The organism is Streptomyces monticola, assembly GCF_042665355.1.
GTDB lineage: Bacteria > Actinomycetota > Actinomycetes > Streptomycetales > Streptomycetaceae > Streptomyces > Streptomyces monticola.
This window is the reverse complement of sequence record NZ_JBHTCF010000013.1, coordinates 1-57,671: the sequence shown is the minus strand read 5'-3', so window position 1 is coordinate 57,671 and position 57,671 is coordinate 1. Positions and strand designations below refer to the sequence as shown.

Here is a 57,671-nt window from a genome sequence, read left to right as displayed (position 1 = left end):
GCGCGCCTGAGCCTGTCCTCGCTGCGCGCCCACAAGCGGCGCTTCGCGGGCACCTTCTCCGCCGTGCTGCTCGGCGTCGCCTTCCTGGCGGGCACCCTCGTCATGGGCGACACCCTGCGGGCGAGCTTCGACTCGATGTTCGCGGGCGCCACCAGCGGCACCGACGCCGTCGTACGCAGCTCCGGCACCATCACCGCACCCGGCGAGAGCCGGGGTGTGCGCAGGCCCGTCGACGCCGGCCTCGCCGAGGAGATCGAGCGGACACCGGGCGTCGCGGCCGCCGTGGCGAGCATCGAGGGTGTGGGCCAGCTCGTCGGCGCGAACGGCGAGCCCATCGGCGGCCAGGGCCCGCCCACCCTCGCCGGAAACTGGATCGAGGACCCCGAGCTGAACCCGTACCGCCTCGCAGAGGGCCGCGCCCCGCAGCGGCCGGGCGAGGTCGTCGTGAACCGCGGCGCCGCCAGGACGGGCGGCCTCGGCATCGGCGACACCACCACGCTGCGCACCCCCGACCCGGTCGAGGTGAGGATCGTGGGCCTGGCCGCCTTCGGCGGCGAGGACGGCATGGCGCAGACCACCTTCACCGCGATGACCAGGGTCGACGCCGAGAAGTACCTGACGCCGAAGCCGGGCGAGGCCGCCACCATCCTGGTGCGGGCCGGACCTGGAACCGGCCAGGAGGAGCTTGTGGACGCGCTGACTCCCGTACTGCCCAAGGGAGTTGAGGCCGTCACGGGGCAGGCGTCGGCCGCGGAGAACACCGATATGATCTCCGGCCAGTTCCTCACCCTGTTCACCACGTTCTTGCTGGTGTTCTCCGGTGTCGCCCTGCTCGTCGCGACCTTCTCGATCCACAACACCTTCGCGATCGTCGTCGCCCAGCGCACCCGCGAGAACGCCCTGCTGCGCGCCCTGGGCGCATCGCGCCGCCAGGTCGTCGGCGCGACGCTCGTCGAGGCCGCGGCCGTCGCGGTGATCGCCTCGGCGGCCGGGCTGCTCGGCGGCATCGGCATCGCGGCCGGACTGCAGGCGCTGTTCCCGGCGATCGGATTCCCCTTCCCCGAGGGCGACTTGGTGATCAGCGGCCTCTCCATGGGCCTGCCGCTCGCCGTCGGCATCGTCGTCTGCCTCGGCTCGGCGCTGCTGCCCGCCGTACGCGCAGGCCGCACCGCGCCGCTCGCCGCGCTGCGCGAGAGCGCCGTCGACCAGTCCGGAGCCTCGCGCAGCCGGGCCGTCGCGGGCACCGCCCTCGCCCTGATCGCGGCCGGTGTGACCCTCGCCGGGGTGCTGGCGACCCCCTCGATCTGGCTCGCGGGCACGGGAGCCGCCCTGGCGCTTGCCGCGTTCGTGGTGCTCGGGCCTGTCGCCTCCTCCTCGGCGGTACGCGTTCTCGGCGGCCCCCTCGACCGGCTGCGCGGCGTCACCGGCTCCCTGGCCCGGCGCAACGCCCTGCGCAGCCCCAAGCGCACCGCGGCCACCGCGAGCGCCCTGATGATCGGTGTCGCCGTCGTCTCCCTGTTCACCGTCTTCGGGGCGTCCCTGAAGGCGACCATGGACCAGACCGTGGCCCGGTCCTTCGCCGGTGACGTCGCGGTCAGCGCCCCCTCGTTCGGCGCCGGCGGCAGCGGCCTCAGCCCCGCACTCGCCGGCCGGATCGGTGAACTGCCCGAGGTGGCGAACGCGGTCGGGCTCGGCAAGGGCGTCGCCCAAGTCGACGGCGTGGGCCGTGAGTTGACGGTCACCGACCCCGTGTCCCTGGCCAAGGGCCTGGACCTGGGTGACGTACGCGGCTCCCTGACCGCACTCGGCACCGACGGCCTGGCCGTGGCGGAACCCGAGGCGGACAAGCGCGGCCTGAAGCCAGGATCCACCGTCGAACTGGCCTTCACCGACGGCCAGAAGGACACCTTCACCGTCCGTGCCGTCTACGATCGCTCGGAGCTGGCCGGGGACTACGTCGTCACCCGCGAGGCCTGGGCGCCGCACCGCGCCCAGGACGCCGACACCCTGGTCTCCGTCACCTTCAAGGACGGCGTCGGCGCGGACGAGGGCAGGGCGGCGGTCGAGAAGGCGGCCGCAGCCTATGGCAACCCGGAGGTGCAGACCCGCGACGAATACGCGCAGTCATCGGCCGGCGGCATCGACATGATGCTCACCCTGGTCTACGCCCTGCTCGCCCTCGCCGTTCTGATCGCCCTGCTCGGTATCGCCAACACCCTCACCCTCGCGGTGCACGAACGCACCCGCGAACTGGGCCTGTTGCGGGCCGTCGGCCAGACCCGCGCCCAACTGCGGGCGATGGTCCGCTGGGAGTCGGTCCTCGTGGCGGCCTTCGGCACGGCGGGCGGCCTGGCCCTGGGCGCCTTCCTCGGCTGGGTCCTGGTGAAGGCCTCGGAAGGCTCGGGCGACACCGGCTTCGCCTTCGCGGTGCCGCCGCTGCAGCTCGCCGTCGTGGCCCTGGTCGGCCTCGCGGCCGGAGCCCTCGCCGGGTGGCGCCCGGCCCGGCGCACGGCGCGCCTGGACGTGCTGCGCGCCATCGCCACCGAGTGAGACACGGGTACCGGCGCGCGCCGGTACCCGACAGCAGGAGGTGGCCTCACCGCCCGGTCAGCCGAGAACGGCCGGCCGGGCGGGAGCCTGTGCGTCGTAGGGGGTACGGGGAGTCCGGGTGTCGTGCAGGGGAGGCGTCGGCGTTCCGTACGCGGACGGGGCCTTCGTGTCGTACACGGGAGGCGTGCCGTATGCGGGACAGGCGGGCAGCGCGACCGTGGGGGAGACCGCGGGCAGCGTGAACCAGACGACCTTTCCCGAGGCGCCGTCGGGGCGCACCCCCCAGCTCTCGCTGACCGCCTCGACCATGGCGAGCCCGCGCCCGCCGGTGTCGAAGGGGTCCGCCGCGCGTACCTTCGGCAGCTGCGGATCGTGGTCGTGCACGGAGACGGTGAGCCGGTCGAGGAGCAGCTCGATCTCCACGGTGCACATCTTGTCCGGCCCGGCATGCCGGTGGACGTTGGTGAGCAGCTCGGTGACTCCGAGCGCGGCACGGTCGATCAACGGATCGAGGTGCCAGTAACGCAGTTGGGCAGAGACGATTCTGCGGACTTGTCCGATGCGCGACGGCAGGGCCTGGAGCTCCACCGTGCAGTGCCTGCTTGGCTGGCTGATCACGGTTGCGACTCCCCGAATATTGAGGTCCGGAAGAGGACGGCAAACGGATCCCGGGAGTGCGCCGGTCCGCCGGAAAGCGCCCGGCAAGGAGGGCGAAGACCCTGGGATCCCGCAGTGGCTGCCTGCTGCTGAGGCGGTAAAGCTGGGTCACAGCGTGACCGCCGGTAAACCCTGAGTGATGTGAGACCAGGGTGACTCAGGGGGTACGGGTGTGCAACTCGACGCCCGCCCGCTCCTCTTAGGCCCCGCACCCGCGGTGCTTCGGCTCGCGCGTCATGCGCGCGAGAGCCGCCCGCCGCCGCCCGCCTTGCGTACCGCGTCGATGAACCGGCGCGCCGCCGGTGGCCCCGCCTCCCCGGGGGCGGGGTCGTCCCCGCGCAGCGTCAGGGAGTAGCGCGTGCCGTTGACGATGGCCTCGGCCTTGTCGTCGTGCGAGAACCAGGGCCGCCCGGCCGACACCGCGGCCAGCGGCGCGCTGTCGATCTCGCTGCCGTAACTGGTGAGCAACTCCAGGCGCCCCTCGCTGATGCGCACTTGCCCGGCCCGGGTGAGCGAGCGCAGCCGCCGCCCGATCCGCACGCCCGTGGCCGTGAACTCCGGCTCCGTCATGCCGCTCGCCCCCTCGTGCTGTCGTGGTCCGTCGACCTGTGATCCGTTGACCTGTGGTGCAGTCTGCCCGCAAGGCGGCTCGAGCACCAGTGCCCATGGGGGCGTTAAGGCCGCAAACGTGCGTTCTTGCGCGGCTCTGCGCCCCTCTCGCGCCGGTGGTGCTCCGGCCCTGCAGCGACTGCTGTGACAGCTCTGCCTTTGAGGCTCTCAAAGAGGTGTTTATGCAGGTGAGAAGCGTGCGCAGGGTGTCTATCATCGAGCTGTCCGGCCGGTTTCGCGAGGCGTCGGGCACGACGTGAAGGAGCGGCGCGGTGAGCATCACACAGCAGTCCGGCGCGGGAGCGGCGACGAGCACGCTCGACGTGGACCGCAGCGACAAGCACTACCGGGACTGGCTGAAAGAGGCCGTCCGCAAGGTCCAGGCGGACGCCAACCGCTCGGCCGACACCCATCTCCTGTTCTTCCCGCTGCCCGAGCACTGGGGCATCGACCTGTACCTGAAGGACGAGTCGACCCACCCCACCGGCAGCCTCAAGCACCGCCTGGCCCGTTCGCTGTTCCTCTACGGCCTGTGCAACGGTTGGATCAGGCCCGGCCGGCCGGTGATCGAGGCCTCCAGCGGCTCAACCGCCGTCTCGGAGGCGTATTTCGCGAAGCTGATCGGTGTGCCGTTCATCGCGGTGATGCCGCGCACGACGAGCGCCGAGAAGTGCCGGCTGATCGAATTCCACGGCGGCCAGTGCCACTTCGTGGACGACTCGCGCCTGATGTACGAAGAGGCAGCCGACCTCGCCGTCCGTACCGGCGGCCATTACATGGACCAGTTCACCTACGCGGAGCGGGCCACGGACTGGCGCGGCAACAACAACATCGCCGAATCGATCTACCAGCAGCTGCGGTTGGAGCGCTATCCGGAGCCGGCCTGGATCGTCGCCACGGCGGGCACCGGCGGCACCTCGGCGACCATCGCCCGCTACGTGCACTACATGCAGCACGACACCCGCATCTGTGTGCCCGACCCCGAGAACTCCTGTTTCTTCGACGGCTGGGTGGACAACGACCCGGGGGCCACGAGCGACTCCAGCTCCCGTATCGAGGGCATCGGCCGCCCGCGGATGGAACCCAGCTTCGTGCCCGGCGCCATCGACCGGATGATGAAGGTGCCGGACGCGGCGAGCGTCGCGGCCGTCCGCGCCCTGGAGCAGGCCATCGGCCGCAGGGCCGGCGGCTCGACGGGCACCGGCCTGTGGAGCGCCCTGAAGATCGTTTCGGAGATGGTGGCCGAGGGCCGCACCGGCAGCGTCGTCACCCTGCTCTGCGACCCGGGCGACCGCTACCTCGACAAGTACTACTCGGACGCATGGCTGGCCGAGCAGGGCCTGGACATAGCGCCTTACACAGCCACGATCGAGACGCTGCTCGCGACGGGGGTGTGGCCGGAGTGACCGGGGCGCGGCCGGACTGGGCGGGGGAGCGCGGCCGGAGCGAGGGGTGTCCCCAGGTTTGAGGGCACCCCTCGTGTCCCCAGGTCTGTGGGCACCCCTCGTGTCCCCAGGTCTGTGGGCACCCCTCGGTGCAGTGCCGGGCCCTCACCGTCCCAGGGCGTGGCTCAGTGCTCGGTGCGGCTGGCCGCGAGGCGCTTGTCGAGGGTCTTCACCGCGTCGCGGAAGGCCTGGCCCATGCCGGGGCGCGCGGCCTTCAGAACGAGACGGATAGGTGCCGAGCCGTCCGCGGCGAAGGTCCACTGCACCCGCGTCCCGGAGCCGGAGGCCGTGAGCCGCCACTCCTCGACCAGGGCGCGCAGGCCGGGTGCGTTGGTCTCGTCCACGCGGTACGCGTACCGCTCGTCCGGCTCGGCGGCCACTATGGTCTCCGCGAAGCGCGTACCGCCGATGAGCTTGACCTCACGGCCCGTGCCGCCGCCGGTGGGGCGGCAGAGTGTGACCGCCCTGAACCAGGAGGGCCAGCCCTCGACGTCCTCGGCCAGGGCGCGGTAGACGGCCGCGGGCGGCGCGGACACTTCCCGGGCGAAGACCAGGCGCACCGGCGCCGATGTCACGAACTCGGGCCCCATGGGGCTCAGTCGGCGGGCCATGGGCTCTCTACCCCCAGTGAGAACGGCGGTTGACCGGGCCCCGTCACCATAGCTGAGGGCGTGTCAGATGTCTGCAGGGGCCCCGGAGTCGGGCCCCGCCCCGGGCTCCACAGTCGTGTCACCGGTCACCACCAGGCGGTTCACCCGCTCGGAGATCTCCGCGCGCACCTCCGCCGGAAGCCCCGCGTCCGTCACCCAGGTGTCCACCTGCTCAAGCGCGGCGAACGAACTCAGGCCCACCGTGCCCCACTTGGTGTGGTCCGCCACCACCACGACACGGCGCGCGGACTGCACAAGCCGCCGGTTGGTCTCCGCCTCGGCGAGGTTCGGCGTGGACAGACCCGCCTCCAGCGATATGCCGTGCACACCGAGGAACAGCACATCGAAGTGGAGCGAGCCGATGGCCTGGTCCGCGACCGGGCCCACCAGTGAGTCCGAGGGGGTGCGCACCCCGCCGGTGAGCACCACGGTCGCCGCGCCCTGGGCCTTGCCGCCGCCGCGCTGAGCGGAGTGGAACACATCGGCGACCCGCACCGAGTTGGTCACGACGGTCAGATCCGGAACGTCCAGGAGATGCTGGGCAAGCGCATACGTCGTCGTCCCGCCGGACAGGGCGATCGCGCTGCCGGGCGCCACGAGACCGGCCGCCTCACGCGCGATGTCCTCCTTGGCGCTCAGCTCCAGGCCCGACTTGGCCTCGAAGCCCGGCTCGTGCGTGCTCGCCTCCATCACCGGGACCGCGCCGCCGTGCACCTTCTCGAGAACACCCTGCCGCGCCAGCGCGTCCAGATCGCGCCGGACCGTCATGTCCGAGACGCCGAGCTTCCGGGTGAGTTCATTGACGCGGACCCCGCCGCGCCGCCGGACCTCGTCGACGATCATGGCGCGGCGCTGCTCCGCGAGGAGGTTCTGATTCTCGCTCACGCCCGATCCCCGGTCCTTCCGTCAACTGCCTCGACGCCGTCTGCCTCTCCGCCCCGGTGTCCGCTCGCGAACACTCTGACGTGAGGGTTTCTCATCCTCGCACGCGCCACCGACAGCCGTGGCATCGCCTGTGCGTGCGGCGGGACCGTACACCTCGGGGAGATTCCGTGACGAGGGGTGCCCATCGGGCCCACGACCGGGGATCCTTGTGTCCGCACCATCAGAGGGGGACTCACGGGGGAGCCGCACGACAGTGCAGAGCACACAGGCGGAAGAGACCACTCCACAGCCTCCGGCGGACGAGACCGCCCTGGAGCTGCTGGTCCACGGCGTCGGCGGCACCACGCCGCAGGAGATGCTCAACGACCCGAGCACCGTCCGTATCACCGGCGACACCACGGCCGCCGTCTACCGGCGCATGGACGACGTCGACGCGGAGACCAGGCCCGAGGACTACCGGGACACACCGGTCGCGGAGGCGTACGTCTGGTCCAACTTGACCTCGGGCAACGGCGCCCGCGCCCTGTGGCTGTTGCTGCTGCCGTTCATGGTGGTCAACCTCGCGCACTGGATGCGGCCCACGGCACGCGGGTTGAGGAAGACGGTACGCACCTATGAGGTGCTGGTACGCCTGATAGCGCTGACCCTGACCGTGCTGCTCGTGGCGGCGGCCTGCGAGGTCGCACTCGACCTGACGGCCTGGCAGTGCGCCGGCACGCGCGCGTGCGCCGAGGACCGTGCCTGGCTCGGGTTCCTCGCACCGGCCGAGACGGGAGCCGGCGGCTGGTGGACCCAGCCGGGCCGGCGCCTCGCGCTCGCCGCACTCGTGCCCGCCGCCCTCACCGGGCTGCTCTGGTACCTGGCGCAGCGAACCTGGAGCGCGTACGAGTCCCAGCAGCCCTGGCCGGGCCAGAGCGAGCCGGAGGAGGACGGCCCGCGCAGCGCCCTGGGACAGCCCGGCTTCTGGTACGGGCGGCGCCTGGTGGCCCGGCTGCGCGCCGCGCACACCGCGGCAGGCCTGCTCACCGTGGCCGCCGCCGTGGGCACCTCCGCCGTGCGTCACGACCGCCGCGAGGGCGGCGCCGTCATGGAAGTGCTCGGCACCGCCCTGGAGACGGTTCTCGTCCTCGGCGCGGCGATCGTGGTGTGGGTGGTGTGCCGCCGCGGCCGCAGCGAGAGCAAGCTGGACGAACACCTCGACAAACTCGTCAAGGTCCTGCCCGTCGCCGCCCTCGGCGTCCTGCTGCTCGCCCTCGTCTACGCCGCCTGGGACCGGCCCGCCTGGCGCTCGACCGGACGCCTCCCCGGCCATGAGACCTTCGGCGCCATCGCCCTGGTCCAGGGTCTCCTGGTGCTCGGCCTCGCAGTCCTCGCCTGGACTCTGTACCGCCGAACTCCCGTGCACGGCACGGTACTCGGCGGCCTGGGCGGCCCCGCGGTCGCGATGCTGGCCTGCGCCCTGGGCGGCGTGATGTCCGGCGGGATCGCGCAGCGCGTCGGCGACTGGCTGGACGGCGGCGCCACCCCCGGCGAGGACGGCGCCGGCTTCTTCGGCCCGCCCGTGTTCCTGACCTGGCAGGCCGCCGTGATACCCGTCCTGCTCGTCGTCGTGCTCCTGCTCGCCGCGCTCCTCGGCCTGCGCACCTGGCAGCGCCGCCTCCTGGAGATCAACCAGGTGCTCGTCGACTACAAGGTCAAACAGCCCGACAGGGAACGCACCCGGCGTATCGCGGGCACCCGCGCCCGCGCCGCGCTCACCGACCACGCGCCCGTCATCGCGGGCATCGTCGCCGCCGTGACCCTGCTGCTCGGCGCCACCGCCCTGGTCGGCGCCTGGGGCACCGGTGAAGTCCCCGGCGAAGCAGCCGACGGCGCACCGGTCTTCATCGAGGGCGTCGCCCACACCACCCAGGCCCTTGGCTCCTGGCTGATCGGCTTCGGCTTCATACTCTTCGTCACCTGGGGCCGCCGTGCCTACCGCGATCCCTCCGCGCGGCGCACGATCGGCATCCTGTGGGACGTCGGCACGTTCTGGCCGCGCGCCGCCCACCCCTTCGCGCCGCCCTGCTACGCCGAGCGCGCCGTACCCGACCTGACCTGGCGCATGGCCACCTGGACCCGGCAGACCCGCGGCCGCCTCGTCATCTCCGGGCACTCCCAGGGCAGCGTGCTCGCCGCCGCCGCGGTCTGGCAGCTGCGCCCTTCCGTACGCCGCCGCGTCGCCCTGCTCACCTACGGTTCGCCCTTGCAGCGCCTGTACGGACGCTGGTTCCCCGCGCACTTCGGTCCGCATGCCCTGATGGCGCTGCACCAGGAACTCGACTGCTGGCGCAACCTGCACCGGCCCACCGACCCGATCGGCGGCCCCATCGGCCTGCCCGGCGCCTGCGGCCCCGACGTCGACCAGCCGGCCCTCGCCGACCCGCTCGCCTACGGCCGCACAGAGGCGCAGCCCCTGCCCGCCCCCGTCCTCGGCCACGGCGACTACCAGGCCGACCCCACCTTCGCCGAGGAGCGCGGCAAGCTCCTCGCCCGCCTTCGCCCCGGCGCCGTACCCAAGCAGCGCCATGCCGACTGCGGTCAGCCGGAGGGCAGTTCGAGCACGTTGATCGGGCCCTTCGGCTGAGACCGAGGCGGGACTTGAGAGTGGGTGCGAGGTGGTGGATCAAGCCCGCGTGGTCAGGGAAGCTCGGGCAGATCTTCCGGGTAGAGCAGCGTCAGATCGTCCGTGCTCACGTCGGCGATCTGGGCGACCCGGCCCGCGTGGCGTTCCACCATCGCCTCGAACGTCTGGCGCGCGGTACGGCCGTTGCCGAAAGCGGGGCCCTTGGGCAGCGCCGTGAAGTACTTCAAGAGCGCCTCGGAGGAGCTGCCGCCGAGTTTGTACTCGTGCTCGAGGGCCTGCTGCTCCACGATCCGCAGCAGCTCCTCGGGGGCGTAGTCACCGAAGGTGATGGTCCGTGAGAACCGTGACGCCACCCCGGGGTTGACGGAAAGGAAACGCTTCATCTCCGCCGTGTAGCCCGCGACGATCACCACCACCGCCTCCCGGTGGTCCTCCATCAGCTTCACCAGCGTGTCGATGGCCTCCCGGCCGAAGTCGCGCCCGGAGTCCTCGGGCGACAGCGCGTACGCCTCGTCGATGAACAGCACACCGCCACGCGCGCGTTCAAAGGCTTCCTGGGTGCGGATCGCGGTCGACCCGATGTGCTCGCCGACCAGGTCGACCCGCGACACCTCGACCAGATGCCCCTTGTCGAGCACACCGAGCGAGGCCAGGATCTCGCCATAGAGCCGCGCCACCGTCGTCTTACCGGTGCCGGGGGAGCCGGTGAAGACCAGATGGCGGCGGACCGACGCCGCCTTGAGACCGGCCAGTTGACGCTTGCGGCCGACCTCGATCATGTCGGTGAGGGCCCGCACCTCGCGCTTGACGCTCTCCAGGCCCACCAGGGTGTCGAGTTCACCGAGCACGTCCTGCGAGCTGCGGACGGGCTCCTCAGGGGCCTCGGTGGGCCGCTGCTCGGGCACGGCGCCGAGCAGGCCCGTCGTCTGCGTCGCGGTCTGCACGGCCGGCTCCTGCGCCGTGGCGGGCCGTACACCGGCGCTCTCGTCGCTGGTGCACTCCTCGACCAGCGGCCCGTCCTCCGCGAACTCGTAGCCACCGCGCGCGCACCGCTCCGTACGGCACCGCTTGAGCGACGTACGGCAGCCGTCGAGCACGTGGAAGCCGTAGCCGCCGCTGCCGGTCACCCGGCAGTTCACAAAGCTGCCCCGGCCCTCCGCCGACACATAGAAACCCGCCTCTGAAGGAGAAGTGACGGCACAGCGCTCGACCGTGGGATCCGCGCCTTTGGTGACGATGACGCCGGTCTGCGCGGCGTCGATCGTGCACCCGGAGAGCGTGCCGCCGCTGCCGTGGTCGCGGAACCAGGCACCCGTGGCGACCTCGCGGATCCGGCAGTCGTCCAGCTGCGCCGTGGCGCCGTCGCTCACCGACACCGCCGTATTGCGCACCTGGGACAGATCGCTGTCCACGACGTCGGCGCGCGAGCCCCGGTCGAGCACGAACAGCGCGTCGGGCACGTCACGCACCCGGCAGGCGTCGAGCACGGCCGTCGCACCGTCACTCACCCATACCGCCGGATAGTCACCCGTGCTGTCATGGATCTCGCACTGGTTGGCGTCCACGCGCGTGCCCGGGTCCCACACGGAAAGGCCGTTGCGACCGAAGCGGCTCACTGTGGAGCGGGTCAGCGTGAGGACCGACCGGGAGCGCAGATCCACCGCGTTCTCCGGGATGTCGTGCAGTCGGCAGTCCGCGAGGGTGAGCACCGCGTCCGTGTCGAGGGTGATGCCGTCCGCGGTCGTACGGTGCACATCGCAGTCCGTGAAATGCGCGACGGCCCGCCCTGTGACCTGCACACCCGTGCCCTTGATCTCGTAGACCTCACAACCGAGCGCCTCCAGGCCGGAGTTCTCACCGGTCACCGAGATGCCCGTGCCCGAGGCGTGATGCACCCGGCAGCGCTCAAGGCGCGGGTGGGCGCCGCCGCGCACCGCCACGCCGTTCTGCCCGGCGGCGACGACCTCGCACTCCTCGTAGACCCCGCCGGCCCCGTCGAGTACGGCGATACCGACCCCGGCCGGGTTGTCGACGGTGCAGCGGCGCACCGTCGGCCGCGCGCCGGAGCGCACTTCGAGCCCGGCGGCAGAGCGCGTGACCACTCGGAGATCGCTCAACTCGGGCGCCCCGTCCTCCACAAGGACCGCGGGCGCGGCCGCGTCCTGCCCTTCCACTTGGAGGTCCTGAAGGACGGCGGAGGCACGCACGGTCAGCGGCACACCGTCGGCCGGCGCGAGGCGCACGGAACCGGGGGAGCCCTCGGGGCCGCGCAGCGTCACCGCGCGCTGCACCACGAGGTTCTCGCGGTACGTTCCCGGCGCGACGGTCAGCACATCGCCGTCTCCGGCCGCTTCGAGGGCCGCGGCGAGCGAGCCGTACTCGCCCGTGCGGCGCCGCCACCGCGAAGTGCCGGTGTGCGTCACCTGGACCGTGCCCTGTGCCATGGCGCTGCTGTGCCCCCACCTCGTGCGTTCGCGACGGATCTGCGGTCCACCGTAGCGTGCGCGGGGAGCGGGAGTTCACCGCTCTCGGGCAGTGACGTGTGCGGTTGTTGTGTGGCCCGCGGGCCGACGGGGGCGGGCGCGGGGGTCGTGGCGGGGTGCTGCTCCGTCAGCTGCCGGTTCCGGTACGGCCCCAGTCGGGCCCCGCTTGCGCCCACTCGCTGTCCCAGCCCGCGTACCGCTTGCGCACGAGGCGCCATACGACGAGGCGCCGCGCGCCCTCCACGGCCGCGCCGACGGCGGCCGCGACTCCCAGGCCCGCCAGAACGGCGTGTGTCGTCGCGGTGCTGGTGTCCATGGGGCGCGCGACGATCCTGCCGACGGCGTCCGTCCAGAGCGTGAAGCGGTCGCCCGGCTCGGCGGCGTCAAGAGTGGCCATGACCGTGCCCGTGTGCCGGCTGCCGTCCGGAGCCGTCCAGTTGGCGATGACCCTGCGGTGTCCGTCCCGGTCGGATGACGTCTCGGGGTCGGGGTCCATCGGCGGCTGGGTCACGCTCCGCTCCACCGTCGCCCGCACCTGGTGGCGGTTTTCGTGCTGTGCCTGCACCGACCGGTGCATGGCGTCCTGGGCGAGTGCACCGGCCACGCTGCCCGCGAGGGGCGCGGCGACAGCGATGAGCGCCGCGGCCACGAGCGCCACCCAGGCCTCGGTGAGATCGGTTGTCCGGCGCAGCGGATTGTGCCGCCAGCGCCACAGCCCGACGATTGCCCGCACGATCCTGCACCCCCCTTCCGCGTCCGTCATAACCTGCAACGGCACGGTCCAAGCGTGGTCGGTCCCAAGAGAGAGCGAAATCACCCTTCTCGGCGGTCCGCCGACGGCAAACCCGGCCACGGGGACCAGTCGCCGCGCACACCGTGACCACCGCCGCGAAGACCGTGGCCGGTACGGCTCAGTGGCCGCTTCCGCTCAGTGACCGGTAAAGCTCATGGGCGTCGTGCCCGTCCGGCCCACTGATGCGACCGGCCCCTTTCGACGGGACACCCGGCGGCTCGAATCCCGGTGTCGCGGTCCTCGACCCGACGGCCATGCCTGGGCCGGCGCCTGTGTGGCGTCCGTCCAGCTCAACGACCGTGCACCGCAGCCGGGTTCCCCGGGCCGCCGAGGCTATTCGAGGATCTCCACCGGATCGCCCACGCGCAGTGTGCCGGTGGTCTCCGGCACCAGGTTCTGGCCGAACACCAGCTGATCGCCGAAACGGCGGTGCCGCGCGAGCGTGCGCAGCGGCTCCTTGCCGCGCTCGGCGCTGCTCTGGTCGGTCGTGGTGACCACACAGCGGCCGCAGGGCTTGGTCACCCGGAAGGTGATCTCGCCGATGGCTATCCGCGACCAGTCGTCCTCGGCCCAGGGGGCGGTGCCGTCCACGACCACATTGGGCCGGAAACGGTTCATGGGCAGCGGGCCCTCGTCCGCGTGGTCACCCTGTGCGATCAGGGAGTTGAGGGCGTCGAGCGAGGACAGCGCGGTCAGCAGCAGCGGAAAGCCGTCCGCGAAGCTCACGGTCTCGCCGGGGCGCCCGAATTCCGAGGTGATCGGGCGGCGGACCGCCGGGTCGTCCAGATGCACCAGACGCAGCTCGGTGCCGAGCCAGTCGCCGATCCAGGCGCTCGCGGCGTCGCTCGCCGGGACGGCCTCCACCTTGTCCTTCCAGACCTCCACCGGCACCGTGTCCCGGTCCTGCGGCACCTCCACCGTCAGCGGCTCACGACCGGGCGCGGACAGCCTGATCGCGCCGCCGGGCAGCGACTCGGCGGCTATCAGCGCGAGACGTGGCTGCTGGCGCTGCGTGACGTAACGGCCTTCGGGCTCCACGACCATCCACCGCCGGTCACCGGCAAGCCCCCAGGGCTCGACGACCGCCTCGGCCGGGGCGTACCCGCGCACCGACTTCAGGGGGTGGACATGGAGCGAATGGAGGGCTGGTTTCGGCATGGGGCCATCCTGCCAGCAGGCACCGACAGCCCCGTCGTCGGCCGGTCGTCAGTACCCGCGGCCGCCCGGCTGCTGGCGGTAGTACGGGTCGTCGTACGGAGTCGGGGCCGGCCGCGGAGCCGCAGGGCGCATCGCCTCGTAACCCGTCCCGCCGAGCGGCCGCTGCTGCGACTGCGCACCCGGATAGCCACGCGGCCCGCCGGACTGCTGCGGGATGTACGGGGCGGGGGCCTGCTGCAGCGGCGCGGGCTGCGGGACGGCTCCATGGCCGTACGAAGAGGTGTGTGGTGAAGGCGCAGCCGGCAGGGCGGGCAGGGCCGCCGGGAGCGCGGGCAGACTGCTGCCCGTGTCGTACGCGGAGGGAACCCGGATCGGAGCGATCTGCGGGGTGCCCCGCTCGGCGACGAGTGAGTCGTAGATCGGGGTGTCCGGGAAGGACGGCGCGGAGTAGTAACCGCCGCCATAGGTGGAGCGGGGGGAGGTCATGGCACATAAGTTAAGCCCACGATGTGCTGGTTGGGGAGACCGATAAGAGGGTTGTTTTCCGTGTCGGCAGTGGTCGCGCGTCCTCAATCCGAACGAACTCGGCTAAAAACGGTCGCCGTTTGGCTTGTTGATCGTGTAAAGGACCCGTTACCAGGGGTTGACCAGTGATCTTGTCGCCCTGAGTTGGGCCGCTACGCGCCCCGGGGAATAGGTTGGCCGGGGAACGAAACAGCTCCCCTTACGGTGGGCGTTCACCGACTCTTCGACTCGACGACGCGCAATGGGGGCGGACATGTCAATGCCCAAAGGATCGAATGCTCCGGTGCCCGCCGAGGCCGTCCGGATCGAAATCGGATGGCAGTCGGGCCCGGGAGTGCCGGACGCCGACGCGTCGGCGCTGCTTCTGGCCGCGGGCAAGGTGCGTTCGGACGGTGACTTCGTCTTCTACAACCAGCCCGCGCACAGCTCGGGCGCGGTGCGCCACGAGGGCAAACAGCCCTCGGGCGGGCAGGTGACCGACACGCTCTTCGTGGACCTCGCGCGCGTGGAGCCCGATATCGAGACCGTCGTGCTGGCCGCGTCCGCCGACAGCGGCGCTTTCGGACAGATTCCGGGACTGCACATCCGGCTGCTCGACGCCGCGAACGGCAGCGAACTCGCCCGCTACGACAGCGGGGACGCCACGGTGGAGACCGCCTTCGTGCTCGGCGAGCTCTACCGGCGCCAGGGCGCCTGGAAGTTCCGTGCCGTCGGCCAGGGCTACGGCAGCGGGCTCGCCGGCCTGGCCACCGACTTCGGGATCAGCGTCGACGAGCCGCAGGAGCCCGCCGCGCCCCCGCTCACCCCGGCGCCGGCCGCCGCCGCCCCGCAGCAGCCACCGTCGGCACCGCCGCAGCCCGCGACGCCGCCGGCCGCCGCACCCATCAGCCTCAGCAAGGTGACGCTCACCAAGGAGGCGCCCGCCGTCTCCCTCACCAAGCAGGGCGGCACATCGGGGGCGATGCGGGTCCACCTCAACTGGCAGGTGCGCAAGCAGTTCAAGGGCTGGGGCGCCAAACTCGGCCGGGCCATGGCCATGCACGCCGACCTCGACCTGGATCTGGGCGCCCTCTTCGAACTCACCGACGGCCGCAAGGGAGTCGTCCAGGCGCTCGGCAACACCTTCGGGGCGCTGCACCAGGCGCCGTACATCCACCTCGACGGCGACGACCGCACGGGAGCCCGGGCGAGCGGCGAGAACCTCACCATCAACCTCGACCACGCGCGCGACTTCAAGCGCGTTCTCATCTTCGTCACCATTTACGAGGGGGCGCGCAGCTTCGCCGACCTTGACGCCACCGTCACCCTCACGCCCCAGAACGGCGCCCCCATCGATTTTCACCTGGACGAGTGCACGGTGCCCTCGACCGTGTGCGCCCTGGCCCTGCTCACCAACGAAGGCGGCGACTTGGTCGTGCGGCGCGAGGCCCGCTATCTGGTCCCCGAACGCGGCGTGAGCATGCAGCGCACCCTCGACTACGCGTACGGCTGGGGCATGGACTGGACACCCGGGCGCAAATGAGGGCGCCCGGCAGCGTCCCTCACCGGTCGGGCGCGGCCTCGGTGCGTTCGGTTCCTCTGCCGCCCCCGGGACGCCGGGCCCGCTGCGGGCGTGAGTACGTACGCCCCTTCCAGGCGGCGCCTCTGCCCCGGTAGTGCTGCACTGCGGAGTCGACCGTCATCAACAGGTAGAGCAGCGCTGTCGCGGGCAGCAGCGGGGCCAGCCACAGCGTCTGCCGGTAGTAGCGCAGCATCGGCATGTAGGTCGCCGTCATCAGCAGCCACGCGGCGCCGCCGGCGACAGCCGCGACCGGTGCTCCGGCGAACAGTCCGGCCAACAGGACCACCGGCGGCGCGAGATACACCAGGGCGAGCCCGGCGACCGTGCCGAGCAGCAGCAGAGGGTTGTGCCGCAGCTGGGCGTAGGCGCTGCGCGAGACCATCCGCCACAGATCCTTCAGCCGCGGATAAGGGCGCACGCTGTCGACCCGTTCGGCGAGGCCGAGCCAGATCCGGCCACCGCTGCGCTTCACCGCGCGGGCGAGCGCCACGTCGTCGATCACGGCATGCCGGATCGCGTCGGGCACCTCGGCCCGCTCCGCGGCATCCGCGCGCAGGAGCACACAGCCCCCTGCGGCGGCCGCCGTGCGCCCCTTTTCCCGGGCCACCCAGCGGAACGGATAGAGCTGCGCGAAGAAATACACAAAGGCGGGCACCACCAGCTGCTCCCACACGCTGGCCACCCGAAGGCGCGCCATCTGGGAGACGAGATCGAACCCGCCCGTGCGGGCCGCGGCCACCAACTCCCGCAGGCTGTCCGGCTCATGGGCGATATCGGCGTCGGTGAGCAGCAGATACTCCGGCGCACCCGTGGCTTGGCGTGCGGCGTCGGGGCCGGCTTCACCACGCGCGCGTGGCGGCGTCCAGGACTCACCTCGCGTGCGTGGCCCGGCTTTTGGGTCGGCTGCGGCACGCGCGTGCGCGATGCCGTGCCGTACCGCCCACAGCTTTCCCGTCCAGCCCGTGGGCGGTTCACCTGGCGAGGTCACCGTCAGGGGCAGCCCCCGGTGCCGGTCGGCGAGGGCGCGCGCCAGCTTTCCCGTGCCGTCCGTGCTGCCGTCGTCGACGAAGACGATCTCGGCGCGGCCCGGATACTCCTGGGCGAGCAGCGACGGCAGACTCCTGCGCAGCACGGCGGCCTCGTCCCTGGCGGGCACCACGATGCACACATAGGGCCAGTCGTCCGGCTCACGGCGCGGCGGCAGGCGCAGGTCCGTACGCCAGAACAGACCCTGGCCGAGCAGCAGCCACAGCCAGGCGGCCAAGGACACGACGGCGATCCACGCAACGGCGCTCATCCCCGGGAGTCTGCCCCACGAGGCAGGGCCCGCATGGCCGATCGACTATGGTGACCGGGTGAAGATCGCGCTCGTGGACTCCGGACTCGGACTGCTCGCAGCCGCCGCTGTGGTACGCCGCCTGCGGCCCGACGCCGACCTCGTCATCTCCTCCGACCCGGACGGCATGCCCTGGGGCCCCCGTACCGGGGAAGACATCGCCCAGCGTGCGCTCGCCGCCGCCGAAGCCGCCGCGGCACACGGTCCCGACGCTCTGATCGTCGCCTGCAACACCGCGTCCGTGCACGGCCTGCCGCTGCTGCGCGCACAGCTTGAACCACAGCTGCCCGTGATCGGCACGGTGCCCGCGATCAAACCGGCCGCGGCGGGCGGCGGGCCCGTGGCGATCTGGGCCACCCCGGCCACGACGGGCAGCCCCTATCAGAGGGGCCTCATCCGGGAGTTCGCGGGCGGCGTCGATGTCGTCGAAGTGCCCTGCCCCGGTCTCGCCGACGCCGTACAGGAAGCGGACGAGGCGGCCATCGACAGTGCCGTGGCCGCCGCTGCCGCGCTCACGCCGTCAGATGTGAGGTCCGTCGTCCTGGGCTGCACCCATTACGAACTGGTGGCGGAGCGTATCCGTACGGCTGTACAGAATCCGGATCTGCCGCCGCTGGTCCTGCACGGCAGCGCGGGTGCCGTGGCCGCGCAGGCACTGCGCCGGATCGGGACGGACGCCAAGGCCGACGCCGAGCCGACCGGGACCCTGACCGTCCTGCTCAGCGGCCGCGAGTCCGCCCTGCCCGAGGCCGCGCTCACCTACGCCGAAGGCCGTCTTCTGGGCGCTGTGCGTACCGCGCACTGAACCGTTGTGATCCCCGTGAGCGCATGAGGAACAAGGGGAGTCACGTGTAGGGGTAACGCTCCGCGATCTGCTGCCTTCGGAGCGGATCGCTAGTAGCCTGCACGACATGAGGGACCACCCCCGCAGCGAGCCGGGCAAGAGCGCCCCCGCACCCGAAGTCTGGACCGGTCGAGCGACCAACCGTATGCAGTGGCTGCTCGCTCTCGCCGGCGCCGCGTGCATGGCGCTCGGCATCGAACTCGCCGTCGACTCCCCGTGGACCTCCGGGCTCGGCCCGCTGGTCATGGCCGTCGTCGGCTGTGTTGCGGCGGGGCTCCTCATGTTGTTCGGGACGCTGGCCTTCGTGCACGTCGCGGTCCGCGTCGACCAGGAGTGCATGGAGGTGCGCTGCGGGCACATGGGTCTGCCGCGCCGCCGGATCCCGCTGACCCATGTGGTCGGAGCCGAAGTGGCTGCCAAGGTGAGTCCTCGGCAGTGGGGCGGCTGGGGGTATCGCTGGCGCCCGGAGAAGGGCACCGCCGTAGTGGTGCGCCACGGCGAAGGCGTGGTGCTCAGCCTCGGTGACGGCCGCAAGTTCACCGTGACCGTCGATGACGCCGAAGAGGCGGTACGCGTCATCCGGGACCGGCTGCGGATGCTGGCCGCGGGCACCACGGCAGGAGCGTGAGCCGTGCGCATCAGGGCAGGAGCCTGAACCGCCGGCACCAGGGCGTTCTGCGTAATCCCGCACTCTAGGGACGCGTTCCTAAGGGCCCGTCGGTGGTGTCGGGCAGCTCGGGACTGAGGTCTTCAGCCCAAGGGTGGGCCGTGGCCAGACCTGCGAGCAGGCCGGTGCCGGCGGTCACCGGCGCGAAGCTGAGCGCATTGCCGACCACCGCCACCGCTGCGAGCGCCGTCAGCGCGGCACCCGCCGTCAGGGCCACCGGCGTGGAGTGCGGCGAGCGCCACAGGGCGTACAGCAGCCAGCAGAACACCGCGCCCAACAGCAGCACACCGAACAGGCCCTGTTCCGCCGCCTGTTGGAGCGGTGCGGAGTGCGGTCTTCCGTCCGGGTGCAGCGCCTGCTGCGCGGTGTTGCTGAACTCCCCGTAGCGGCCGGGCCCCACGCCGAGGACCGGATCGTGCTCGGCCAGCGCGAGCGCGTCCTGCCACAGCACGATCCGGTGGCGGGTGAGCTGGCCCTCCAGGGACACCGCGAGACCCTCGGGCAGCACCTTCTTCGCCACCGCCCACGAGGCGGCCACCACCAGGGCCGCGGTGAGCGCGAGGCCTGCCAGGCCTACGCCGCGACGGCGCATCAAAGCCGCCGCCAGGGAGCACAGGATCACAGCGGTGCACCCGGCAAGGGCGGCCGTCGATCCGAGCACCGCCGCGACCGCGGCGATGCCCACCGCGAGCAGCCGCAGCCCGAGCCGCACGGCCGGGCGCGCACTCGCCCAGGCTCCGCAGCAGGCCGCGCCGGCGGACAGGATGAGCAGGGCGGCCGCGGCGCCGGTGTGGCCGAGCGGCGAGCCGGTGCCGTTGCCGGGCAGGCCACGCTCGCAGGCCGCGACCGCGAGGCCCAGGCCGGCGAGCGCGGCCAGCGCGCACGTGCCGACGGGAAGAACCGCACCGCAGACCCGCCCGCCCGCATAGCCGGCGGCCAGCGCGAGCACGGCGAGCAGCACGCCCTCGGGCCGTCCGCCGCGGGCCGCGGCGGTCAGCAGCGCCCACACGGCACACGCGGTGAGCACCGCGACGCCGGTCATGTCCACCGTGTTGCGGCGTTCCCGGAGCCCGCCCCCCACGGTCGCTGAAGTCATCAATGTCGCCCCCCCCGTCGCCCCCGACCGGACCCTCACCGCCGCCTAAGGCCGGTGCCACAGCGGCCGGGGTGCCAGGGACTGGGCACACCGTAATGGCTCGGGTGTGGATTTGTGCCCGTATTGCGGCGAACTGATACGGCAGGCTCATCCGCCGCGGGAGCACGGCACGCGCGCGTGGCGGCGCTCTTCGGTGTGCCTCTCTGGCTGCCTGTCTGTTCCGTCTGTCTTTCTCCTCTGACTGTCTGTTTCCCTTTCTGCCCGTGGGCCGGGTGCGCGTATGCGCGTATGCGTGGGCTCGCTGCTCCGCTGCTGCGCTGCTCTTGTGCCGGCGTGCCGGGTGGCCTCGCTGTTCCGCTCCGGCCCGGCCCGGGCGGGGGCGTGGACCACCATGTCGGCATGACAGGTCCGCGCCGTAGACTCCGCGAGGTGACAGCCACCACCACGACCTCGACCGACGAGCCGGACCAGCACGCTGCGCAGCCTGCCGCCGGTGCTCGCGGCAAGCAGCTGATGCGCCGGTTCGCTCCGGCCGCTGCCGCGGTGCTCGCCGGAGTACTCCTGTATCTGAGCTTCCCGCCGCGAGAGCTGTGGTGGCTCGCACCACCCGCCCTTGGCCTGTTCGCCCTGGCCGTGCACGGGCGGCGGGCGCGTGCCGGGTTCGGCCTCGGTGTGCTGATGGGCCTCGGCTTCCTGGTGCCGCTGCTGTCCTGGACCGGCGTGGACGTCGGGCCGCTGCCCTGGCTGGCCCTGGCCGTCACCGAAGCGGTGATCCTGGGTGCGGCCGGCGCCGGCATCGCCTATGTGTCGCGGCTTCCGCTGTGGCCGCTGTGGGCCGCCGGCGTGTGGATCCTGGACGAGGCACTGCGCGCCCGGATGCCGTTCGGCGGCTTCCCGTGGGGCAAGATCGCCTTCGGCCAGCCCAGCGGGGTGTTCCTGCCGCTGGCCTCGGTGGGGGGAACGCCGCTGCTCGGCTTCGCGGTCGTGCTGTGCGGATTCGCCCTCGCCGCTCTCGTACGCCGCCTGCTGCAGGTACGTGGCGTACGCGACCGTGGTGTCGTGGCGGCCGCCGCGCTGACGGTGGCGCCGGTGCTCGCCGGCGCCGTCGCGATGCCTCTGGTGTCCAACGACGCCGAGGCCGGGACCGCCCGGGTAGCCCTCATCCAGGGCAACGTGCCGCGCATGGGCCTGGACTTCAACGCACAGCGCCGCGCGGTGCTCGACTACCACGTACGCGAGACGATGAAGCTCGCCGCGAAGGTGCGGGCGGGCGACGTGAAGAAGCCCGAGCTCGTGCTGTGGCCGGAGAACTCCTCCGACATCGACCCCTACGTCAACCCGGACGCGTACGACGAGATCGACAAGGCCGCCAAGGCCGTCGGCGCCCCGATCTCCGTGGGCGCCGTCGTCACCGCCAAGGACGGCAGCACCCGCAACCAGCAGATCCTGTGGGACCCGGAAAAGGGGCCCGGCGTCACCTACGACAAGCGTCAGCTGCAGCCCTTCGGCGAGTACATGCCCTACCGCGGCTTCTTCCGGATCTTCAGCTCGGACGTGGACCGCGCGGGCAGCTTCGTTCCCGGCACCAAGCCGGTGATCTTCGATATGGCCGGTACCGGTATCGGCCCGGTCACCTGCTACGAAGCTGCCTTCGACAGCGTGGTGCGCGACCAGGTCGAGGCAGGCGCCGAGATCCTCTCGGTGCCCAGCAACAACGCCACCTTCGAACGCAGCCAGATGACCTACCAGCAGCTCGCCATGGACCGGGTGCGGGCCGTCGAGCACGGCAGGTCCGTGGTGGTGCCCGTTACCAGCGGGGTCAGCGCCGTGATCCGGCCCGACGGCTCCATCGCCAGGGACACCGGGATGTTCGTGCCCGCCACGATCGTCGCCGACGTGCCCAAGCGCACCTCCCTCACCCTGGCCACCCGTACGGGCGTCTGGCCTGAAGTGCTGCTCGTCGCGATCGGCGTCGGCGGCCTCGGCTGGGCGGCGGCCCGCTCCCGCAAGGAGCGGCGCGGGGCTTGAGCTGGCACGGCCTGAGCTTGAGAGCGCGCGGCCTGAGTGGGTGCGTGGTGTGCACGGCTGCGTGGCTTGGCTTGAGTGGGTGCGTGGCTTGAACAGGCGCATGGTCCGAGCGGGCGTGCGGCGGGTCCGCCCGGCGTCCCGGATAGGGTCCCTGACATGGCGACTCCTGACTTCATCCGTGACATCCGGGCCACCGCGGGCCACCAGCTGCTGCTCCTGCCCGGCATCTCCGCCATCGTCTTCGACGACCAGGACAGAGTGCTCCTCGGGCGACGCTCCGACACCGGCAAGTGGTCGGTGATCGGCGGAATTCCGGAGCCCGGGGAGCAGCCCGCGGAGTGCGCGGTGCGCGAGGTGTACGAGGAGACAGCCGTACGCTGCGTCGTCGAGCGGGTGGTGCTGGTACAGGCCCGCGAGCCCATCCAGTACCCCAACGGCGACAACTGCCAGTTCATGGACATCACGCTGCGCTGCCGGGCCACCGGCGGCGAGGCGCGGGTCAACGACGACGAGTCCCTTGACGTGGGCTGGTTCCCGGTCCATGACCTGCCCGAGCTCGATGAGTTCGGACTGTTCCGGATCAAGCAGGCGATGGCCGACGCACCCACATGGTTCGAACCCAGCACCCAGGACTGAAGTATGGGGGCTGACCACATGGGGGCGGTCATGCGCGCTGCCTAACCTGCCGTACATGACCGCCTCACCCCCTCCCGGCACCACCTCCGTCGACCTCGCGGGGCGCACCGCGCTCGTCACCGGCGCCGCGTCCGGTATCGGCCGCGCCTGCGCGCTGCGCCTGGCCGCCGCCGGCGCGAAGGTCAGAGCCGTCGACCGGGACGCGGCAGGCCTGGAGACGCTCGCCGACCGGGCCATGGCCACGGCGGGCGGCGTCGAGGCCCACCCCCTCGACCTCACCGATCTCGAGGCCGCCGAGCTCGTCGCGGCGGGCACCGACATCCTCGTCAACAACGCCGGACTGCAACTGGTCCGCCCCATCGAGGAGTTCCCGCCCGAGGTGTTCCACACGGTCCTCACCGTGATGCTGGAGGCCCCGTTCCGGCTCATCCGGGGCGCACTGCCGCACATGTACGGGCAGGGCTGGGGCCGTATCGTCAATGTCTCCTCCGTGCACGGCCTGCGCGCCTCGCCGTACAAGTCCGCCTATGTGGCCGCCAAGCACGGCCTGGAAGGGCTGTCCAAGACCGCCGCCCTCGAAGGCGCCCCGCACGGAGTGACCTCGAACTGTGTGAACCCGGGCTATGTGCGCACCCCTCTCGTCGAGAAGCAGCTCGCCGACCAGGCCGGCGCACACGGGATCCCCGAGGAGCGGGTGCTCAAGGAGATCCTGTTGCGGGACAGCGCGGTGAAGCGGCTCGTCGAGCCCGATGAGGTGGCCGAGGCGGTGGCGTATCTGTGCGCACCGCAGGCCTCGTTCATGACCGGGACGTCGCTGGTCATCGACGGGGGATGGACGGCGCACTGACATGACGACTGCGTGCGTGAACTGCGCGTGTGCGACCTCGGTGTACGTGACCTCGATGGGCGTGACCTTGGTGTGCGTGACCTCGACGTGCGTGCTCCGTGCGTGTGCGACCTCGGCATACGAGGGCACTGACGGGGCGGAAAGCTGACGGGGTGGAAAAGGGAGCCGGGAGGAGTTATCCACAGGCCGGACGGTGACATCGGCCCGGTCGGTCATGCTGTCTTCATGTCCATCGATCACCCGCCGACCGCCGTGAGTGCGGAGGCCCCCTTCCTCGAGCTCCTCGCGCGGGGCGCCGCCGCCGAGGCGTATGAGCAGCCGGTGCGGACGGCCCGCGCGGACGGCTCGTCCGCGGACCGGATCGCCGCGCTCGAGCACGCCCGGCTGCTCGCTCTGCGGGTGCGGACCGAACTCGAGGACCGCAGAAGGCGCGAAGCCGAGCTGTCCGCGCTCTTCGAGACCGCGCACGACTTGGCGGGACTGCGCGACCTGGACGCGGTGCTGCAGGCCATCGTGCACCGGGCCCGCTCGCTCCTGGGCACGGACGTGGCCTATCTGACGCTGAACGACCTGGAGCGTGGCGACACCTATATGCGCATCACCGAGGGTTCGGTGGCCGCTCCGTTCCAGCAGCTCAGAGTCGGTATGGGGGAGGGACTCGGTGGTCTCGTCGCGCAGAGCGCCCGCCCCTATGTGACCGATGACTACGCGAAGGACGAGCGCTTCCGCCACACCCGCGCCATCGACGGAGCCGTGCACGAGGAAGGGCTCGTGGCGATCCTCGGAGTGCCCCTGCTCCTTGGCACGCAGGTGATCGGAGTGCTCTTCGCCGCCGACCGCAGGGCCCGTGTCTTCGAGCGTGCACAGATCGCGCTGCTGGGTTCGTTCGCGGCGCTCGCGGCCGCCGCCATCGACTCGGCGCGGCTGCTGGCCGAGACCCGATCGGCCGTCGCGGGCCTCAAGGAGGCCAATGAGATCATCCGTGACCGCAGCGGTGTCATAGAGCGGGCCTCCGACGTGCACGACCGCCTCGCCCAACTGGTGCTGCGTGGCGGCGGTGTGCAGGACGTCGCGGCGGCGGTCTCCGAAGTCCTCGACGGCACGGTGGAGTTCACGGGCAGCGCCGATGCTCCGGCGGACGCCCTGGAGCGCTCACGTGCGGATGGCCACGCCGTGCCCCACGGAGAGGACTGGATAGCGGCGGTCGCGGCGGGCGGGGAGATGCTCGGTGCGCTCGTGATGCGCGGCCACCCCGAGCTCGATCCGGTCGACCAGCGCACCCTGGAGCGAGCCGCGATGGTGACCTCGCTGCTGCTGCTCGCTCGCAGATCGGCGGGCGAGGCGGAGCGCCGGGTGCGCGGCGAGCTCCTCGACGACCTCTTGGAAGTGCGGGACCGGGACCCCCGGTTGCTGCGCGAGCGCGCCGTCCGCCTGCAGGCCGACCTCGACGCCGCGCACGTGGTGCTCGCCGCCCAGTTCGAGGGCGGGCCCACCGCGGTGGACCGTGAGGGTGCGGCACGCCGCAGACTCTGGGCGGCCGCCTCCCATCTGGCCGCGACCCGGCACGGGCTGGCCGCGGAGCGGGACGGTGGCATGGTGCTGCTGCTCCCGCTCGGAGAGGGGCGTTCCGCGGCCGCGTTGGCCGAGGAGACGGCCAGGTGTCTGGGCGCGGCCGTGCACGAACCGGTCACCGTAGGCGCGTCCGCGGCGCTGCCGGCACCCGTGGCGGCGCCGGAGACGGTGGCCGGTGGGTACGCGGAGGCGCGACGCTGCCTGGACGCCCTGCGGCTGCTCGGCCGGGCCGGGGAGGGCGCGGCCGCCGAGGACTTCGGATTCCTCGGACTGTTGCTCTCCGACGGCCGGGACATATCCGGCTTCGTGACGCGCACGATCGGCGAAGTCCTGGCCTACGACAGCCGGCGCGGCACGGATCTCATACGCACCCTGGACGCCTACTTCGCCTCGGGGATGAGCCCGGCCCGCACCAAGGACGAACTGCACGTGCATGTGAACACGGTGGCGCAGCGGTTGGAGCGCATAGGCCACCTGCTCGGCCAGGACTGGCAGAGCCCGGCACGCGCCCTGGAGATCCAACTGGCCCTGCGACTGCACCGGTTGGCGGCCGCCGTCGGGCGATGAGGCCGGCACGGCACGGGCGGGACCGGCAGGGTGGGGGAGCGGGCCCAACCAGCGTGGCATGAGCCCAGTACGGGCGACGGAGGCGGAGCAACGGCAGGCCTCCCGGCCGCACGGTGAGGCTCGTGCGGCCGGGAGGGCCCGGGGAGGCGGGTACCGCGGTGGGGGGCCGGTCCGATGGTGCGGTCCCGTTGGAGGCCCGATCCAGTTCGGAGGTGCGGTCCGGTCAGGCGGTGCGGGCGTCCGCCGGGGATGTCGAGGCGTGGACGGTGTCGTCGTCGTGGCCGTTCACATCGGAGAGATCGCGGTGCCTGGTCTCGCGGGCGACACCGACGGCGATGAGCGTGAGGAGGGCCGCGGCGATCACGTACAGGGCGATGGGCGTCGAACTGTCGTAGTCGGCAAGGAGGGCGGTCGCGATCAGCGGGGCGGGCGCGCCCGCGGCGACGGAGGAGAACTGCGCGCCGATGGAGGCACCCGAGTAGCGCATACGGGTCGCGAACATCTCGGAGAAGAACGCCGCTTGGGGTGCGTACATCGCGCCGTGCAGGACGAGTCCCACGGTGACCGCGAGGAGCAGATTGCCGAAGCTGCCGGAGTCGATGAGGGCGAAGAACGGGAACATCCACGCGCCCACACCGGCCGCTCCGAGCAGATACACGGGCCGGCGGCCGACGCGGTCGGAGAGGGCGCCCCAGGCGGGGATCACCGCGAAGTGCACCGCGGAGGCGATGAGTACGGCGTTGAGGGCGGTCTGCTTGGAGAGGCCGGCCGAGGTGGTGGCGTAGACGAGGATGAAGGCGGTGATGACGTAGTAGCTGATGTTCTCGGCCATGCGGGCGCCCATGGCGATCAGGACGTCGCGCCAGTGATGGCGCAGGACGGCGACCAGGGGCATCTTCTCCACCTGCTCGTCGGCGCGGGCGGCCGACTTCTTCGCCTCGGCGCGGGCCAGGGCCTCCTTGAAGACGGGAGATTCATCGACAGAGAGACGTATCCACAAGCCGACGATCACCAGGACGCCGGAGAGGAGGAACGGAACGCGCCAGCCCCACGAGGTGAAGGCGGCATCCGAGAGCAGCGCGGTCAGCGCGGACAGCACACCGGTGGCGAGCAACTGCCCGGCAGGGGCACCGGTTTGGGGCCAGGAGGCCCAGAAGCCGCGGCGGCGTGCGTCGCCGTGTTCCGAGACCAGGAGTACGGCCCCGCCCCACTCGCCGCCGAGCGCGAACCCCTGCACCAGACGCAGCACGGTCAGGAGTACGGGCGCGGCCGTGCCGATGGTCGCGTGTGTCGGCAGGAGCCCGATCGCGAAGGTCGCCCCGCCCATCATGAGCAGACTCAGGACGAGCAGTCTCTTACGTCCGAGCCGGTCGCCGTAATGCCCGAAGAACAGGGCGCCCAGGGGGCGGGCGGCGAAGCCGACGGCGTAGGTCAGAAAGGAGAGGAGGGTACCGACGAGCGGGTCGGAGCCGGGGAAGAAGAGCTTGTTGAAGACCAGGGCGGCGGCGGAGCCGTAGAGGAAGAAGTCGTACCACTCGATGGTGGTGCCGATAAGGCTCGCGGCGACAATGCGCTTGAGGCTGGCTGGCGTTGGTGGAGCGGTTGCTGCGGAGGCCATGTGCACCACTTCCAGGCGAAGAGCGGGGACGTCTGTGTGTCGGCTCAAGGTAGGAAGACGCAGGTCAGTGGCACATGTGGTGGGACAACATACTTTCGCGGTTGAGTGTGTCGGTCGTCCTGCGGGGCGAAGCTTGCGGCGACCGGGCGGGACGTCGTCCGGCGGTACGCCCGGGGGCGTGGGCCTGATGCGGCGACAGCCGGGGCGGGGCCGCCCGGCCCCGCCCCGGCGTCACGGGGCTACTTCGCCGGCCTTCCGGGGACGCTGTCGGTGCCCGCGGGCCGCTCCACGGTCTGGCTGTACTTGTTGGACGGGTCGGAGGGCTGGACCGTGTCCGCCTGCTGCCGGGCCGGGATGGAGTCCGTGCCCGCGGGCCGCTCGACGGTCCGGCTGTGGGGGCTGTCGGTCTTCGGGGTGCTGCCACTGCTGGCCTGGGCGACGCCCACCGCGGCGAGCGAGCCGAGCAGGACGGCGGCGGAGGTGATGGCAGCGCGCTTCACGATCTTGGTCACTTGGGCTCCTTGGGTTCGTGTGACCTCTGGACACCCGAAACGCTACGAAGTACCGCATTTGAGTCGTGTTTGAGTGGTGCCGTTCTTCCTGAAGATTTCCTGAGAACGCGACCCGCGGATGACGCGATGCGACGCGGTGCGGTGTGGTGCTGTGCGGTGTGGTCAGGCGTCGGCCAGGGCGCGTGATTTCGGCCTGCAGTGAGAGATAGCGGAAGTATCAGACAGGTCGGGACGCGCCAAAATCTTTTCAATCTCTGTCTCAAGGAAAGGGCAACCATTCTGCCTGCCGAGCAACTGTCCAGCCAGGCAGCGGATCGCGGTGCGTGAGAGCAGGCCCGGGGGCTTCGCTCTCCAGTCATGTCCCCGACACCCTGTTGCTATCTTGCGTTCCCACGGGAGGCACGGGGGCCACGTGATACGAGACGGAACTCGGGCGCTGACAGATGATCGCGCCGGGTCCGGTCGCGAGCGAACCCCCGTGGCACGCAGAGGTGTCCAGCACCTCTCCCAGCCGTCCTCCCGGTGCGTATCTCTTCAATAGCGCGGCATCGCCCCACAGTTGCCGACTGTCGAAGCTTTCCCTGCGGCAAGAGCCGCACCTTCGTAAAAGGACTGCTTTGGTGATATCCCGCGCCCGTAAACTCCTGCTTTCCGGGATCACGGCAGTTGCTGTGATCGCCGGAGCCTCAACGTTCGCCGTCGCCGACCCCGGCAGCGGTGCCAAGGCCGCCGTGGATCTTCCCCCGGTCGCCGTCGAGGACTTCAACTACCCCGGTGCCGCCAAGATCCTGGCGGAGCAGGGCATCTCCCTGAAGCGCGGTGACGGCCGCATCACACTCGCCGCGTGCGACGACGCCGCCGACCAGATCAAGGTCATGAGCCGTGTCGGCGCCGGTGAGTTCTGCTTCAACGCCACTGCCGCCACCGGCCATCTCACGCTCGAACTCGCCGACGTCTTCTCCATCCAGACCGAGTCCCACCCCGTGCGGGCCGAGCTGACGGCCGACGGGCAGAGCCAGATCGTCGAGGTACCCAAGGACAGCATGAAGGGCGTCGGCGAGGGCACGGGTGGTGCCGCCACGGTCCTCCTCGAGATCCGCGTTACCGGCTGACCTGACTGCTCCGGCCGCCCCGACTGCTCCGGCCGCTCCGGCTGAGCCGGCCGGACCATCGCTCCTTCCTCTCTGCCGTCTTCTCTGCCGTCTTCTCCACCGTGTGCAAGGCCTTGCCTTGGGCCGCCTCTGCAGCACCAGAACCACAGGGATGTTCAACGTGTCCACACTTCGCCCGAGAGCGGCGCTGACGAGCACTCTGCTCGCCGCCGCCCTCGTGACAGGCGTACTGTGCGGGAGCCCCGCACAGGCCATCACCGGTGATGCCGCCAATGACGGGGCCTTCGCCTTCACCGCCCGTCTCGACATCGGTAACGGCGCCCGCGCCTGCTCCGGCTACCTGCGTGGCACCACCAACACCTCGATCAACCAGGGCAAGGACGGCGTGGTCGGCACCATGGAGAAGGGGGACCGATTCGGTACGAGTGTCGCCGCCTCGCCCGAGCACCTCGCCGTCGGCACCCCGCACGAGGCGATCGGCGAGAAGACCGACGCCGGCGCCGTGCAGATCCTCGCCCACAAGGTCACCGGCGGCTTCCCCACCCCGCTCGTGGACGCCGACCAGAACGACTCCGCCCTCACCATCAGCGGCTCGGCAGAGACCGGTGACCAGTTCGCCCACGCGCTCTCCATGACCTCGCACCGCACTGTGGCGGGCAACTCCACCGCCGCCACCGAGTCCGTCCTCGCGATCGGCGTCCCCGGTGAGGCGTTGGAGACCGACATCAAGGAAGGTGGCCGGGTCGTCACCGTGAAGATCACGGCGGCGGGCAAGGCCGCCCAGCTCGACGACCTGAGCCAGGCACCCGCGGACATCATCGGCACACCCGAGGCCGGTGACCGCTTCGGCCAGCAGGTCGCCGCCGTGAGCACCGCACCGGGCGCGGTGGCGACCACCAGCAACGCCCTCCTCGCAGTCGGCGTTCCCGGCGAGGACGTCGGCACCGCCACCAACTCGGGCTCGCTCATCGCCTTCTCGCTGCTCGGCAACGCCGGTGACAGGGAACAAGCCGTCGAACCGGGCACCTTCGGCCTCCCCGGCACCCCGGGCGCCAATCAGAAGGTCGGTACGAACCTGCACGCCACCGGCGCCCACCTGTACCTCGGCATGCCCAACGGCCCGACCACCTACGGCGCCGTGCACACCGTCCCGTGGGCGAACATCACCAGTGGCGCGACGGACGCCGTGACCACCTACGAGCCCGGCAAGGGCGGCCTGCCGGCTGCGGGCGTCAACTTCGGCGCCGTCATCCGATAGCGCCCCCGCCGACTCGGCGCCGGCTCCGACGAGTTCAGCTTCACCCGCCGCTGCCCCTGATCTCGCTCACCGTCCATGGGTGGTCAGGGGCAGTGGTGTCCCCGCCCGTACGCACCGGGAGATTCCCCCCTCCCGGCACTCTCCCGACACTGCTTTCGCTTCCCGCTCTGCCGACAGGCCTCATCCTCCGGACGACTGAACGGACCCCACGATGACCCGAAGACGTCACAGACCGCGCACAACCCCCAGGAGACCGCGCGCACTTCGTACGTTGATCCTGACTCTGCTGCCGCTGGCCCTCCTGCTCGGGCTGATGACCGCGGGGCCGGTACCGGCCGCGAGCGCGGCCACCGACCGGAGCGCGGCTCTCGCGGCGCTCGCCGAGACGACCCCGACCGACCGGGGCCGGGTCGTCGACCACTGGAGGTCCGGCGGGCCCGGGGTGAAAGCCGCCGCCGAGGCCGCTCTGACCGGCAGCGCCGCGGACGTGCAGGCATTCCTGGGCACTGCTGAGAACTTGGCGCTGCAGGACGCCCGAGTGAGCGCCGTACAACTGTCGTCGCTCGGTGGCCGGGGCCTCATGGCCGAGGCCCGCAAGGCTCTCGCAGGTACCCCGGAGGAACTCAAGACCTTCCTGGCCTGGGGCTGGGAGGCCCCATTGAAACAGGACGAGCGGGTCCGGGTCGTGCAGATCATGCAGACGGCCGGCCCGGCTGAGAAGAGGACCGGGCAGGCGGCGCTCGACGGGTCCGCCGACGACGTACGGAAATTCCTTGCCGAAGGGCAGTACACCGAGCGCGCCGAGGACGAGCGCGTCCGGGTCGTGCAGATCATCAGCGTGGGCGGCACGAATGTGCAGGCGGCCGGCAAGCTCGCCCTGGAGGGAACCGCGGACGACATCCGGGAGTTCCTGGAGGTCGGGCAGTTCGTGGCGCTGGCCAAGGACCAGGAGCACGCCACCGTCGCGCAGTTGGCCGCGCAGGCCGAGGAGGCCGGGCGGCAGGCCGCGAAGGAGACCGAGTCGGCGAAGGCCGAGTCGGCCAAGGCTGTGGAGTCCGCGCAGCTCGCCAAGGAGGCCGCGCTGCGTGCCGCCAGTGAGGCCGAGGCCGCGCAGGAGGACACCCAGGCCGCGGCCCGCGCCGCGAGCCGGGCGGCGAAGGCCGCGAAGCAGGCCGCTTCGGCGGCGCAGAAGGCGATCAGCGCAGCGAACGCCGCGAACGACTCCGCGCGGATCGCCGCCAGTGCCGCATCCCGGGCGGCAGCCGCCGCTGCCGGTGCTTCCCAGGCCGCGTCCCGTGCCCGGGGTGCGGCCGCCAGCGCCGCGACCGATGCCGGAAAGGCCGATGCCGCCCGGCAGGCCGCGAAGGACGCCCGCCTCGCCGCCGAAGGCGCCGACAAGGCAGCCGACGCCGCCGATCACGCGTCCCAGGCCGCCACGGCAGCCGGTGACGCGGCCAAGGCCGCCATCGGTGCGGGCGGCCACGCGACCGCCGCGGCGGACGCGGCGGTGGAGGCGAGCAGCCACGCCGACCAGTCCAGTGCGGCGGCCGCCGAGGCACGGGCCGCCGCCGCGGCCACCAAGCGGCACGCCGCCGAGGCCAACCGGGCCGCGACCGCGGCCGAGTCGCTGGCCCGCAAGGCCGCGAAGGCAGCCGGGCAAGCGCGCGACTCGGCGAGAAGCGCGGCCACGCACGCCAGGAACGCGGCCGAGGCCGCCGACGAAGCCGCCGAACACGCAGGCGACGCCGCCCAGGCCGCGGCCAAGTCGACCGAGCATGCCAACGCCGCCACCACGGCGGCGAATACGGCCACCGAGGCGGTCACCAAGGCCCAGGAAGTCTTCACCCTGGCCCGTGAAGTCGAGGCCGAGGAGCTCCTCGGCCGCCGCAACGCGGGCATCGAGCGGGCCAAGGACTTCAAAGCCGAGGCCACCGAACGCGCCGCACAGAAAAAGGCGCTGGATCAGGCTGTCAAGGACCGGGACGCCGAGCGGGACCGTCTGGTCACCGCCGCGGCACAGCCCGGAGCCGACCTCGCCTCCGTCGCCGGCCAGGGCCGCAAGCTGGCCGTGCTCACCATGAAGAACGGCACCTCATGGGCGCGCGGCGCGGCCGAGGCCGCCCTCGCGGGCCCGGACGAGGTGGTCATCGACTGGCTGCGGAGGGGCTGGCAGACCGCCAAGGACGAGGAGAACCGCTCCTACGTGGAGCGCCTCGCCGAGGAGAGCGAGAGCCCCGAGATGCGGGCCGCGGCGGAGGCAGCGCTCGACGGCGGCACCGCCGCGATCACCGCATTCGTGAACGAGGGCCAGTACCAGGTCGCCGACGACGACATGCGGATCGAGATCACCCGGATCATCACGACCGGCGGCTCCGGCCTGAAGACCGCGGGGCAGGCCGCCCTGGACACCAAGGACCCCAAGAAATACAGCGAGTTCCTCAGCACGACGCAGCACACCGAGCGCACCAAGGACGAGAGGGTCCGGGCCACACAGCTGCTCACCAACGGCACCCCGGAGGTGAAGGCGGCCGCGCGGATCGCGATCGAAGGATCCCCGCAGCTGCTGCACGCGTTCATCGTCGAGGGCCAGTACCTGGCCCAGCGCAAGGACGAGCTCGCGGCCACGCATGAGCTGCAGGTCCGCCAGCTCATCGCCCAGGCCGCGAAGGTCGCGGCGACCGCGCAGAAGAACGCCGCCGAGGCCCAGCGGGTCGCCGCCGTCGCCCGCAACGCCGCTGCCGCGGCAGCCGAATGGGCCGCAAAGGCGGAGCAGTCGGCCACGGACGCCAAGGGCTACGCCGACCAGGCCGCGGAGCACGCCAAGAACGCCGAGGCGTCCGCGGCCAGGGCCGCCGAGTCGGCCAGGACGGCACGCGCCGCGGCCAACCGGGCCGCCCAGTCCGCGAAGGACGCGGCCCGTTCGGCCGCCGACGCCACGCTGTCCTCGGAGTTCGCCCAGTCCGAAGCGGACAGCGCCTGGCACGCGGCCGATCAGGCCCGCCAGTCCGCCATCGCCGCGGGCAAGGACGCCAAGGCCGCTCTCGAAGACGCCACAGCAGCCTTCAAGGCCGCCGTCACCAAGGCGAAGCAGGAGGCCGAGGAGCGCCGCAAGAAGGCCGTCGCCGCCAAGCAAGAGGCACTCAACGACCCCGGAGCCCGCGCCCGGGAGATGTACCGCTGCGGTTCGGCCTACATCCCTTGCGATCCACAGCAGTTCGCCCGCTGGTGCCAGCACAACGAGGTCCAGTGCGACATCCTCGCCCACGGCGACGAGATCGAAGCGGCGATGCGACAGCTGTGGGGCATCACCAAGGAGCTCACCGGGCTCGGCAACCTCGAAGCCTGCCTGGAGAAGAAGGACTTCGGAAGCTGTGGCCCACTGGTCGTTGATGCCCTCATCGGAGCCAAGCTCAAGGCACTCGAGAAGTCCTACGACGCTCTGAAACTGCTGAGGCGAGGTTGCAAGGCAGTCAGCAGGTCCGCCGTGCAGACCATGGCGGGAAACCCTTGCGACGAGCACGATGTGCCGGGGCTGCCCCGGGACGTGTCGAAGATCCCTGGCTCCACCGACTGCAAGGCCTGCGCTCACCGGATTCGTGACAGCCTCGGGGGCGGCGAGATCATCACCATCAGGCCCAAGGGACAACACGGACTCGGTGGTTACCGGAAGCAGGACACATTCTGGTTCGAGCATGTCGTCGTCCTGCACAACAATCGGGTCTACGACGGCTTCACAGGGCGGGGCGGTCAAACCATCCTCGAGTACAAGGCTGAATGGGATTGGCCCGATGTAATCGAATTCGGTTTCTAGGAGAGGCACGTGAACGACAAGGAGTTGGTCGAAGCGGTTCGCGACCGGCCGACCATGTACGGACTGAACGGCACCTACTACCCGACAGCCACGTACCTTCTGGGGTGCGACATGGCACGCTCCGGCGGCCTGTTGCGCGGCTTCAACGAGTGGTTGATCGTGCGGAAGGGCGAGCGTTCCAGTCATATGTGGGTGGCGCTCGTCCTCAAAGAGGCGATCCCGGACTTCCAGTTCACGGGCTGGAAACAGCTGAATCACCTTTCGCCGGAGCAGGATCAGGTGGCCGTCGGCCTCCTGCTCTCGCTTGTCCTTGAGTTCCTGGACGTACGGGACGACAGCGTGAAACTGGCCGGCATGTATGCGGCCTACCACGAGTTGTACGCCCTGGACAACGGAACAAGGTAGAGCCCCAGGCCCAGTGGGCGCCGGGACGCCACCGGCTTTGGCAAGGTGCTCCTTGACCCGGACCAGGAGCAGGAGGCCGTGGACCACCTGTTCTCGCTCGTCGTCGAGTTCCTGGACGTGCGGGACGACGGCGAGGCACTGGCCCGTATGTACTCGGAATACAGTGCGCTGAAGGCCGAGAGTCGCGGGAGTCGCCAGTAGGGCGGTTGCCTCGGGCAGTTCACCGGGTGACGGGTGTCTTGGCCGGCGCGTCGTCCGTTGTCCGGGCCGGGGTGTTCTCCACCGGCTCCGGCAGGACGGCGAAGACGACGGCGGCGGTCAGGATCGTCACGGCCCAGCCCAGGCCGTGTTCGCCGAGCCAGGTGGTGGCCAGGGGGCCGGTGAACCAGCTGACTTCGGTGAGGCACAGGCCCACCGTCAGTGCCACGGCCCAGGCGGTCAGGGCCTGCCAGCAGAAGCCGCCCTTGTACCAATAGCGGCTGCTGGGGCCGGTGTTGAGCAGGCTCTCGCCGTCGTAGCGCACCGGCTTCTTGCGGCGCCGCAGCATGTCGATGCCGTACACGCCGATCCACGCGGAGAAGGACACGGCGAGCAGCGTGAGGAAGGTGATGAACTGCCCGACGAAGTCCTTGGCCACCAGCATCATGAACAGGCCGCCGACCAGGCTGATCGCGGCGTTGATGCTCACCGCCAGGGCGCGCGGCAGCTTGACGCCCATGGTCTGGGCGGTGAACCCGGCGGAGTACATGGACAGGCTGTTGATCAGGATCATGCCGAGCAGCGCGGTCAGCAGGTACGGGATCGCGAGCCAGGTGGGCAGGGCGTTGCCGAGGAAGGACATCGGGTCGGTGTTCTGGTTGGCCAGCTCCGGGTGGGAGACCGCCATGATGCCGCCCATCAGGACCATCGGCACGAGGACCAGCGCCGCGCCGCCGATGGTCGTCCCCACGATGCGCTTGCCGGGGGCGGAGTGCGGCAGGTAGCGGGCGAAGTCGGGGCCGGTGGGGACCCAGCTGATACCGCCGGCCGCGATGGTGCCGATGCCCGCGACCATGAGCGCCGCACTGCCCGGGCTCTGGGAGAGGATCTTGCTCCAGGGCATCTCGGCCACCAGGTAGCCGAGGACGAGCACGCTGAAGGCGCTGAAGATGTACGTCGAGTACTTGTTGCAGACGTTGAGCGCCTTGATGCCCAGACCGCTCACGAGGAACGTGGCGGCCACGAAGGCGAGCAGGGTGACCACGACGAGGACGTTGTTGGTCTCGATGCCGAACAGCAGGCGCAGCACGGTCAGTACGGCGTAGGCGCCGCTGACCGCGTTGATGGTCTCCCAGCCGAAGCGGGCCACCCACAGGATCATGCCCGGGAAGTAGTTGCCGCGGACGCCGAACGCCGCCCGCGAGAGCATCGCGCCGGGAGCGCCGCCCCACTTGCCCGAGACCGACAGGACGCCGACCATCCCGAAGGAGATCACGGAGGCGATCACGGCGACGGCCAGGACCTGCCAGAAGTTCAGGCCGTTGGTGATCACCAGGGAGGCGCCCATGGTCAGCAGCAGCACGCTGATGTTGGCGGCGACCCAGGTCGGGAAGAGCTCACGGACCCGGCCGTGCCGTTCCGCGTCGGGAACGGGTTCGATCCCCCGGACCTCGACGGTCCCCTCTGAGGGCGGGGCGGATGGGGTGTCCTTGGCAGTGGTGCCCATGGTGCGGCGCCTCCGTACGCGGAAAGTGAGCACCCCGAAGGGATGCGGGCAGCAACATCGATGCCCGGCCAACTGAGCCGGTGCCCGGACTCTACGCGCGTCACATGGTGATGACCATGGTGTTTTAACCCACACATACCGCTCCGCGCCCATACACCTTGGAGGAAGCTCCAATGATCACCGGGGCGCGGTGTGCGATGTGAGGGTGCGGTCTGCGGTGTGCGTTGCACGGTGCCTGTCGCTGTATGACCGACCCTTCAGGCTGAGTGCGGCCAGGCCCGGGTGCAGACGGCCAGGGGCCTGCAACTCCCGTACGTCGAGCGGTTTCTGGGCCCCGGGCAACCGTTCGACCTGCCATCTGTTTGGCGTAGGAGACTCTGGGCACCTCGGTAGGTCGAGCCGTCAGCCTGGCGAGGTGAGGAGCAGACATGCAGGCCGCCGCCCGGAAGGCCAGTGGCACCGCCACAGTCCCTCCGACGGGCCGGCCGCCCCGGTTACGACGTGGTGGTTCGCTCAGCTTTGACAACCGGACCTCGGCGGGGCGGTAACTCTCGCGGAACGCGGAACGCGGAACGCGGGTCGCGGATCGCGGATCGCGGGTCGCATAACGCGGACCCGGCGTCCCTCATCTGAACCGGCTCCCGCCCCCGCCCCCACCCCCAACCTCATTTCACACTGCGATCTCGCTGTATTCCGCATGTCGCCGTCAGTGACATCGAAAACGTCAATGCGGGTCAATGCGGATACTCTCCCGCCTTCTCCGAAAGGGGAGCCGGCCGAAAATGCGAGTGTTGAGGAGGACACTCATGAAGATAGTCGTGGACCGAGATCGGTGCACCGGCATCGGAATCTGCGAATCATTGGTTCCGGATGTTTTCGAGGTCAATGAGGACGGGGAGATGGTCCTGCTCGTCGACGCCGTGCCGGAGGGGATGGAGGCCGAGGCGCGTGAGGCCGTCGCCTCCTGCCCCAACGAAGCGCTGGCGCTGGAAGACTGAGGGGGCGGCGGTGTGAGCGAGACACTGGTCGTGGTCGGAGCGTCGCTGGCCGGAATGCGGGCCGTCGAGGCCGTACGCGGTGACGGCTGGGCCGGCTCGGTGGTCCTGGTGGGGGCGGAGGAGCATCTGCCCTACGACCGGCCGCCGCTGTCCAAGGGGTATCTGTCCGCCGACGACTGCCCCGACCCGACCTACCGTGACGAGGCCCGGCTCACCGGAGAACTCGGTGTCGACCTGGTGCTCGGCACCCCGGCCTCCACCCTCGACACCGACGGGCGGACCGTGGCCGTCGGCGACCGCGAACTGCACTACGACTCCCTCGTCCTCGCGACCGGTTCCCATGCCCGTTCGCTGCCCGGCACCGAAGGGCTCGGCGGCGTCTTCACCGTCCGGACCCTGGACGACGCACGGGCGTTGCGGGCGGCGCTGCGCGTGGGGACACCGCGGGTCACCGTGGTCGGCGCCGGGTTCATCGGCTCCGAAGTGGCCGCCGTGGCAAGGGAGATGGGCCTGCCGGTCACCGTGATCGAGCAGAGTCCCACCCCGCTGGCAGGGCCCGTCGGGCCGCGGATGGGGCAGGCGCTCACCCGCCTTCACGAGCGGCACGGCACCCGGGTGCTCAGCGGTGTGGGCGTCGCCGAGGTGCTCGGAGACGACCGGGTGCGCGCGGTGCGGCTCTCCGACGGCAGCGAGCTGGAGACCGATGTGCTCATCGCCGGAGTCGGCGCGGTGCCCGCCACCGACTGGCTGTCCGGGTCCGGACTCCTGCTCGACGACGGCGTGGTGGCCGACGCGACGCTCGCCGCCGCGCCCGGCGTTCATGTGGCGGGCGATATCGCGCGCTGGCCCAATCAGCTCTTCGACGATGTGCTGGCAGGGCCGATGCGGCTGCAGCACTGGACCAGCGCCGCCGAGCAGGGAGCCCGTGCCGCCCGTAACGCCGTCGGTCCCGCACAGGCGCAGGCGTACGAGACCATCCCCTACTTCTGGTCCGACTGGTACTCCAGCCGGATCCAGTTCGCCGGGGTCTCCCAGGCCGACGGGCACGAGGTGCACATCGAGGTGGTCGCCGGTGACGCGGCGGGCGACGGCCCGTTCACCGCCCTGTACGGCGCGGGCGGCAGGATCGTCGGGGCGCTCTGCCTCGACATGCCCGCCGAGATCATGAAGTACCGGCGGCTGATCTCGCAGCGCACGCCGTGGAACGCCGCCCTTGAATTCGCGGATGAGCGGCGCCGTAAGGCTGCGGAGAAGGCCAGGGCGGCCCGCTGACGAAGCCTGATGAGTCCGGTTTCCAGCCGCGCCCTTGTATCGAAGTGAAACGCACAAGTACTTACGAGTACGCGCAACTGTGCCCGAATACGCCCTAGCACGCCCGAGTACGAATTTCTGGAGGGCCTCAGTGTCCAAAGCGCCCGGTTTCCCGGCCGACGGGAACGAAATGCCCACCGAACGTGACGATGTGGCGAGGTCGGTTGTCACCGCCGAAGCGGATCCGACGGATATGACCGAGTTCGCGGTACTGCCGAAGGAGGCGTACACGAGCGAGGAATACCTGGCGGCCGAGAACAGGCGGCTGTTCAGCATGTCCTGGATGTTCGCGACGTTCGTGCGCCATGTCGCCAAACCGGGCGATGTGGTGCCCGCGAACATCCAGGGGGTGCCGATCTTCATCGTCCGCGACGAGACCGGAAAGCTCCGCGCCTTCCACAACGTCTGCAGCCACCGCGGCAGTCAGCTCGTCTGCCAGCCGGAGCAGGACCGCAAGACGATCGTGTGTCCGTACCACGCCTGGACGTACAAACTCAGCGGCGAACTCTCCTGGACCAAGCATTTCGCCGGGGTCAACGCCACCGATCTCCCCGACCGCCAGCAGAACAAACTCGGACTCAAGGAGGTGGCGGTCGCCGAGTGGCTCGACTTCGTCTTCGTCAACTTCTCGGCGATGCCCGAGAGTTTCTCCGACAACATCGCCGAACTCCAGGACCGCTGGTCCGACTACGACCTGAGCGTGATGACGTACCACACCTCATTGCGCTACGAGTTCGAGGCCAACTGGAAGCTCATAGTCGAGAACTTCCTCGAGAGCTACCACGTGCCCTTCATCCACAAGACGCTCAACACCTACTCGCCGTTCTCGGAGCGGTACCAGATCAAGCTGAGTGACCGGCTCATGGGCATCGGCACCGGCCAGTACCAGCCGGACTCGATCCACGGTATGCGGCTGCCCAGTTGGCCCATGCGCGACAAATCCGAGGGGACGGTGAAGGCCGAGTACTTCAGCGTGTATCCCACCTTCCTGGTCGGTGTCATGCCAGACCACCTGTTCGCCTGGGTCCTCGAACCGGTCGGCGCCGGGCGGACGATCGAGCATCTGCACTTCTACTTCGTCGGCGAAGAAGGCGCCCACGCGGAGGAATTCGCCCCGCACCGTACCCAGACCCTCGAGAACTGGAAGCAGGTGAACGACGAGGACTGGGACATCATCCAGCGGATGCACGCCGGTATGCAGTCCCCGGCCTTCCCGCACCCGCTGCTCTCCCGGCACATGGAGCGCAACGTCAATGGATTCCAGACGCTGATACGGACCCATGTGGGCCTTCCCGGCCCCGCCCGCACCACGCTCGTCTCCTGAGCCAACAGCCAACAGCCAACAGCCAACAGCCAACAGCCAACAAAGAACAACGAGCACGGAACAACGAGCACGGAACAACGAGCACGGAGCAACCGGATATCTGAAAGGGCCCTTTCATGGGACGCGGCAACACCAGCAGCACCATGACCACCGAGCGGACACACGACCCACGGAACCCACGGAACGCACGGACAGCCGACCCGAGTTTCGACGCCATCAAGCAGTCCCACGCGCTCTCGGGGGACGCCGGCCGTCTGGACGACTTCTACCGGAACTGGGCGGACTCCTACGACGCGGACGTCTACAACCAGGGCTACCAGGGCCCGCAGTTCATCACCGAACTCGCGGTCGACGCCGCCCACGCCCTGGAAAGTCCGCCGTCGACGCTGTCCGTCCTCGACGCCGGGTGCGGCACCGGGCTCGTGGGTGTGGAACTCGCCCGCAGGGGCTTCAGCCGTATCGACGGGATAGACCTCAGCCAGGCCATGGTCGACCGGGCCCGGGACACGGGCAGCTACGAGCGGCTGATCGGCGGGGTGGACCTGAACTGTCCCGTCGACTGCGTGCCCGCCGACGCCTATGACCTGCTGGTGTGCTGCGGGGTGTTCACCGTCGGTCACGTCGAGGCCGAGGCGCTCGATCATCTCCTCGACACCGTGCGTCCCGGAGGAGTGCTCGTCATCAGTACCCGGCACAGCTATCTGCGCGGCTCCCGGTTCACCGAGCATGTCGCCGGGACCGCCGAGGACGGACAGATCACTCTGGTCGCCTCCGACGACAACGGCCCCTACATTGACGAGGAAGGCGCCACGTACTGGGTACTCCGCAAGGACGGCTGAGTGTGTCGTCGTACCGCGTGTACGCGCGGGAACCACGAGTCCCGCGCGTACCGCCCGTGCCGCCGATCCTCACGCCGAATCCACCCCCACGCCCGGAAGAGGGAGCGCGGCGATGACCACCGAGACCTCACCACGTGCGGATACCGGCGTCCGCTGGGGCATGGTGTGCGCGGGCACCGCGCTCATCGGCACCTGCTACGGGTTCGCCCGGTTCGCCTACGGACTGTTCGCGCCCGAGTTCGAGAAATCGTTCGCCATGTCGTCCACCGTGTCGGGAATCATCGGCTCGGGAAGCTACGTGGGGTACTGCATCGCGATCGTGATCAGTCTGATCCTCACGGAGCGTGTGGGCGCGCGCCGGGTCGCCATGGCCGCGGGCACCGTGGCCGCAGGGGGCACTCTGATGGTCGCGCTCGCCCCCAGTACGCCCGTCCTGGCGGCCGGAGTGCTCATCGCCGGGTCCAGTACCGGGCTTGCCTCGCCACCCATGGCAGCGGCGGTCAGCCGCTGGGTCCGCGCCGGAGTCCAGGACCGTGCACAGAGCGTGGTCAACGCGGGCACCGGCATCGGTGTGCTGGTCTCGGGGCCCATCGCCCTGATCCTGATCGACCAGTGGCGCTGGGCGTGGGCGGTGTTCGCGGTGATCGCCGCCGCGGTGACGCTGTGGGTGCGCAGGACCATCCCCTTCACGTCCTCCGAGCAGGGCACGGACTCGGGGGAGCGCGGGTATGTACCCGGTACCGCGGCGCTGGTCCTGGGGGCGTTCTGCATGGGCCTGAGCAGTGTCGCCATGTGGACCTTCGGCCGTGACCTGGTCACGACCGAGGGCGGGGCCGGCGATGTGGTGTCGACCTCCATGTGGACCGTCCTCGGCGCCGCCGGGTTCGCCGGGGCGCTGAGCGGCGATCTCGTGGCCCGCTCCGGCCTCGCCCGGTCCTGGAGCATGGTGATGGTCGTCATGGCGGGATCGACGGTCCTGCTCGCGCTGGCGCCCGGTTCGGCCGTCGCCACCTACGCCGCGGCCGCGGTGTTCGGTGCCTCGTACGTGTGCCTGTGCGGCGTCATCCTGCTGTGGAGCACCCGGATCCATCCGCGGCGGGCGTCCTTCGGGGTGGGGATCTCCTTCCTGATGATCGCGGTCGGCCAGGCCGTGGGCGCGCCCCTGGCCGGCGCCCTCACCGACGCCGCCGGGGGCACCGCCGCGTTCTACACCTGCGCCGTCATCGGTGTCATCGGAGCCCTGGTACGCCCGGGCCGTGATGTCAGGGACGCCCCGGGGCCGCAGGGGAGCGACCGGGCCGGACACGACGGGCGCGACGCAGTCCGTGACGAGCGTGCCGAGCGTGACGAGACGAGTTCGCGGCGATAGGCGATAGCCGCCCGTAGCCGCCCGCGACACCGACACGAGGGAAAGGCGGAGGCCAGGACCATGCGAGGCGTTGTCGTCACCGGATTCGGCGGACTGGACAAACTGGAGTACCGCGAAGACCTCCCCGACCCCCGGCCGGGCCCTGACGAGGTCGTGGTGCGGGTCGCCGCCGCAGGACTCAACAACACCGACGTCTGGACCCGCGAAGGGGCGTACGGAACCGCCAGTGACTCCGGTGCGTCGGCGGGCTGGCGTGGCGAGCCGATCCACTTCCCCCGTGTCCAGGGGGCCGACGTCGTGGGCCGGATCGCCGCCGCCGGCGCGGAGGTGCCGCCTGCACGGGTGGGGGAGCGGGTGCTGATCGATCCCATGCTCTACGAGGGCGGGGAGGAGGAACTCGTACGCACCCGGTATCTCGGCAGTGAGCGCGACGGCGGATACGCCGAGTACGTGGCCGTCCCGGCGAAGAACGCGCACCAGGTGGACACCCCCCTCAGCGACGCCGAACTCGCCACCTTCCCCACCGCGTACCTCACCGCTCTGAGGATGCTCGGCCGGGCCCGGGTGAGCGGCGGTGAGACCGTCCTCGTCACCGGTGCCTCCGGCGGCGTGGGCTCCGCCCTGATCCAGCTGGGTGTCCTGCGCGGGGCCCGGGTGGTGGCCGTCACCTCCGCCAAGAAGGCCGACGCGGTCGCGGAACTCGGGGCGCACACCGTGCTCACACGGGAGGACTTCGACCCCGCCGCCGTGGCCGGCGAGGTCGATGTCATCGCCGACGTCGTGGGCGGAAGCCTGTTCCACCGGCTGCTCGCCGAGGTGCTCCGACCGCTCGGACGGTATGTGATCGCGGGTGCCATGGCCGATCCGCTCGTCGAGACCGATCTGCGCAGGCTCTATCTCAACCAGGTGGAAGTAGTGGGCTCGTCGTTCGGCTCCCACGAGGACTTCGCGGAGCTTCTCGGCCTCATCCGGAGCGGCTCGCTCCGGCCGCTCCTCGCGCGCTCCTATCCGCTCGCCGAATTCGTCTCGGCGCAGCGGGAGTTCATGGGGAAGGGATTCGTGGGGAACATCGTGGTCACGACCTGAGCCGGTCCCGCGGCAAGTCGGTTCCTTGCGAGCCGGTCCCGCGGCAAGCCCGTCCCGGTCACCCTCCCGTCTCGTGCCCCGTCTCGCGCGCGAACAGGCGGGTCAGAGGGTGGAAGCGGTAGCGCTCCGGTGCGGGGGAGTCCAGGAGTTGTACGTCGACGAGTTCCTCCAGGGCCGCCTCCGTCTCCGTTTCCGGGAGGGCGCCGCCGGTGCGGTTCATCGCGTCGTGGAGGGTCAACTCGCCCTGTACGGAGGCCAGTAACGGAAGCGTGCGGGCGGCGGCGCGGCCGGGATGGCCGCGGTCGAGGAGGGCCTGGTGGCCCGCGCGCAGTGCCGCGCGCATGTCCAGGTCGCCGCAGCGCAGCTCGTCCAGGCGGCGGCCCGGGTCGGCGAGGCGGTCGGCGAGGGCCCGTACGGGCCAGCGCGGGCGGGCCGCCAGGCGGGCGCCCGCGATGTGCAGGGCAAGGGGGAGATGGCCGCAGTGCCGGGCGATGGCGGCGGCCGCCGACCGGTCCGCGGCCAGCCGCTCGGGTCCCGTCCAGGTGCCGAGCAGGGCACTGGACGCCTCCGGGGTCAGGAGCGGCAGGTGCAGATGGACCGCGCCGTTGAGCGTGGCGAGCACACTGCGGCTGGTGACGAGGACGGCGCAGCCGGATCCGGCCGGCAGCAGGGGGAGTATCTGCGTGGTGTCGCGGGCGTTGTCGAGGACGACGAGCAGCCGCCGCCCGGTGACGAGCGCGCGGTACCAGGCCGCCGCCTCCTCCACCCCCGCGGGCCGCGCGGTATCGGCGCCGAGGGCGCGCAGGAACCGGGTCAGGACGACCAGCGGCGGCAGCGGCTGCGCACCGCTGCGGGCGCCGTGCAGGTCGGCGTACAGCTGCCCGTCGGGGAAGTGCGGCGCCAGCCGGTGCGCGGCGTGGACAGCGAGCGCCGACTTGCCGATGCCAGCGGGACCGTCGAGCGCCGCGATCAGGGGCGGTGCCGGGGAGGTGCTCGGACGCAGCGCGTCGAGGGCCGCCAACTCCCACGCCCGGCCCGCGAGTTCGGGAAGGCCCGCGGGAAGCTGGTGCGGTACCGGTGGCCGTGCCTGAACGCCGGTGCGTGCCGACGGGAGCGCGTGGCGCGGATGCTCCTGCTGCGCGGAGTCGTGGTGCGGGTGGCCGTGTCCCGGCCCTGAGGCGTCGGTGACGCGCCTGCGGCGTGCTTCCTCCACCCGGTCGCGGGCCGTCGCCAGGGCCCCCACTTCCTGCCCGGTGGCGCCGAGCAGTTGCACCAAGGCATCGAAGCGGTCCGTGGGCGGCAGGGTCTTGCCCGCGAAGTAGTCCCCGATCACGCCGTGCGCCCAGCCTGTCTTGGCGGACAGCTGCCGGTAGGTGAGCGGCGCGTCGCCGATCCTGCGTGCGGCGCGTCGGCGCAACTGGCGCAGCAGGGCGGCGAGTTCCTCGACCGTACGGATGGACTCGACACGCCCGCCGCCCGCCGCGCCCCACAATTCACCGCCGGGCGCTCCCCGTTGGCCGACCTGCGCTCCCCGTTGGCCGCCCTGCGCGCCACGTTCACCGCCAGGCGTGCCGTCCGCCCCCGTAGCCCTGGCCATGGTCCCCCGCAATCCCCCGTGTGCCGCCACGGGCCGGGCGTGTGCTTGCCCGGCCGCACGGCCGAAGCCATCCGGACCTGTCCGGTGCCGCCCGACATCGGGGGCCGCCCGGGGGACGCGACTGCCAGCATCCCCGTACTGCTTGACCCTTGCCCGACGAACGGGTCCCGCACCGGCTGTCGTCACGGCATTCGCTCGCCGTGGCCCGACGGTTTGGCACGGCTCCCGTCAAAGGAGGTACGACGCACATGAGCAGTATCTGCAACAAGCCCCCTGTGGTGGATCCCGGGTTCTCGGCCCACAGGGACCTTTACCAGCGCGTGGACGACCCGATCGCCACCGGCTCCGCACACTTCATGCGGGCCGGAAGCGAGCTGCACCTGATGCACTCCGACCTGGAACTGAACGACCGGCGCCAGGCTGTCGTACGGGCCTCCTGCGCGGCCGCCGCGGTCAAGGCGGCGCTCACGGAGTACCGCACCTCGCACCGCATCGCCCAGGAGCTGGGGTTCTACGCCGTCCACGACGACCTGCTGCGGTCCGCGGGGGACGGCACCGTACCGGTGCACGAGACCCTGGGCGGCGCCCATGACGCGGACCTCGTGGACCTGCCGGAGTCCGAGGTGGACGCCCTGGCGCGGCGCTACGCCGACGGCGGGGACGAGGCGGCGTTCGGGCACTTCCTGTCCGCGCTCACGGAACTCTCCACGGAGCTCGACGGCTTCGCGGAGGAGGCCGTGACGGCGTCGCCCGCCGACGTCCAGCGGTTCGCCTGGCGCGCGATCACGCGGTTCGACCGCATCCGGGCCTACGGCCAGGCGATGGCTGTCATCAACATCCTGGGCACGGCCCGCATGGTCACCGCCGGTGCCACGGACGGAAGGAGGACGGACGGATGAGTGCCATCTGCAACAAGGCCCTGAGCCTGACCGAGGAGGGCCTGCGCGACAAGAAGCAGTTCGCGCAGAGCGCGGGCGGTGAACTGAACGCCGCAGCGGGCGAGTTGTTCCGTGCCCTGGAACTCGCCGAGCACGGCGACGCCCTGGACGGGGCGGCCGTGTACGCATCGGCGGCACGTGAACGCCTCGTCGGCGCGGCCCGCCTCCTTGCCGACGTGGCCGCCATCCTCGAGACGGGCACGTTCAGCGAGGAGACGGCCGAGTGGTACCGGCAGCTCGACTACGACCGCCTGTACCGCTCGGGCACGGGCCTCGGCGAAGTGCCGCAGGCGGCCGAGCTGTGGCACGAGTTCGCTCGTATCGCCGCCGCGGAGGGCCCGGTAGGGATCTGCCACGACCTGTACGCCCGCACCCTGGGCGTCGCCGAGCTGATCGCCCGCTGGCTGAGGGAGACCGCCGAGCATGCCGCGGGCGCGGAGCTGGTGCGCGTGCAGTGCGCGATGGCCGACCTGGCGACGTACGCCCGGCTCGTCGCCTTCGCCAACAAGGTGGAGCCCCGTGACCCGGTGTGGCTGCTGCCGAAGACCGCCGTGAAGCAGTGAGAAGAGGGGGAGCGCCGGCCTCTTCGGCCGGCGCTCTCCGTATGCCTTGCGTGCCCGTGCCCGTGCCCGTGTCCGTGTCCGTGCCCGTGTCCGTGCCCGTGCAGCGGGTGGCGTGCGTCAGGCGATGACGTCCTCGACGCGCAGGGCGACCGGACCGAACAGGTCGCTGATCGTGGTCAGGGCGGCGCTGTGCAGCGTCCCGGCGGGTACGGGGGTCCCGTCGGGGGCGGCGAGCGTACGGGAGGCGGTGGCCTCGGCGACGACGGTGGGCCGGTAGCCGAGGTTGAAGGCGCCCTGGGCCGTGAAGGTGACGCACATGTGGGTCATGAAGCCGGCGAGCACCAGGTCGGGACCCGCGTCCAGCGCGCGCAGGGTCTTCTCCAGGTCGGTGGCGTGGAACGAGTTGGGGAACTGCTTGACGATCACCGTCTCCCCTTCGGCCGGGGCGACTTCGGGGCTGATGGCGCCGATCTCGGCGCGGATGTCGTACGGGGTGCCCTCGCCGCCGTCGTTGAGGATATGGATCACGGTGGTGCCCTGGGCGCGGGCGGCGGCCAGCAGGCGTGCTCCGGCGGCCAGCGCTTCCTCGGCGCCTTCCAGGGCCATGACGCCGGTGCGGTAGGTGTTCTGGAAGTCGATCAGGATGAGGGTGCTGTCGGCCAGCTTCGGGAGCTGGCTGTCGAGACCGCTGATGTCACGAAGTGTCTTGGAAACGGGCACGGTTGGGCTGCCTCTCTCAGATGATGGGTGAAGTCGATGCGCAACGGCGCAACGGCGCAACGGCGCAACGGCGTAAAGGGGTAAGGGGGTGACGGCTAGCCGGTCGGCTGCCGTGGCCGGTCAGGCCGTGGTGGTGCGGAAGCGGCGCCGGTAGGCGGCCGGGCTGGTGGCGATCTGCCGCCGGAACGCTCGGTGGAGGGTCTCCACCGAGCGGAGGCCGGTGGCCCCGGCGATGTGCTCCAGGGGCTTGTCGGTGGTCTCGAGGAGCCGGCGGGCGGCCTCGACCCGCAGGGCCTCGACGTATGCGGCGGGGGTCTTCCCGGTCTCCTGGGTGAACACGCGGGCGAAGTGCCGCTCGCTGAGGCTCATGCGCGCCGCGAGTGCCGCCGCCGAAAGGTCCGCCTCCAGGTGTTCGGAGATATACAGGCGCAGCTCGTCGATGTCCCGGCGGGAGGCAGGCGGGCGGCTGATCGGCACGCTGAACTGGCTCTGGCCGCCCTGACGCTTGAGGTAGACGACCAGCTGCCGGGCGACCGTGAGCGCGAGGTCCTCGCCGTGGTCCTCGGCGACCAGGGCGAGCGCCAGGTCCAGGCAGGCGCTGATGCCCGCTCCGGTCCACACCCGGCCGGAGCGGATGAAGATCGGGTCGGGGTCGACTTCGACCTCCGGGTGGTCGGCGGCGAGCCGCTCGGCCGTGGACCAGTGCGTGGTCGCGGCCTTTCCCTCGAGCAGACCGGCGGCGGCGAGGAGATGCGCCCCCACGCACACCGAGGCGATCCGCCGCGCGTGCGGCGCGGTCTCCTTGATCCAGTCCACGATGCGCGGGTCGATCCGGGGCCGGGGCCCGTCGGAGTCCATGTCCACCGCGCCGGGCACGAGGAGGGTGTCCACCTCGGTGCCGACGTCGGCGAAGCCGAGGTCCGTGACGATGCGCACGCCCGCCGACGTGGCCACCGCTTCCCCGCCCCGGCCGGGCCCGGCGAGCCGGACCTCGTAGCGGGTGCGGCCGCCGGATTCCCGGTTGGCCAGCGCGAAGACCTCGGCCGGTCCCGTGACGTCGAGCAGATCGACGTCGGGGAAGACCGCGATCACGACGCGGTGACTGTTCTTGGACATGAACCCATCGTGCGTGCCGGGGGCTGTGACCGCAATGACAGGCTTCTGTCACATCCGGACATCCCCGGTGCGCCCGGCCTCCCAGGCACCCGTACCGGTCGTCCAGGGGCGCCCGGCCTCCCAGGTGCCGGTACCGGTCGTCCAGGAGCGCCCGGCCTCCCAGGTGCCGGTACCGGTCATCCGAGGGGAGGGGCGGCGTCGTGGCCCTCACCGATAGGCCCGCGCCTGGAGCTCGTACATCTGCGCGTAGAGGCCGCCCCTGGCGAGCAGCTCCTCGTGGTGGCCGGTCTCGATGAGCCGCCCCTCGTCGAGTACGACGATGAGGTCGGCGCTGCGTACGGTCGAGAACCGGTGGGACACCAGCAGGGTGATGGTGCCGTGCCCGCCGGCTGTGCCGGGATCGCGGGCCGCGGTGACGAAACGTTCGAAGAGGGCGTGCTCGGTCTCCGCGTCCAGGGAGGCGGTGGGCTCGTCCAGGATGCGCAGCAGCGGGGCCTCGCGCATCAGGGCCCGGCCCAGGGTCAGCTTCTGCCACTGTCCGGTGGACAGGTCGATGCCGCCGGGCCACTGGCTGCCCAGCTGGGTGTCGAGGCCGTGCGCCAGCGCGCCCGGCAGCTCCGCGGCACCGGCTCGTGCCAGCGCGCCCCGTACTGCCTGCGGATCGTCCAGGCGGGGCAGGTCGCCGACGCCCACCGTCGTACGGGCAAGGAGCTCGAAGCGCACGAAGTCCTCGAACCCGGCGGCGAGTTGACGGCGCCACCCGTCGGTGTCGAGGGCGGTGAGCGGGGTGCCGTCGACCGCGATACGGCCCCGGGTCGGCTCGTACACCCGGCAGAGCAGTTTGACGAGGGTGGACTTGCCGGAGCCGTTCGCGCCGACGACCGCCACCACGGCGCCGGCCGGGACGTGCAGATCGATGGCGTGCAGGGCGGCCCGCCGGGTGCCGGGGTAGCGGAAGCCGAGGCCGTCGAGGGTGAGGCCGTGCCGCAGGGCCGCCGGCACCTCGGCGGTCGCGGCCGCGGGGCGTACCCGGTGGGCGTAGGACCGCAGCCAGTGCAGCCGCTCGGCGCTCTGCATCAGGTCGGCGACCGCACCGGCGCTCTGCACGAGCCCGGCGGCATGGCCGGTGAAGCGCCCGGCCAGAACGACCGCGAGGAGAACCGCGCCCAGACCCGTGCGCCCCTCGGCCGCCTGGTGGGCGACGAAGGCGACCGCGCCGACCAGGCCGAGGGTGTTGAGAAGGCCGCCGATGCCGCCGAGTGCGGCGATGCGCCACTGCGACCGGCCCAGCACCGCGTTGCCGCCCTTCCGCAACTCCTGTGCCCTGGAACGCAGTTGAGTTCCCCCGTCGAAGATCCGCAGTTCCTTGGCCGCCGCCGCCGAGGTGGCCAGGCGGGTCAGGCGCACGGCGAGCCGGTAGTCGGCGGCGGTCGCTTCCTGCGCGCGAGCGCCGATCGCGCGGGCGGCCACCTGCAGGCGCAGCGCCGCCGCGCCGACCAGGGGCAGCGCCAGGAGCGCGGGGTGCACGGTGGCGAGCAGTACGGCGGTCACCAGGAATCCGCCCAGCTGCTCAAGGAGATTGAGCAGCCAGTTGAGCAGCGCGCCGATGGCCAGGGTGCGCGAACGCAGCAGGTGGAGGCGGTCCTGGAAGGCGGGCTCCTCGTGGTGGCGCAGGCCCGCGATGCCCGCGGCGAGACGGGCCAGGAGCCGGTCGAAGGCGAAGCCCACGCGTTCGCTGAGGCCGACACGGGCGGTGGCGCCGGCCAGCTCGACCGCCTGCCATACGCCGAGACTGAGCACGAGCAGCAGTGCCGCCGTCGCGGTCCGCGCGGAGTCCTGCAGTTGCGCCCCTTCGGCCAGGGAGCGCAGCCACAGCGCCTGGAGGGCCGCGAGCCCGGCCGCGGCCGGCACCAGGAGCAGCCCGAGTGCGGCGAGCTTCCACGACTCGCGGAACGCACCCCCGACGAGGGTGCGCAAAGCCTTCAACACCCCGTGCTTGACGCCGAGTTCGGTGCCGAGTTCGGCGCCGGGACCCGGGTCGTGTCCGGTATCGGGTCCGGTGTCCGGTGCGTCGTCGGCAGGACGGGTGACCGGTCGCCGGGGCGTGGCCGCCGAAGCGCGGTCCGGAGGTGACGCGGCGTGGTCCTCCTCGGTGAACCGGGCCGCCTGCAGCCGGTACATCCGGGCGTAGCGCCCGCCGCGTGCGAGGAGTTCCGCGTGGGTGCCGCTCTCCACGATCCGGCCGCCGTCCAGGACATGGATCAGATCGGCCTTGCGTACGCCGGAGAAACGGTGCGAGATCAGCAGCGTGGTGGCGCCACGGGTGACCGTGAGGAACCGTTCGAAGAACGCCGCTTCCGCACGGGCGTCCAGGTGGGCCGTCGGCTCGTCCAGGACGAGCACGGAACCGGCCCGCGCCGCGAGCAGCGCCCGCGCCAGGGCGACCTTCTGCCACTGGCCCGCCGACAGATCGGCGCCGCCCTCGAACTGCCGCGACAGGACGGTGTCCCAGCCGCGCGGCAGCCCGCCGGGCAGCGCGGATCCGTCGGCGAGAGCGAGAGCGCGCTCCAACTCGCCCTGCCCGAACTCGTGCTGCCCGAACTCGTGCTCCCCGCTCTCCGCCTGCCCGAACTCGGCCTGCCCGTAAGGTTCTTGGGGGCGGAGTGCGGTGATGTTGTCGCGCAAGGTCAGTGGGTACTTCACGAAGTCCTGGAAGACGACGGACAGTCCGGCGCGCCACTGCCGGGCCGTGCACGACCTGGCGTCGACGCCGTCGAGGGTGATCCGCCCGGCATCGGGTTCGTAGAGGCGCGCGAGGAGCTTCACCAGGGTGGTCTTGCCGCAGCCGTTCGCCCCCACGATCGCGACCGAGGCGCCGGCGGGTATCCGCAGGTCGAGGCCGCGCAGTACGGGATTGTCCGCGCGTGGATAGCCGAAGGAGACCGAGTCGAAGACGATCTCTCCCCGCAGGCCTCCGCCCGGCCGGTCCTGTGCGGCCGCCTCCGGGTACTCGCGCCCCCGCTGTTCCCGGCTGCGGCCCTCAAGGGCAGTGAGCGACCGCAGCCCGAGGAGCGCGTCGCGTACCGAGAGATCGGGATCGCCCACCCAGCCGAGCGCGGGTACCGCGAGGGCGGCCTGTACGACGATGACGAGCGGGGCGAGGGCGAGCCCCGCGTGCGTCGCGGACCAGGCCGCGTACCCGAGCACCAGGCCCTCGGCGAGCACCACGAACCCCACGGCGCCGAAGGCCCGCCCGGAGGCCGACCTGCGGGTGGCCCACACCTTCGCCATGCCGGACTGCCAGACAGCCGTCATCTGCTCGGCCACCCACTCCGCAAGGCCGAACACCCTTATTTCCTTTGCGGGTTCGGGATCCACGGCGAGTGAGCGGAAGTAGCCCGAGCGGCGAAGCACGGCGCTCGCCGCCTCCATGCTGCCGTGCACGCTGCGCGCGAGCCGCAGATTCGAGCGGTACGTCAGGGCCGCCGCGGCCCCGAGCAGCAGCGGCGCCCACCAGGCCAGGGACGCCAACAGGCCGAGCAGGGCGATGCCTTCGAGCCGTGGCCGTACGACTTCGGGCAGCAGGGAGGCCAGTTGGTCGGCGCGGGTGGCCGGTTCGGTGGCCAGGCGCAGGGTGTCGGCATAGGCGGGTTCTTCGAGGTGGGCGATGCTGTCGGGGGCGAGCGCGGCGGCCATGGCCCGGTCCTCGACGGCGCCGGCCGCGCGCAGCCGCAGCACCGCGGACAGGCCGCTCTCCAGCGCACGCAGCGCGGTGCGCGCCACGGCGAGTGCCGCGAACAGGGTGAGGGCAAGGACGAGTTGACGTGTGTCGTCCCCGGTGGCGCCGGAGGCCACGACACCGGGCAGGGCACCCACGAGCCACCCGGTGGCCACGATGGTGAGCGCGGCGGTCGCGGCCCCGCAGACCACCACCCCTCCCAGGGCGACGGTGTGCCAGGGCCCGGCCCGCCACAGCAGCCCCAGTGCGGCTCTCCCTCCGTGCCAGCTCCGCATGGCGCCCCCAAGCCGCGTACGTCGGTCGGCTCGCAGGCTCGCAGCCGGACCGTCGCGCCGAGACCGGAACCGGTCACGGCCGGACGGCACCGGGCGGGGAAGGGGGACGGGGAAGGGGGACGGGAAGGGGGGGCGAGGACGGGAGGGGCCTTGAGCAGGGGCGAGACGGCGCGCTACGGTCCGCCCGTCCCGATCTCGACCACCCGGGCCCAGTCCGGTGGCGTGTCCGGTACGTAGTCGGAGTTGTCCTCGTCCCACGCACCGCCGTTCCACGAGCCGCCGCTCGCATGCCGTGGAAACAGGCCCACCACCGTCCGGCACGGTGGCTGTGAGGCGGGCCAGGGGGTCTGTCCGTCGGTCAGGGCCACGATCACGTCCGGCCGAGGGCGGGAACGGAGCGCCTTGGCGAAGCCCGTACGCAGATCCGTACCGCCACCGCCGACCAGCGCGATGCCCTCGGCGCGGCACAGCGGATGGGCGACCCTGGCCGCCGCGTCGCAGGACAGCACGGTCACCAGGTCGCGGCGGCCGCCCACGGCGCGGGAGATCGCGGTGACTTCGAGGAGCGCGCTGCCCAGCTCCGTGTCGCTGACCGAGCCGGACGTGTCGATGACGACGGTGACGCGGGGAGGCCGCCGCCGCAGGCTCGGCAGCACGGCCCCCGGCACTCCCGCCGAGCGCCGGGAGGGCCGACCGTAGCTGTAGTCGTCGCCCGCGCCGGGACCGGAAGCCGCCGAGCGCACCGCCGCCCCCAGCAACTCCCGCCACGGCTGCGGCGGATGGAACACCTCGTCCGCCCACCGCCGCCACCCCTTCGGGGAGTCACCGGGACGCGCGGTGATGCCCTGCGCCACCCGGAACCGCACCGCTTCCCGTTGCTGCGCGCTGAGGCCGTGCGCGCCGTCGGGGCCGAGGTCCCACTCCCGGTCGAGCCCGTCGGCGCCACTGCCGCAGTCGAGCCAGGCCAGGTCCTGGGTAAGGGGGCCGAGCCGGAACTGGCGCAGGTAGTCCTCCATGAGCTCCCCCTCGGGCAGCCCCAACAGCCGTGGATCCACCGCGCCTTCGGGCCGGGCCAAGCCCTCGCCGAAGACGTCGTCGTTGATCTCGCAGTCCGCCGCGATGTTCATCCGAAGCCGCTCCGCCGGACCGGTCAGGCCACGCTCCCGCGCGACGCGGTCACTGCGTCCGTGATGGTCGCGCAGCAGATGCGACACCTCGTGCACCCACACGCCGGCCAGTTCCTCCACCGTGGTCCGGTCCACGAAGCCCGGCGAGACATAGCACCGCCAGTGCCGGTCGACGGCCATCGTCGGCACCGTCCGTGACGCCACGGTGTGCAGGGCGAACAGCGCTGTCGCCAGATAGGGCCGGGCCCGGGCGGCGTGCAGCCGGGCGGCGAACAGCTTGCCGCGGTCGAGGCCGAGGCCGAGGTCCGGATCGATGTCGGGGGCGGGGGCGGCGCCGGAGTGGGGGGCCGGGTGCGGGTCCCGGTGCCCCGGGGGCACGGCGGTGCTCATCGGCCCGCCTTCGCGGTGGCCGCCGCGGACTTGGCCGCCGTCCGCTGTGCCGCACGGTCCGCCCGCTGCGAGAGGGACACCGCGCCCGCGAGCCGCTCGATCGACGCCGGTACGTCCCAGTCCTCCTGGCGCAGCGTGGCCAGGGTGGTCGCCGGAACGACCACCAGATCGGGGGCGCCGGTCTCCACCGCCCGCACGAGCAGCGCCCACGCCGCGTCCCAGCGGGCCCTGTCCGGGCGCGCGCGGACCGCTTCCACCACTCCGTCGAGCGCGGCCTGCCGCAGATCTCCCCGCTCGGGCAGGACGGCGGCCGCCGGATCGGCGAGCAGCGATTCGGGGTCCGGCAGGTCCATCCGGTCGAGCGAGGCCAGGAGTTCAAAGCCGGGGCCGTCCCCGACGGCGCCCCTGACCAGCTCGGAGAGTACGTCGCGCGACGAGCCCGCCGCGGTCGCGAAGGCGGTCAGGACCAGTGCGGTCTCCCAGCTGCGGGGTGACGGCCAGGCGCCGCCGCGGCGCGTCTGGGTGGTGGGCAGCCGGTGGACGAGTGCGGGGCGTGCGGACAGCAGCCCGCACACCGCGCGGCGGGCGAAGTCCACGGCCTCCGGCAGCTTTGCGGGGTCGAGCCGGGGCAGCGTCGCCCGTGGCCAGGTGCCCCCGAGGCCGCGTACGACCACTTCGTGGTCGTGGGTCCACTGGAGATGGACGAACCGGTTGGCGAGGGGCGGGCTCAGCTCCCATCCGTCGGCCGCCGACGAGCGCGGATTGGCGGCCGCCACGATCCGTACGCCCGGGGGCAGTTGGAGGGCGCCGATCCGCCGTTCGAGGACGAGCCGGAGCAGGGCGGCCTGAACGGCCGGTGCCGCGGTGGACAGTTCGTCGAGGAACAGCAGGCCACGGCCGGCCCGCACCAGGCGTACCGCCCAGTCCGGCGGGGCCATGGGGACACCCTGTTCCGCGGGGTCGTCGCCGATGACGGGCAGGCCGGAGAAGTCGGACGGCTCATGGACGCTGGCGATCACCGTGGTCAGCGGAAGGCCGAGGGACTCGGCGAGCTGCGTCAGGGCCGCGGTCTTGCCGATGCCCGGCTCTCCCCACAGGAGCACGGGCAGATCGGCGGCCACTGCCAGGGTCAGGGCCTCCAGCTGGGTGTCGGGGCGCGGTTCGGTGGTCGTGTCGCGCAACAGGGTCAACAGCTGGCCTGCGACGTCGAGTTGGGGTGCGGAAGCGGTCTCCCCAGACGGAGTGGAAGGGATGGTAGAGGCGAAAGTGGCAGGAGTGACGGTGGTTTGAGGGAACGGGGCGCAAGTGGGCATACGTGATCACCTTTGGGTCGAGCCGAAGGGCGGGAGCGAGAAGGGTGTGGGGGAATACGGGTGCGGGGGGGATAGGGGTGTGCGGGAGAGGGGCGCGGGCGAGCAGGGCGGGAGGGAGAAGGCCCCGGTGGTGAGGAGTCGCGTGGCGTGGGTGGGTGCGGTGGTCGTCGGGGCGGCGCGGTGCCGGGCGGAGGTGGTTGGGTGCGGGGCCGGTTGGACCCGCTCGGTGCGTGCGTGAGGAGTCGCCTGGCGCGGGTGGGTTGCGGGGGCGGCGCGGTGCCGGGCGGAGGTGGTTGGGTGCGGGGCCGGTTGGACCCGCTCGGTGCGTGCGTGAGGAGTCGCCTGGCGCGGGTGGGTTGCGGGGGCGGCGCGGTGCCGGGTGGAAGCGGCTGGGGGGGGCGGTCAGACGTGTTCGGTGCGTCAGCGAGGAGTCGCGTGGCGTGGGTGGGTGCGGTGGTCGTCGGGGCGGCGCGGTGCCGGGCGGAGGCGGCCGGGTGCGGGTCCGGCCAGACCGGCCCGGTACAGCCCATAGGCGAGACGGCGCTGCGCGGCCTGCTCCAGTGCGTCCCGCAGAGCACCGGTGCGCAGCAGCGCGTCAGGGCCGACGAGCCCCTCGACCACGGCCAGCGCACCGGCCGTATCGCCGTGGTCCAGGCGTTCGCGTACGCCGGTGAGGCAGTCCGGACGGCGGTGTGCCTCATCGATCGCCCGCAGGCAGGGCAGCGGGGTGCCGGTCAGTGCGACCAGCAGCTCCTCCCGCCGGATCTCTGCCGCGTCGTGGTCAAGTGCGGCGAGTACCCCGTCGACCAGGGCGATCCGGTGCTGTGCGCCCCGGCACTCGACGATGCGTGGCGCTCCGGCCGGGTGCGGCCGCCGGTCCGGATCGCGCTCGCCACCGGGCAGCGGTGAGAGGTCGGGGGCCAGGGCCGAGGTGACCAGTGGATGCAGCCGGTCGGGTTCGATCGCGGCGGTGCGGAGCAGCTCCAGGTCGGGCGGCACCCAGGTCGCCGCGTCGGGCAGGACCGGCAGTGCCGGGCCATGGCCGTCCGGGGGCGCTGCCTCGATGCGTACGGCGTGCTGCCCGGGACCGTTCGCTTCGGCGGCCGGACGCAGGGCGAGCCGGTGCCTGCCGCCGAGCCGCACGATGACGGTTCCGGTGGTCCGCCCCTCGGCGCGGAGCAGGATCCCTGCTTCGTCCGCCCACCGGCCGACGGCACAGCCCCGTCCGGGCGGTACCAGGTCCGGGTCCCCGTGCGGTTCGGCAGAACGGCCGTTGGCGGGCGACCGCTGCTCCGCCCCCGACCGTTCCCGCAGCTCGTCCGTTCTGCGCGCATCCCACAGATGACGGTGCAGGTCGAGGCGGAAGCGCCGGTCGGGACGGGGGTGCGGGTGCCGGCGGTCGCCGGGGCCGTCGCGCACGCCGTCCCACAGGGTGAGGCTGATCCGCTGACCGCCGTCGGCCCAGGCGGGCGGCGTACGGGCCACGAGATGCAGCGGATGCTCGCCCGCACGCCCCGCACGCCCCGCACGCCCCGCACGCCCCGCACGCCCCGCACGCCCTGCGGACCCGGACCCGGATCCGGCCCCGCCCTCGGTCTCGTAGCGGGCCAGAGTGATCGTGAGCCCGGGCCGCAGCAGCCCTCGGGGCGCGATTCTCGGCATGTGCCAGCGGAGGAGATCGGGTGCGAGGTGGCGCAGGTCGGCCCGCAGCCGGGCGGCCAGACCTTGGCCGTAAGTACGCGCCACAGCACGCAAGTTGAGGTCGATGTCGAAGCCTGCGGCGGCACCCGCACCCGCCCAGTCGCCGGCGTGACGGCGGGCGGTCGCAGTCTCGATCATGGACGGCGGCACGGCGAACTCGCGCACGCGCAGCCACATGGAAAGGCGGGAATCCCCATACGCGGTGTCAGTGAGCATCAGCACTCACCTGGCGCGGACGGGACCCCCAATCTGACAGCAGAGTGAGTCGTCATCGCGGCGAGCATAACCATGGCGGACCGGATCTGTCAGGGCCCTTTCGCCGCGATGCCCACTGCGACGCCCACCGCCCGGCCCTGTCAGGAGGGGCCGGGCGGCGGGCCGATCAGGGCCGCCGATCAGGGCCGATCAGCGTCGTGGCCGGGACTTCAGCGGGGTGGAGGGAGCCTTCAGCGCGCTCCAGGTGAAGTTGAACTGCGAGCCGGGCTCGATCGTGACGTCGCCGTCGCGGGAGTCGCTGATCGTGACGTTGGTGAGCGTCGCGCTGCCGCGTGCTCCACTCATGGCGAGGATGCCGGAGCCGTTGTTGGACTTGCAGATCCTCACGTTCGTGATCTTCGCGTCCGGCACGGTGCCGCCGCCGGTCTTGAACTGGATGCCGTCGTACGTCGAGTCACAGATGTCGGTGTCGCGAATGATGACGCCCGGGATGTTCTGACCCTGTGCGAACAGCGTGATGGCGCCGAACTCCTGGTCCTCGTTCCAGAACGCGCCGCCCGTGCGGTACAGACCGTTGTTGGCGATCACGGTCTGCCCGGAGAACGGCAGCGGGTCGTGGTCGGTGGCGAGCATGATGCCGGGGTAGTTCATGGTGTCGGAGATCAGGTTGTTCTCGATCGTGTTGCCGTAACCGCCGTACACCGCTACGCCGTTGGCGCGCCAGGGCAGCTGGACGGTGTTGTTGCGGAAGGCATTGTCGTGGCCGATGTCCACCGACTGGTCCTTGACGTACTTGTTGGCCCAGACGGCCAGGGCATCATCGCCGGTGTTGCGGAATGACGAGTTGAACACCGTGGAATTGCGTGTTCCGTTAGAGAAGTTGACGCCGTCCGCATAGGTGTTGCGGATGCGCATGCCGCTGAACTCCAGGCCGTCGCCCGGTCCCCAGAGGGCCGGGATGTTGTCGTAGTCGCGGCCGACCCAGGCGCCGACGTTGGCGTGCTCGATCCAGACGTTCTTGATCTTGGTGTTCTTGCCGAAGCGGCCGTTGAGGCCGACGCCGCCCTCCTGGTTGCCGTCGCCGCCGCGGATG

45 protein-coding genes (1 of these 45 running past the window's edge) are annotated in these 57,671 nt (G+C 71.5%); 23 read left to right on the top strand and 22 right to left on the bottom strand.

Annotated features, from left to right (window positions below; genetic code table 11):
• On the top strand, positions 1-2,550 hold the 3' portion of the coding sequence (locus ACFQVC_RS26955; RefSeq protein WP_381835297.1) for an ABC transporter permease. Its footprint begins 21 nt before the window's first position; the window shows 2,550 of its 2,571 coding nt (coding positions 22-2,571); its start codon lies off the left edge, out of view; it ends in the stop codon at positions 2,548-2,550.
• Between the two features lie 57 nt (positions 2,551-2,607).
• Here ACFQVC_RS26955 and ACFQVC_RS26950 read toward each other — a convergent pair whose 3' ends face one another.
• Positions 2,608-3,168, bottom strand: coding sequence for an ATP-binding protein (locus tag ACFQVC_RS26950; protein WP_381835295.1), 561 nt, complete (start codon positions 3,166-3,168; stop codon positions 2,608-2,610).
• 273 nt (positions 3,169-3,441) lie between these two features.
• The gene (locus ACFQVC_RS26945) at positions 3,442-3,777 is read right to left on the bottom strand and encodes a hypothetical protein (protein WP_381835293.1); all 336 of its coding nucleotides are present in this window, start codon (positions 3,775-3,777) and stop codon (positions 3,442-3,444) included.
• Between the two features lie 311 nt (positions 3,778-4,088).
• On the opposite strand from ACFQVC_RS26945, the gene ACFQVC_RS26940 reads away from it, so the two are divergent.
• Positions 4,089-5,222 (top strand): PLP-dependent cysteine synthase family protein, encoded by a 1,134-nt coding sequence (locus tag ACFQVC_RS26940; RefSeq protein WP_381835291.1) that lies wholly within the window; start codon positions 4,089-4,091, stop codon positions 5,220-5,222.
• Positions 5,223-5,386: 164 nt separating this feature from the next.
• On the opposite strand, the gene ACFQVC_RS26935 is transcribed toward ACFQVC_RS26940, so the two are convergent.
• Both ACFQVC_RS26935 and ACFQVC_RS26930 read right to left on the bottom strand, forming a co-directional pair.
• Positions 5,387-5,872, bottom strand: coding sequence for an SRPBCC family protein (locus ACFQVC_RS26935; RefSeq protein WP_381835289.1), 486 nt, complete (start codon positions 5,870-5,872; stop codon positions 5,387-5,389).
• A gap of 63 nt (positions 5,873-5,935) precedes the next feature.
• Positions 5,936-6,796, bottom strand: coding sequence for a DeoR/GlpR family DNA-binding transcription regulator (locus ACFQVC_RS26930; RefSeq protein ID WP_381835287.1), 861 nt, complete (start codon positions 6,794-6,796; stop codon positions 5,936-5,938).
• 355 nt (positions 6,797-7,151) lie between these two features.
• Between ACFQVC_RS26930 and ACFQVC_RS26925 the strand changes: the two genes are divergently transcribed.
• Entirely contained in the window at positions 7,152-9,422 is a 2,271-nt protein-coding gene (locus ACFQVC_RS26925) for a hypothetical protein (protein WP_381835668.1), read from the top strand.
• A 53-nt stretch (positions 9,423-9,475) separates the two neighbouring features.
• Here ACFQVC_RS26925 and ACFQVC_RS26920 read toward each other — a convergent pair whose 3' ends face one another.
• The 4 genes from ACFQVC_RS26920 to ACFQVC_RS26905 form a co-directional block, all read right to left on the bottom strand.
• Positions 9,476-11,866, bottom strand: a complete 2,391-nt coding sequence (locus tag ACFQVC_RS26920) for a right-handed parallel beta-helix repeat-containing protein (RefSeq protein WP_381835285.1) — start codon at positions 11,864-11,866, stop codon at positions 9,476-9,478.
• A 166-nt stretch (positions 11,867-12,032) separates the two neighbouring features.
• The gene (locus ACFQVC_RS26915; RefSeq protein ID WP_381835284.1) at positions 12,033-12,638 is read right to left on the bottom strand and encodes an Rv1733c family protein; all 606 of its coding nucleotides are present in this window, start codon (positions 12,636-12,638) and stop codon (positions 12,033-12,035) included.
• 393 nt (positions 12,639-13,031) lie between these two features.
• Entirely contained in the window at positions 13,032-13,856 is an 825-nt protein-coding gene (locus tag ACFQVC_RS26910) for an MOSC domain-containing protein (RefSeq protein WP_381835282.1), read from the bottom strand.
• 48 nt (positions 13,857-13,904) lie between these two features.
• Complete coding sequence (locus ACFQVC_RS26905) at positions 13,905-14,342, bottom strand: DUF6643 family protein (RefSeq protein ID WP_381835280.1); 438 nt, start codon at positions 14,340-14,342, stop codon at positions 13,905-13,907.
• Positions 14,343-14,640: 298 nt separating this feature from the next.
• Here ACFQVC_RS26905 and ACFQVC_RS26900 point away from each other — a divergent pair, with 298 nt between their 5' ends.
• Positions 14,641-15,903 carry a TerD family protein gene (locus tag ACFQVC_RS26900; RefSeq protein WP_381835666.1) on the top strand — a complete coding sequence of 421 codons (1,263 nt, stop codon included), beginning with the start codon at positions 14,641-14,643 and terminating at the stop codon, positions 15,901-15,903.
• Positions 15,904-15,922: 19 nt separating this feature from the next.
• On the opposite strand, the gene ACFQVC_RS26895 is transcribed toward ACFQVC_RS26900, so the two are convergent.
• Complete coding sequence (locus tag ACFQVC_RS26895) at positions 15,923-17,239, bottom strand: glycosyltransferase (protein ID WP_381835278.1); 1,317 nt, start codon at positions 17,237-17,239, stop codon at positions 15,923-15,925.
• 58 nt (positions 17,240-17,297) lie between these two features.
• On the opposite strand from ACFQVC_RS26895, the gene ACFQVC_RS26890 reads away from it, so the two are divergent.
• Together ACFQVC_RS26890 and ACFQVC_RS26885 are read left to right on the top strand one after the other, a co-directional pair.
• Positions 17,298-18,083: a glutamate racemase gene (locus tag ACFQVC_RS26890; protein ID WP_381835276.1), complete on the top strand. Its 786-nt coding sequence runs from the start codon at positions 17,298-17,300 to the stop codon at positions 18,081-18,083.
• A gap of 106 nt (positions 18,084-18,189) precedes the next feature.
• Entirely contained in the window at positions 18,190-18,750 is a 561-nt protein-coding gene (locus tag ACFQVC_RS26885; protein ID WP_381835274.1) for a hypothetical protein, read from the top strand.
• Positions 18,751-18,814: 64 nt separating this feature from the next.
• On the opposite strand, the gene ACFQVC_RS26880 is transcribed toward ACFQVC_RS26885, so the two are convergent.
• Complete coding sequence (locus ACFQVC_RS26880) at positions 18,815-19,885, bottom strand: O-antigen ligase family protein (RefSeq protein WP_381835272.1); 1,071 nt, start codon at positions 19,883-19,885, stop codon at positions 18,815-18,817.
• A gap of 399 nt (positions 19,886-20,284) precedes the next feature.
• Between ACFQVC_RS26880 and lnt the strand changes: the two genes are divergently transcribed.
• The 4 genes from lnt to ACFQVC_RS26860 all read left to right on the top strand — a co-directional run bounded on the left by lnt (position 20,285) and on the right by ACFQVC_RS26860 (position 25,535).
• The gene (gene lnt, locus ACFQVC_RS26875; protein WP_381835271.1) at positions 20,285-21,913 is read left to right on the top strand and encodes an apolipoprotein N-acyltransferase; all 1,629 of its coding nucleotides are present in this window, start codon (positions 20,285-20,287) and stop codon (positions 21,911-21,913) included.
• Between the two features lie 156 nt (positions 21,914-22,069).
• Positions 22,070-22,549, top strand: a complete 480-nt coding sequence (locus ACFQVC_RS26870; protein WP_381835269.1) for an NUDIX hydrolase — start codon at positions 22,070-22,072, stop codon at positions 22,547-22,549.
• Between the two features lie 55 nt (positions 22,550-22,604).
• The gene (locus ACFQVC_RS26865) at positions 22,605-23,396 is read left to right on the top strand and encodes a 3-hydroxybutyrate dehydrogenase (protein WP_381835267.1); all 792 of its coding nucleotides are present in this window, start codon (positions 22,605-22,607) and stop codon (positions 23,394-23,396) included.
• Positions 23,397-23,621: 225 nt separating this feature from the next.
• The gene (locus ACFQVC_RS26860; RefSeq protein ID WP_381835265.1) at positions 23,622-25,535 is read left to right on the top strand and encodes a helix-turn-helix domain-containing protein; all 1,914 of its coding nucleotides are present in this window, start codon (positions 23,622-23,624) and stop codon (positions 25,533-25,535) included.
• Between the two features lie 223 nt (positions 25,536-25,758).
• On the opposite strand, the gene ACFQVC_RS26855 is transcribed toward ACFQVC_RS26860, so the two are convergent.
• Both ACFQVC_RS26855 and ACFQVC_RS26850 read right to left on the bottom strand, forming a co-directional pair.
• Positions 25,759-27,153, bottom strand: coding sequence for an MFS transporter (locus ACFQVC_RS26855; RefSeq protein ID WP_381835264.1), 1,395 nt, complete (start codon positions 27,151-27,153; stop codon positions 25,759-25,761).
• Between the two features lie 239 nt (positions 27,154-27,392).
• Complete coding sequence (locus tag ACFQVC_RS26850; protein WP_381835262.1) at positions 27,393-27,665, bottom strand: hypothetical protein; 273 nt, start codon at positions 27,663-27,665, stop codon at positions 27,393-27,395.
• Between the two features lie 620 nt (positions 27,666-28,285).
• Here ACFQVC_RS26850 and ACFQVC_RS26845 point away from each other — a divergent pair.
• From ACFQVC_RS26845 to ACFQVC_RS26825, 5 genes are all read left to right on the top strand, one after another.
• Positions 28,286-28,777 (top strand): hypothetical protein, encoded by a 492-nt coding sequence (locus ACFQVC_RS26845; RefSeq protein WP_381835664.1) that lies wholly within the window; start codon positions 28,286-28,288, stop codon positions 28,775-28,777.
• A 160-nt stretch (positions 28,778-28,937) separates the two neighbouring features.
• A complete protein-coding gene (locus ACFQVC_RS26840; RefSeq protein WP_381835260.1) occupies positions 28,938-30,035 on the top strand; it encodes a hypothetical protein in 1,098 nt (365 codons plus the stop codon).
• 271 nt (positions 30,036-30,306) lie between these two features.
• Positions 30,307-33,846 carry an ALF repeat-containing protein gene (locus ACFQVC_RS26835; protein ID WP_381835258.1) on the top strand — a complete coding sequence of 1,180 codons (3,540 nt, stop codon included), beginning with the start codon at positions 30,307-30,309 and terminating at the stop codon, positions 33,844-33,846.
• Between the two features lie 9 nt (positions 33,847-33,855).
• The gene (locus ACFQVC_RS26830) at positions 33,856-34,251 is read left to right on the top strand and encodes a hypothetical protein (protein ID WP_381835256.1); all 396 of its coding nucleotides are present in this window, start codon (positions 33,856-33,858) and stop codon (positions 34,249-34,251) included.
• A 45-nt stretch (positions 34,252-34,296) separates the two neighbouring features.
• On the top strand, positions 34,297-34,452 hold the full coding sequence (locus ACFQVC_RS26825) for a hypothetical protein (protein WP_381835254.1): 156 nt from the start codon (positions 34,297-34,299) through the stop codon (positions 34,450-34,452).
• A gap of 19 nt (positions 34,453-34,471) precedes the next feature.
• On the opposite strand, the gene ACFQVC_RS26820 is transcribed toward ACFQVC_RS26825, so the two are convergent.
• Positions 34,472-35,956, bottom strand: a complete 1,485-nt coding sequence (locus ACFQVC_RS26820; protein ID WP_381835252.1) for a purine-cytosine permease family protein — start codon at positions 35,954-35,956, stop codon at positions 34,472-34,474.
• 806 nt (positions 35,957-36,762) lie between these two features.
• Here ACFQVC_RS26820 and ACFQVC_RS26815 point away from each other — a divergent pair.
• The 6 genes from ACFQVC_RS26815 (at position 36,763) to ACFQVC_RS26790 (ending at position 42,883) form a co-directional block, all read left to right on the top strand.
• The gene (locus ACFQVC_RS26815) at positions 36,763-36,954 is read left to right on the top strand and encodes a ferredoxin (protein ID WP_381835250.1); all 192 of its coding nucleotides are present in this window, start codon (positions 36,763-36,765) and stop codon (positions 36,952-36,954) included.
• 12 nt (positions 36,955-36,966) lie between these two features.
• Positions 36,967-38,226: an NAD(P)/FAD-dependent oxidoreductase gene (locus ACFQVC_RS26810; protein WP_381835248.1), complete on the top strand. Its 1,260-nt coding sequence runs from the start codon at positions 36,967-36,969 to the stop codon at positions 38,224-38,226.
• Between the two features lie 169 nt (positions 38,227-38,395).
• A complete protein-coding gene (locus ACFQVC_RS26805) occupies positions 38,396-39,589 on the top strand; it encodes an aromatic ring-hydroxylating oxygenase subunit alpha (RefSeq protein WP_381835246.1) in 1,194 nt (397 codons plus the stop codon).
• A 116-nt stretch (positions 39,590-39,705) separates the two neighbouring features.
• A complete protein-coding gene (locus ACFQVC_RS26800) occupies positions 39,706-40,428 on the top strand; it encodes a class I SAM-dependent DNA methyltransferase (RefSeq protein WP_381835244.1) in 723 nt (240 codons plus the stop codon).
• 112 nt (positions 40,429-40,540) lie between these two features.
• Positions 40,541-41,797, top strand: coding sequence for an MFS transporter (locus tag ACFQVC_RS26795; RefSeq protein ID WP_381835242.1), 1,257 nt, complete (start codon positions 40,541-40,543; stop codon positions 41,795-41,797).
• Positions 41,798-41,857: 60 nt separating this feature from the next.
• Positions 41,858-42,883 carry an alcohol dehydrogenase family protein gene (locus tag ACFQVC_RS26790; protein ID WP_381835240.1) on the top strand — a complete coding sequence of 342 codons (1,026 nt, stop codon included), beginning with the start codon at positions 41,858-41,860 and terminating at the stop codon, positions 42,881-42,883.
• 58 nt (positions 42,884-42,941) lie between these two features.
• Here the strand turns inward: ACFQVC_RS26790 and ACFQVC_RS26785 are convergent, their stop codons facing one another.
• Entirely contained in the window at positions 42,942-44,480 is a 1,539-nt protein-coding gene (locus ACFQVC_RS26785; RefSeq protein WP_381835238.1) for a helix-turn-helix domain-containing protein, read from the bottom strand.
• A 248-nt stretch (positions 44,481-44,728) separates the two neighbouring features.
• Here ACFQVC_RS26785 and ACFQVC_RS26780 point away from each other — a divergent pair, with 248 nt between their 5' ends.
• On the top strand, positions 44,729-45,379 hold the full coding sequence (locus tag ACFQVC_RS26780; RefSeq protein ID WP_381835237.1) for a hypothetical protein: 651 nt from the start codon (positions 44,729-44,731) through the stop codon (positions 45,377-45,379).
• A complete protein-coding gene (locus ACFQVC_RS26775) occupies positions 45,376-45,981 on the top strand; it encodes a hypothetical protein (protein WP_381835235.1) in 606 nt (201 codons plus the stop codon). Before ACFQVC_RS26780 ends, ACFQVC_RS26775 begins: the two co-directional genes overlap by 4 nt.
• Before the next feature lie 117 nt (positions 45,982-46,098).
• On the opposite strand, the gene ACFQVC_RS26770 is transcribed toward ACFQVC_RS26775, so the two are convergent.
• The 8 genes from ACFQVC_RS26770 to ACFQVC_RS26735 form a co-directional block, all read right to left on the bottom strand.
• Positions 46,099-46,701 carry an isochorismatase family protein gene (locus ACFQVC_RS26770; protein ID WP_381835233.1) on the bottom strand — a complete coding sequence of 201 codons (603 nt, stop codon included), beginning with the start codon at positions 46,699-46,701 and terminating at the stop codon, positions 46,099-46,101.
• Positions 46,702-46,821: 120 nt separating this feature from the next.
• Positions 46,822-47,817 carry a GlxA family transcriptional regulator gene (locus ACFQVC_RS26765; protein ID WP_381835231.1) on the bottom strand — a complete coding sequence of 332 codons (996 nt, stop codon included), beginning with the start codon at positions 47,815-47,817 and terminating at the stop codon, positions 46,822-46,824.
• Positions 47,818-47,865: 48 nt separating this feature from the next.
• Positions 47,866-47,997: a hypothetical protein gene (locus ACFQVC_RS26760; RefSeq protein WP_381835230.1), complete on the bottom strand. Its 132-nt coding sequence runs from the start codon at positions 47,995-47,997 to the stop codon at positions 47,866-47,868.
• Between the two features lie 27 nt (positions 47,998-48,024).
• Positions 48,025-51,831: an ATP-binding cassette domain-containing protein gene (locus tag ACFQVC_RS26755; protein WP_381835228.1), complete on the bottom strand. Its 3,807-nt coding sequence runs from the start codon at positions 51,829-51,831 to the stop codon at positions 48,025-48,027.
• A 173-nt stretch (positions 51,832-52,004) separates the two neighbouring features.
• On the bottom strand, positions 52,005-53,348 hold the full coding sequence (locus ACFQVC_RS26750; RefSeq protein WP_381835226.1) for a vWA domain-containing protein: 1,344 nt from the start codon (positions 53,346-53,348) through the stop codon (positions 52,005-52,007).
• Positions 53,345-54,661, bottom strand: a complete 1,317-nt coding sequence (locus ACFQVC_RS26745) for an AAA family ATPase (RefSeq protein ID WP_381835224.1) — start codon at positions 54,659-54,661, stop codon at positions 53,345-53,347. The genes ACFQVC_RS26750 and ACFQVC_RS26745 overlap by 4 nt, the downstream gene beginning before the upstream one ends.
• A gap of 420 nt (positions 54,662-55,081) precedes the next feature.
• The gene (locus ACFQVC_RS26740; protein ID WP_381835223.1) at positions 55,082-56,578 is read right to left on the bottom strand and encodes a hypothetical protein; all 1,497 of its coding nucleotides are present in this window, start codon (positions 56,576-56,578) and stop codon (positions 55,082-55,084) included.
• 189 nt (positions 56,579-56,767) lie between these two features.
• Positions 56,768-57,671, bottom strand: a 904-nt coding sequence (locus ACFQVC_RS26735; protein WP_381835221.1) for a right-handed parallel beta-helix repeat-containing protein, incomplete at its 5' end; no start/stop codon positions are given.

Coding starts and splice junctions, on each gene's coding strand:
- ACFQVC_RS26785 (WP_381835238.1), bottom strand. CDS start 44,480: ATGGCCAGGGCTACGGGGGCGGACGGCACGCCTGGCGGTGAACGTGGC.
- lnt (WP_381835271.1), top strand. CDS start 20,285: ATGACAGGTCCGCGCCGTAGACTCCGCGAGGTGACAGCCACCACCACG.
- ACFQVC_RS26755 (WP_381835228.1), bottom strand. CDS start 51,831: ATGCGGAGCTGGCACGGAGGGAGAGCCGCACTGGGGCTGCTGTGGCGG.
- ACFQVC_RS26815 (WP_381835250.1), top strand. CDS start 36,763: ATGAAGATAGTCGTGGACCGAGATCGGTGCACCGGCATCGGAATCTGC.
- ACFQVC_RS26880 (WP_381835272.1), bottom strand. CDS start 19,885: ATGACTTCAGCGACCGTGGGGGGCGGGCTCCGGGAACGCCGCAACACG.
- ACFQVC_RS26820 (WP_381835252.1), bottom strand. CDS start 35,956: ATGGGCACCACTGCCAAGGACACCCCATCCGCCCCGCCCTCAGAGGGG.
- ACFQVC_RS26760 (WP_381835230.1), bottom strand. CDS start 47,997: ATGACCGGTACCGGCACCTGGGAGGCCGGGCGCTCCTGGACGACCGGT.
- ACFQVC_RS26910 (WP_381835282.1), bottom strand. CDS start 13,856: ATGCCGAAACCAGCCCTCCATTCGCTCCATGTCCACCCCCTGAAGTCG.
- ACFQVC_RS26795 (WP_381835242.1), top strand. CDS start 40,541: ATGACCACCGAGACCTCACCACGTGCGGATACCGGCGTCCGCTGGGGC.
- ACFQVC_RS26780 (WP_381835237.1), top strand. CDS start 44,729: ATGAGCAGTATCTGCAACAAGCCCCCTGTGGTGGATCCCGGGTTCTCG.
- ACFQVC_RS26765 (WP_381835231.1), bottom strand. CDS start 47,817: ATGTCCAAGAACAGTCACCGCGTCGTGATCGCGGTCTTCCCCGACGTC.
- ACFQVC_RS26945 (WP_381835293.1), bottom strand. CDS start 3,777: ATGACGGAGCCGGAGTTCACGGCCACGGGCGTGCGGATCGGGCGGCGG.
- ACFQVC_RS26745 (WP_381835224.1), bottom strand. CDS start 54,661: ATGCCCACTTGCGCCCCGTTCCCTCAAACCACCGTCACTCCTGCCACT.
- ACFQVC_RS26805 (WP_381835246.1), top strand. CDS start 38,396: ATGCCCACCGAACGTGACGATGTGGCGAGGTCGGTTGTCACCGCCGAA.
- ACFQVC_RS26870 (WP_381835269.1), top strand. CDS start 22,070: ATGGCGACTCCTGACTTCATCCGTGACATCCGGGCCACCGCGGGCCAC.
- ACFQVC_RS26935 (WP_381835289.1), bottom strand. CDS start 5,872: ATGGCCCGCCGACTGAGCCCCATGGGGCCCGAGTTCGTGACATCGGCG.
- ACFQVC_RS26885 (WP_381835274.1), top strand. CDS start 18,190: ATGAGGGACCACCCCCGCAGCGAGCCGGGCAAGAGCGCCCCCGCACCC.
- ACFQVC_RS26790 (WP_381835240.1), top strand. CDS start 41,858: ATGCGAGGCGTTGTCGTCACCGGATTCGGCGGACTGGACAAACTGGAG.
- ACFQVC_RS26895 (WP_381835278.1), bottom strand. CDS start 17,239: ATGAGCGCCGTTGCGTGGATCGCCGTCGTGTCCTTGGCCGCCTGGCTG.
- ACFQVC_RS26855 (WP_381835264.1), bottom strand. CDS start 27,153: ATGGCCTCCGCAGCAACCGCTCCACCAACGCCAGCCAGCCTCAAGCGC.
- ACFQVC_RS26925 (WP_381835668.1), top strand. CDS start 7,152: ATGCTCAACGACCCGAGCACCGTCCGTATCACCGGCGACACCACGGCC.
- ACFQVC_RS26920 (WP_381835285.1), bottom strand. CDS start 11,866: ATGGCACAGGGCACGGTCCAGGTGACGCACACCGGCACTTCGCGGTGG.
- ACFQVC_RS26900 (WP_381835666.1), top strand. CDS start 14,641: ATGCCCAAAGGATCGAATGCTCCGGTGCCCGCCGAGGCCGTCCGGATC.
- ACFQVC_RS26740 (WP_381835223.1), bottom strand. CDS start 56,578: ATGCTCACTGACACCGCGTATGGGGATTCCCGCCTTTCCATGTGGCTG.
- ACFQVC_RS26865 (WP_381835267.1), top strand. CDS start 22,605: ATGACCGCCTCACCCCCTCCCGGCACCACCTCCGTCGACCTCGCGGGG.
- ACFQVC_RS26750 (WP_381835226.1), bottom strand. CDS start 53,348: ATGAGCACCGCCGTGCCCCCGGGGCACCGGGACCCGCACCCGGCCCCC.
- ACFQVC_RS26800 (WP_381835244.1), top strand. CDS start 39,706: ATGGGACGCGGCAACACCAGCAGCACCATGACCACCGAGCGGACACAC.
- ACFQVC_RS26775 (WP_381835235.1), top strand. CDS start 45,376: ATGAGTGCCATCTGCAACAAGGCCCTGAGCCTGACCGAGGAGGGCCTG.
- ACFQVC_RS26860 (WP_381835265.1), top strand. CDS start 23,622: ATGTCCATCGATCACCCGCCGACCGCCGTGAGTGCGGAGGCCCCCTTC.
- ACFQVC_RS26905 (WP_381835280.1), bottom strand. CDS start 14,342: ATGACCTCCCCCCGCTCCACCTATGGCGGCGGTTACTACTCCGCGCCG.